46 protein-coding genes and 1 other RNA gene are annotated in these 49,298 nt (G+C 52.7%); 32 read left to right on the top strand and 15 right to left on the bottom strand.

The features are described from left to right. Positions 1-56: 56 nt before the first annotated feature. Together V7028_RS11655 and V7028_RS11650 are read right to left on the bottom strand one after the other, a co-directional pair. Positions 57-1,223: a serine hydrolase domain-containing protein gene (locus tag V7028_RS11655; RefSeq protein WP_334120254.1), complete on the bottom strand. Its 1,167-nt coding sequence runs from the start codon at positions 1,221-1,223 to the stop codon at positions 57-59. A 205-nt stretch (positions 1,224-1,428) separates the two neighbouring features. Continuing rightward, positions 1,429-2,349 (bottom strand): alpha/beta hydrolase, encoded by a 921-nt coding sequence (locus V7028_RS11650; protein WP_334120253.1) that lies wholly within the window; start codon positions 2,347-2,349, stop codon positions 1,429-1,431. Between the two features lie 88 nt (positions 2,350-2,437). Here V7028_RS11650 and V7028_RS11645 point away from each other — a divergent pair, with 88 nt between their 5' ends. Beyond that, the gene (locus V7028_RS11645) at positions 2,438-3,499 is read left to right on the top strand and encodes an SDR family oxidoreductase (protein WP_334120252.1); all 1,062 of its coding nucleotides are present in this window, start codon (positions 2,438-2,440) and stop codon (positions 3,497-3,499) included. A 13-nt stretch (positions 3,500-3,512) separates the two neighbouring features. Here the strand turns inward: V7028_RS11645 and V7028_RS11640 are convergent, their stop codons facing one another. Next, complete coding sequence (locus V7028_RS11640) at positions 3,513-4,397, bottom strand: methylated-DNA--[protein]-cysteine S-methyltransferase (RefSeq protein WP_334120251.1); 885 nt, start codon at positions 4,395-4,397, stop codon at positions 3,513-3,515. Between the two features lie 281 nt (positions 4,398-4,678). On the opposite strand from V7028_RS11640, the gene V7028_RS11635 reads away from it, so the two are divergent. From V7028_RS11635 to V7028_RS11600, 8 genes are all read left to right on the top strand, one after another. Next, entirely contained in the window at positions 4,679-6,661 is a 1,983-nt protein-coding gene (locus V7028_RS11635; RefSeq protein WP_334120250.1) for a DUF1302 domain-containing protein, read from the top strand. Positions 6,662-6,716: 55 nt separating this feature from the next. After that, positions 6,717-8,060, top strand: a complete 1,344-nt coding sequence (locus V7028_RS11630) for a DUF1329 domain-containing protein (protein WP_334120249.1) — start codon at positions 6,717-6,719, stop codon at positions 8,058-8,060. A 110-nt stretch (positions 8,061-8,170) separates the two neighbouring features. Beyond that, the gene (locus V7028_RS11625) at positions 8,171-9,331 is read left to right on the top strand and encodes a WD40/YVTN/BNR-like repeat-containing protein (RefSeq protein WP_334120248.1); all 1,161 of its coding nucleotides are present in this window, start codon (positions 8,171-8,173) and stop codon (positions 9,329-9,331) included. A 14-nt stretch (positions 9,332-9,345) separates the two neighbouring features. Further along, the gene (locus V7028_RS11620) at positions 9,346-11,712 is read left to right on the top strand and encodes an efflux RND transporter permease subunit (RefSeq protein ID WP_334120247.1); all 2,367 of its coding nucleotides are present in this window, start codon (positions 9,346-9,348) and stop codon (positions 11,710-11,712) included. A 129-nt stretch (positions 11,713-11,841) separates the two neighbouring features. Then, entirely contained in the window at positions 11,842-12,828 is a 987-nt protein-coding gene (locus V7028_RS11615) for a succinylglutamate desuccinylase/aspartoacylase domain-containing protein (protein WP_334120246.1), read from the top strand. A 113-nt stretch (positions 12,829-12,941) separates the two neighbouring features. After that, a complete protein-coding gene (locus tag V7028_RS11610) occupies positions 12,942-13,619 on the top strand; it encodes a hypothetical protein (RefSeq protein WP_334120245.1) in 678 nt (225 codons plus the stop codon). 145 nt (positions 13,620-13,764) lie between these two features. Further along, entirely contained in the window at positions 13,765-14,676 is a 912-nt protein-coding gene (locus tag V7028_RS11605) for a chemotaxis protein (protein WP_334120244.1), read from the top strand. Positions 14,677-14,735: 59 nt separating this feature from the next. Continuing rightward, the gene (locus V7028_RS11600) at positions 14,736-15,392 is read left to right on the top strand and encodes a 2OG-Fe(II) oxygenase (protein WP_334120243.1); all 657 of its coding nucleotides are present in this window, start codon (positions 14,736-14,738) and stop codon (positions 15,390-15,392) included. A gap of 1 nt (position 15,393) precedes the next feature. Here V7028_RS11600 and V7028_RS11595 read toward each other — a convergent pair whose 3' ends face one another. Further along, entirely contained in the window at positions 15,394-16,029 is a 636-nt protein-coding gene (locus V7028_RS11595) for a DUF1109 domain-containing protein (RefSeq protein WP_334120242.1), read from the bottom strand. Further along, complete coding sequence (locus V7028_RS11590; protein WP_334120241.1) at positions 16,026-16,607, bottom strand: sigma-70 family RNA polymerase sigma factor; 582 nt, start codon at positions 16,605-16,607, stop codon at positions 16,026-16,028. Before V7028_RS11590 ends, V7028_RS11595 begins: the two co-directional genes overlap by 4 nt. A gap of 157 nt (positions 16,608-16,764) precedes the next feature. On the opposite strand from V7028_RS11590, the gene V7028_RS11585 reads away from it, so the two are divergent. The 3 genes from V7028_RS11585 (at position 16,765) to V7028_RS11575 (ending at position 19,849) form a co-directional block, all read left to right on the top strand. Next, positions 16,765-17,874, top strand: a complete 1,110-nt coding sequence (locus tag V7028_RS11585; RefSeq protein ID WP_334120255.1) for an S-(hydroxymethyl)glutathione dehydrogenase/class III alcohol dehydrogenase — start codon at positions 16,765-16,767, stop codon at positions 17,872-17,874. Position 17,875: 1 nt separating this feature from the next. Next, a complete protein-coding gene (gene fghA, locus V7028_RS11580) occupies positions 17,876-18,715 on the top strand; it encodes an S-formylglutathione hydrolase (RefSeq protein WP_334120240.1) in 840 nt (279 codons plus the stop codon). Positions 18,716-18,784: 69 nt separating this feature from the next. Next, the gene (locus tag V7028_RS11575) at positions 18,785-19,849 is read left to right on the top strand and encodes a serine endopeptidase (RefSeq protein ID WP_334120239.1); all 1,065 of its coding nucleotides are present in this window, start codon (positions 18,785-18,787) and stop codon (positions 19,847-19,849) included. 9 nt (positions 19,850-19,858) lie between these two features. Here the strand turns inward: V7028_RS11575 and V7028_RS11570 are convergent, their stop codons facing one another. Both V7028_RS11570 and V7028_RS11565 read right to left on the bottom strand, forming a co-directional pair. Then, positions 19,859-20,176: a nucleotide pyrophosphohydrolase gene (locus V7028_RS11570; RefSeq protein ID WP_334120238.1), complete on the bottom strand. Its 318-nt coding sequence runs from the start codon at positions 20,174-20,176 to the stop codon at positions 19,859-19,861. Between the two features lie 90 nt (positions 20,177-20,266). Continuing rightward, complete coding sequence (locus V7028_RS11565; protein ID WP_334120237.1) at positions 20,267-21,403, bottom strand: alkene reductase; 1,137 nt, start codon at positions 21,401-21,403, stop codon at positions 20,267-20,269. Positions 21,404-21,525: 122 nt separating this feature from the next. On the opposite strand from V7028_RS11565, the gene V7028_RS11560 reads away from it, so the two are divergent. Next, entirely contained in the window at positions 21,526-22,452 is a 927-nt protein-coding gene (locus V7028_RS11560) for a LysR family transcriptional regulator (protein ID WP_334120236.1), read from the top strand. Here the strand turns inward: V7028_RS11560 and rarD are convergent. Then, positions 22,407-23,330 carry an EamA family transporter RarD gene (gene rarD, locus V7028_RS11555; RefSeq protein ID WP_334120235.1) on the bottom strand — a complete coding sequence of 308 codons (924 nt, stop codon included), beginning with the start codon at positions 23,328-23,330 and terminating at the stop codon, positions 22,407-22,409. The genes V7028_RS11560 and rarD overlap by 46 nt on opposite strands. 712 nt (positions 23,331-24,042) lie before the next feature. On the opposite strand from rarD, the gene V7028_RS11550 reads away from it, so the two are divergent. Together V7028_RS11550 and V7028_RS11545 are read left to right on the top strand one after the other, a co-directional pair. Further along, positions 24,043-25,311, top strand: coding sequence for a PQQ-dependent sugar dehydrogenase (locus V7028_RS11550; RefSeq protein ID WP_334120234.1), 1,269 nt, complete (start codon positions 24,043-24,045; stop codon positions 25,309-25,311). Between the two features lie 58 nt (positions 25,312-25,369). Beyond that, positions 25,370-25,681 (top strand): c-type cytochrome, encoded by a 312-nt coding sequence (locus V7028_RS11545; RefSeq protein ID WP_334120233.1) that lies wholly within the window; start codon positions 25,370-25,372, stop codon positions 25,679-25,681. A 47-nt stretch (positions 25,682-25,728) separates the two neighbouring features. Here V7028_RS11545 and ssrA read toward each other — a convergent pair. The 5 genes from ssrA to V7028_RS11520 all read right to left on the bottom strand — a co-directional run bounded on the left by ssrA (position 25,729) and on the right by V7028_RS11520 (position 29,694). After that, positions 25,729-26,112: a transfer-messenger RNA gene (gene ssrA / locus V7028_RS11540) on the bottom strand. 37 nt (positions 26,113-26,149) lie between these two features. Continuing rightward, a complete protein-coding gene (locus V7028_RS11535) occupies positions 26,150-26,806 on the bottom strand; it encodes an HAD family hydrolase (RefSeq protein WP_334120232.1) in 657 nt (218 codons plus the stop codon). Positions 26,807-26,815: 9 nt separating this feature from the next. Continuing rightward, the gene (gene ubiG / locus V7028_RS11530) at positions 26,816-27,532 is read right to left on the bottom strand and encodes a bifunctional 2-polyprenyl-6-hydroxyphenol methylase/3-demethylubiquinol 3-O-methyltransferase UbiG (protein WP_334120231.1); all 717 of its coding nucleotides are present in this window, start codon (positions 27,530-27,532) and stop codon (positions 26,816-26,818) included. A gap of 107 nt (positions 27,533-27,639) precedes the next feature. Next, positions 27,640-28,257, bottom strand: a complete 618-nt coding sequence (gene ompA / locus V7028_RS11525; protein WP_442918735.1) for an outer membrane protein OmpA — start codon at positions 28,255-28,257, stop codon at positions 27,640-27,642. A 114-nt stretch (positions 28,258-28,371) separates the two neighbouring features. Further along, positions 28,372-29,694, bottom strand: a complete 1,323-nt coding sequence (locus V7028_RS11520) for an amidohydrolase family protein (protein ID WP_334120229.1) — start codon at positions 29,692-29,694, stop codon at positions 28,372-28,374. Positions 29,695-29,863: 169 nt separating this feature from the next. Between V7028_RS11520 and gyrA the strand changes: the two genes are divergently transcribed. The 13 genes from gyrA to rfaD all read left to right on the top strand — a co-directional run bounded on the left by gyrA (position 29,864) and on the right by rfaD (position 44,653). Continuing rightward, on the top strand, positions 29,864-32,479 hold the full coding sequence (gyrA, locus tag V7028_RS11515) for a DNA gyrase subunit A (protein ID WP_334120228.1): 2,616 nt from the start codon (positions 29,864-29,866) through the stop codon (positions 32,477-32,479). A 27-nt stretch (positions 32,480-32,506) separates the two neighbouring features. Next, positions 32,507-33,625, top strand: coding sequence for a 3-phosphoserine/phosphohydroxythreonine transaminase (serC, locus tag V7028_RS11510; protein ID WP_334120227.1), 1,119 nt, complete (start codon positions 32,507-32,509; stop codon positions 33,623-33,625). Next, on the top strand, positions 33,625-34,716 hold the full coding sequence (gene pheA, locus V7028_RS11505) for a prephenate dehydratase (protein ID WP_334120226.1): 1,092 nt from the start codon (positions 33,625-33,627) through the stop codon (positions 34,714-34,716). Before serC ends, pheA begins: the two co-directional genes overlap by 1 nt. Positions 34,717-34,728: 12 nt before the next feature. Then, positions 34,729-35,856, top strand: a complete 1,128-nt coding sequence (gene hisC / locus V7028_RS11500) for a histidinol-phosphate transaminase (RefSeq protein ID WP_334120225.1) — start codon at positions 34,729-34,731, stop codon at positions 35,854-35,856. After that, on the top strand, positions 35,856-36,743 hold the full coding sequence (locus V7028_RS11495; protein WP_334120224.1) for a prephenate dehydrogenase: 888 nt from the start codon (positions 35,856-35,858) through the stop codon (positions 36,741-36,743). The genes hisC and V7028_RS11495 overlap by 1 nt, the downstream gene beginning before the upstream one ends. Before the next feature lie 68 nt (positions 36,744-36,811). Next, complete coding sequence (gene aroA, locus V7028_RS11490) at positions 36,812-38,155, top strand: 3-phosphoshikimate 1-carboxyvinyltransferase (RefSeq protein ID WP_334120223.1); 1,344 nt, start codon at positions 36,812-36,814, stop codon at positions 38,153-38,155. 3 nt (positions 38,156-38,158) lie between these two features. After that, entirely contained in the window at positions 38,159-38,839 is a 681-nt protein-coding gene (gene cmk, locus V7028_RS11485) for a (d)CMP kinase (protein ID WP_334120222.1), read from the top strand. Between the two features lie 181 nt (positions 38,840-39,020). Next, positions 39,021-40,724, top strand: coding sequence for a 30S ribosomal protein S1 (gene rpsA / locus V7028_RS11480; protein WP_334120221.1), 1,704 nt, complete (start codon positions 39,021-39,023; stop codon positions 40,722-40,724). 56 nt (positions 40,725-40,780) lie between these two features. Then, positions 40,781-41,077, top strand: coding sequence for an integration host factor subunit beta (locus V7028_RS11475; RefSeq protein ID WP_008252749.1), 297 nt, complete (start codon positions 40,781-40,783; stop codon positions 41,075-41,077). 81 nt (positions 41,078-41,158) lie between these two features. Then, a complete protein-coding gene (locus tag V7028_RS11470) occupies positions 41,159-41,500 on the top strand; it encodes a lipopolysaccharide assembly protein LapA domain-containing protein (RefSeq protein WP_334120220.1) in 342 nt (113 codons plus the stop codon). Beyond that, positions 41,490-42,698: a lipopolysaccharide assembly protein LapB gene (gene lapB / locus V7028_RS11465; RefSeq protein WP_334120219.1), complete on the top strand. Its 1,209-nt coding sequence runs from the start codon at positions 41,490-41,492 to the stop codon at positions 42,696-42,698. Before V7028_RS11470 ends, lapB begins: the two co-directional genes overlap by 11 nt. A 13-nt stretch (positions 42,699-42,711) precedes the next feature. After that, complete coding sequence (rfaE1, locus tag V7028_RS11460) at positions 42,712-43,635, top strand: D-glycero-beta-D-manno-heptose-7-phosphate kinase (RefSeq protein ID WP_334120218.1); 924 nt, start codon at positions 42,712-42,714, stop codon at positions 43,633-43,635. A gap of 10 nt (positions 43,636-43,645) precedes the next feature. Then, entirely contained in the window at positions 43,646-44,653 is a 1,008-nt protein-coding gene (rfaD, locus tag V7028_RS11455; RefSeq protein ID WP_334120217.1) for an ADP-glyceromanno-heptose 6-epimerase, read from the top strand. Positions 44,654-44,880: 227 nt separating this feature from the next. Here the strand turns inward: rfaD and V7028_RS11450 are convergent, their stop codons facing one another. Next, positions 44,881-45,234 carry a hypothetical protein gene (locus tag V7028_RS11450; protein ID WP_334120216.1) on the bottom strand — a complete coding sequence of 118 codons (354 nt, stop codon included), beginning with the start codon at positions 45,232-45,234 and terminating at the stop codon, positions 44,881-44,883. 142 nt (positions 45,235-45,376) lie between these two features. Between V7028_RS11450 and rpsP the strand changes: the two genes are divergently transcribed. The 4 genes from rpsP to rplS all read left to right on the top strand — a co-directional run bounded on the left by rpsP (position 45,377) and on the right by rplS (position 47,547). After that, positions 45,377-45,631 carry a 30S ribosomal protein S16 gene (gene rpsP, locus V7028_RS11445; protein ID WP_305566715.1) on the top strand — a complete coding sequence of 85 codons (255 nt, stop codon included), beginning with the start codon at positions 45,377-45,379 and terminating at the stop codon, positions 45,629-45,631. A 124-nt stretch (positions 45,632-45,755) separates the two neighbouring features. Next, complete coding sequence (rimM, locus tag V7028_RS11440) at positions 45,756-46,322, top strand: ribosome maturation factor RimM (RefSeq protein ID WP_334120215.1); 567 nt, start codon at positions 45,756-45,758, stop codon at positions 46,320-46,322. Then, a complete protein-coding gene (gene trmD / locus V7028_RS11435; RefSeq protein WP_334120214.1) occupies positions 46,322-47,038 on the top strand; it encodes a tRNA (guanosine(37)-N1)-methyltransferase TrmD in 717 nt (238 codons plus the stop codon). Before rimM ends, trmD begins: the two co-directional genes overlap by 1 nt. Positions 47,039-47,166: 128 nt before the next feature. Then, entirely contained in the window at positions 47,167-47,547 is a 381-nt protein-coding gene (rplS, locus tag V7028_RS11430) for a 50S ribosomal protein L19 (RefSeq protein ID WP_334120213.1), read from the top strand. An 87-nt stretch (positions 47,548-47,634) separates the two neighbouring features. Here the strand turns inward: rplS and V7028_RS11425 are convergent. Further along, positions 47,635-49,298: ATP-dependent DNA helicase RecG (locus V7028_RS11425; RefSeq protein WP_334120212.1), on the bottom strand; the 1,664-nt coding region annotated here is incomplete at its 5' end.

Here is a 49,298-nt window from a genome sequence, read left to right as displayed (position 1 = left end):
ATAAAAACCCCGCTCTCAAAAAGAGGCGGGGTTTTTTATTTCTACAAATACTTTTTTTATTTGTTCAATACGCTGCAGTTCGACCCAACCGAAATCAGTACTTTGCCAAGTGCCGGAATGGAGCGTGGGTCGAGCGATTTGCCGGTATTCAAAAAAGCAACAGAGATATCGCGCGCCGGATCTGCCCAGGTCACAATATTAATCAAGCCTAGGTGTCCATAGGCTTGGCGTGCCTTGATGCCGAACAAGGAAAAGACGCTTTCCCCCAGCATGAATCCGGCTGAAAACCGAATTGGAATCATCAGTGTTTGATCAAATTTGATGGAGCCAACAGGTTTTGTCGCTGATGCAATAGTGCTTGTTTCGAAGATTTTTTTGCCCTTGTATTCCCCGCCATCCAGCATCATTTGATAGAAGCGGCTAACCTCGTCGGCTGTGCCGTAAATGTTGCCTGCAGGTATGCTGGCGTTCATGAAATCGGGGGTGTTCGAAATGCTGGCAATTTTCTCGAAATCAATATTCAATGCGCGTTTTGCAAGAATATTGATTGGGAACATTGGCAGTGCCCCGGTGCTATAGTTGAAGGCCGCCAAATTCTGGTGTTTTTTATCAATGCCATAGCTTAGGTATTTCGCCCCCAGCGGTTTGGCAATAAATTCTTCCAAACATTGTTCAACAGACTTTCCGCTGATGCGCTTGATTATTTCGCCGAGAATGTAGCCGCCGACAATCGCATGGTAAGCCTGCTGGTTTCCATCGCCGTGATTGGTGTAGCCCGAGTTAATCAGGTCAATCACGCTTTCCCATTTGAACAGCAGCGATGGGTGTGGGTTGGAGATCGGGATTTGCGGTACACCAGCACGGTGGGACAAGACTTGTGCAATGGTGATGTTCTCTTTGCCATTGCAGGCGAATTCCGGGATATAGCTTCCTACTGTGTCATTGAGGCTGAGTTTTCCCTGTTCCTGTAGTTTGTGGACAAGCATTGCGGTGATTGCTTTGGATGCAGAGAACAGGCAGACCGGGGTGTCGGGTGTCATCAGTACTTGATCAAGGTCTTGATCGGGGTGGTTGGGCGGCGGATTGCCCCGCGCATGCCCGATGGACCTTTTCAGCACAATTTCACCTTGCCTGCGGATCACCATGCTCATGCCTGGTTGCAGGCCGGTTCGATAAAAGCTTTCTACGCTATTCCAGATGGCTTCGACGTTGTCGCGCGTCATGCTGACGTCGTATGGACTGATTTCTGATTTGGTGTCGATTTGTGTGACCGAAACTACGTTTCTTGGAACTTGGACTGTATTTGTTTTTTTGAACATAAAAGTGGTTTGTCTCGTTGTGATAAGTATTGGTGTAACTTCTAAGTATCATTCCAAGGCAAACCCGTGGTCAATCCGGATTTTAGGGTCAGGTCTCTATGATGAATGGCTAAGGTGTGGTGGCCTTGGCTGTTTGTTTGGTGTCGTGAAGGGTTTTGATGAATTGGTTTATCGGCTTTGCGGTGCTGCCTTTGAAAAACAGCAGGGGTGACAGTGTGCCGACCAAGGTGACGTGATCGGTGCCTTCGATACTTTGAAAGGTGGATGTGTTTCCTGCCGCTTGCAGCGCTTGATGAAGCGCTTCGCTGTTTCGTTCTACGCTGACAAGGGTGTCTTTTTCAGGGGCCAGTATCAATGTTGGCGGGTGTGGCAACTTGACGTAATCAATGGGCTGGGATTTTGGTGGGTAGTTGGGATGCTCGAACACCGGCCTTACTTCCGTGTCTTTGATGGGATAAATGTTGTATGCACCTGCAAGGCCAATTAATCCCTGGATGGAGTTGCCGTGTGACAAGCCTGCGCCATTGAGCCAGCGGGCATCCAGTGCCAGCATGGCTGCGTTGTATGCACCTGCGCTGTGCCCCATCATGATGTATTTTGCTGCGGGTTTGTACTTTTGATATTCCTGTTTGCCAAGTTCGGTTTTCAGGTGAGCGATGCTTCTTGCGCCATCTTCGAGAAAGTCTGGGTATTTGACTTCAGGGTAAAGACGGTAGTTGGGCACGGCTGTGATGTAGCCCATGGAGGCTAGGCGTCGACCCACAAATTCATATTCGGATTTGTCGCCCCGATTCCAGCTGCCGCCGTAGAAAAACACGATAACAGGCGTGGTGGCCAATTCCCGGTTGGGGGTGTCTGGCAGGTACAAATCGTATTTCAGTTTTGGGTGTTCGCCAAAGGACAGGTTTTCTTTCACGTCGACGGTGTAAATTTTCGAAAGTGAATTGACCAACTGTAGGGCCGAGCAACCGCCCAGTAGAAGCACGGGCAGTATTTTAAGGGTGCGGAGCAGAATTTTTGTTGATTTCATGGAATGTTTTGATGGGCGATGCGCGAACAATGCGCAATTGAAAATGAACGCTTAATATAAAACACAATTTCAATGTGGGGTGAGGAAGATGCAAACGATTGATTCAAGCAAACCAGTTTGTGTGACGGGGGCATCTGGTTATATTGCCAGTTGGATTGTTAAATTGTTGTTGGAGCGTGGTTTCACGGTTCATGCGACTGTTCGGGATTCAGACAAGGCGAGTTCGGTTGCTCATTTGCGGAAGGCTGCGCAGGGCGCTTCCGGCAAGCTGGTGTTGTTTGATGCCGATTTGATCAAACCAGGCAGTTTCAAAGCGGCCATTGAGGGTTGCGAGCTTGTTATTCATACGGCTTCGCCTTTTGTGATACGTGGATTCACAGATCCTTACGCGGCGTTGGTGCGTCCTGCGGTGGAGGGAACGGAGAATGTTCTTGATTCGTGCAATGCGGTGCAGTCGGTCAAGCGTGTGGTGCTGACCAGTTCGGTTGCATCGATTTACGGCGATGCGATCGAGATTTTGAAGGTGCCCGGTGGGATTTTCACGGAGCAATTGTGGAACAACACCAGCAGTGAAGGGCATCAGCCGTATTCATATTCCAAGGTAATGGCAGAGCGCAAAGCTTGGGATATTTGTCAGGAGCAAAGCCGTTGGGACTTGGTAACGATTAACCCGAGTTTGGTGATGGGCCCCTCGCTGACAACCCAAACGCAATCAACCAGCATTGATGTGATGCGGGATTTGGGCAGTGGCAGGCAACGCACCGGGGTGCCAATGTTGGAGTTCGGTATTGTCGATGTTCGTGAAGTTGCCAATGCCCATATTTTGGCAGGGTTGAATCCGAAGGCAGAAGGACGATTTATCTTGAGTGCGCACACGGCAAGTTTGTTGCAAATGGCGATTGTTTTGCGGGCCAGTTATCCTGAATACCCGCTGCCTGCCAGACAGTTGCCCAAGTTTTTGGTGAAGTTGGTAGCGCCGATTGCGGCGGGTGTAAGCCGCGAATTCGTTCAGAAGAATGTGGGATACGCTTTGCGTTTTGACAACAGCCGTTCGAAAGATGTGTTGGGGGTGCAGTATCGCCCGTTGACTGAAACGTTGTGTGATCACTTTCAGCAAATGATTGATGATGGCTTGTTGAAGCGGCGTTGATTGTTTTCCCGGTTCATTCTGTTTGTTGATTGATCAAGCCCTGCTCCCAAAGATGCAGGGCTTTTTTTCGTGTGCTGTTCCAGCGGTATTGCCCCAGCTCACCGGTGGTTTGAATGACCCGGTGGCATGGAATGAGATAGCCAATCGGGTTTTTGGCGATTGCACTGCCCACGGCGCGACTTGCTTTGGGTTTGCCAATGTGTTGGGCGATTTGCTGATAGCTGGACAGGCTTCCGGGTGGCAGGTGCAACAGAGCTTGCCAAACCTGCAGTTGAAAAGGTGTGCCGCGCAAGCGCAGTGTGAATACGTTTGCTTTGCGGGAATTGCTTGAAAAAATCTGCTTGATTGTTGCGTGCGCTGTTGCGTCCGATTCTTGCATTTGGGCTTTGGGGTAGATCTGCGCAATACCTGCCCTCCATTGCAGGTAACCAAGTGTTTCGGTTTCGAATTCAAGGCTGTTGATTCCTTTCGATGTAAGACAAACAAAGGCGTTGCCGAATGGGCTGGTGGCTTGGCCGATTGTAAAAATTTGACCTTCGCCGAGTTGTTTGATTTCACCTGGGGTGAGGGCTTCAAACTTGAGCATCAATTGATGCAGTTTGCTGGTGCTTTTGAAGCCGAGTTCAATTGAGGTAGAGAGGATGGAGTGGCCCGTTTGTAAAAGTTTTCTGGCGTGGTCTTTTTGCAGACTATGAAAAAACTGTTTCGGGCTGATACCGGCCCAGTTGGTGAACAGCCTTTGCAGGTAGAAAGGGGAGACGTTTAGTTGCTCAGCAAGCGTGGCCAGTTGAAGCTCGCAGTGGTCGGCAGAGTTGATTTGATTGATTGCACTGTCTTCGAGGATTCGGATGGCTTGCTCGATCAGGCGGTATTGGGAACCGGTTTCAAATTGTGTCATGGTGGTGTGCTGAAGGCTTATTCACTTTGTCAGTCTGATTCTTACATGGTGTGGGGGCAATCTGTTTCTTGCAGAATTTGCGACTTGGGTGCAAAGTAGTGTTGAAATTTACTCACAAGTTACATTGTTTTCTACGGTGCTTTTCTATTTCTTGTGGGTATTCTTCGATTTGTGAATCTAAATGGAGTGTGTCTTGGTATCAGGGGTATAAATTACACACATTAGGTTCATTACCCAGCTACTAGCTAAAGAGGCCAACAATGGCCCTGAGGAGACAAAACATGGCCGGTTTTCTGCCCAAGAATGCCACGCTTTCATTCGCTATTGCTTCTGCCCTTGTTTCAATGCACGGCTTGTCCGTTGCTGCGGGTTCCTTCGATGGTCCTGCAGGCATTGAGGGGCGCTGGGCGATGGAAGTGACGGTGGGGGCTTCCATGCGTACCAAAGACGCTGACGAATCCCTGGTTTTCATCGGCAACGGCGGTACGGCCTCCAGCGGTACAGTGGACGATGGCAACCTGAATTTCAACAAGGGCGATGTCATCAATGCGGTGGCCAAAGCGGTTGGCGAACTGGAGCTGAAAAAAGACAATGTCGGCGTTTTTCTGCGGGCAAAAGCTTTTTCTGACTTTCACAATCGCAGCAACAAGGTGCCGCACGGTTCTTCGTCAAATGGTTATCGCCCCAATGAGCCTTTGAACGACAACGGGTTTGAGAAGGGCACCAAATTTGAGGATGCGCAGTTCCTCGATACCTATGCCTTTGCAGACTTTGAGCCTTTTGGCAAGCCATTGACGGTAAAGTTGGGCAACCAGGTTGTAACCTGGGGTGAAGCCTTGTTCGTGTTGGGTGGTGTAAACCAGTATTCGAACTTTGACGCTGCTGCGCTTCGCAGGCCGGGCGTTCAGCTTAAAGAAGTGTTTCTTCCCCTGCCCCAGATCTATGGAAACATTCAGGCGACTGATGCGCTTTCCATCGAGTCTTTTGTTCAGTTGAATCACGAGAAGGTGGTGATTGACGGATGTGGCACCTATTTCTCGCCCGCAGACTTGCTGAACTGTAATTTCCAGGGCTCTCCAATCAACCCGGGTGTGTTGAATGTGGGTGGCAATGAAATTGACTTTTCCGGGTACAACGACCGCGAAAGCTTTGAGGGTGGCGGTACTGTAACGGTGAACGGAAGTCCGTTTGACACATCGACAGTTGCGGGAGCCTCTGGCTTGGCTGGCGTGATCGGTGGTTTAACCGGATTGCCCACTGACTTGGGTAATCTGAATTTCAGGATGGCGCAACTGGCCGATCGCCGTGCGAAAGACACGGGGCAGGTTGGTTTGGCAGCCCGTTATTACGCAGGTGAAATTGGAACAGAATTTGGCGCGTATGTGGTGAATTATCACCAGCGCATCCCGAACCTGGGTTTGGTTAAGACGCCTTCGAACTACGAAGGGTCTATCTTCAATGGCCTTGAGGCTGGTGGGCAAAGCGTAGTGAATCCCTTGTCCTACTTCTTTGATTACGGCAAGGAGAATATTCAGGTGGCAGGCTTCTCGGCGGCCACCGAACTGTTCGGCTTCTCTGTGTTTGGTGAAATGAGTTACACCAAAGATTACCCGGCAGGTTACAACACGGCGGACTTGATCAAGGGTGGTGCTACGGGTGATGGGCCACTGGGGCGCTATGGCGACAATGACCAGTTCCCTGAAGGGTCTGTTCTGGATGGTTTCAAGCCTTTGGACAAAATTCAAATGCAGGTCTCGACCATCAAGTTGTTCCCTCGTCGTCTGGGAGCCAGTTCAGTTGCCTTGGTGGCTGAGGTGGGCGCACAGATTTGGCGTGGAATTGGTGATCCGTTCACCAGCGAGCGTTTTGGTCGTTCCCCCGCCTTTGGTGCGGGCGCTCACCAAACTTATAACGGTGGCACTTGCGACCGCAGCGTGAACCCGAATACGAACAATTGCGTGGTGGATGGGTATGCGACTGAAACTGCTTTTGGTTATCGCGTGTTGTCTGTAATTACGTACCCGGATGCGCTTTATGGCGTAACCCTTCAGCCAAGACTGTTTTTCTCGCATGACTTCAAGGGCTATTCCGCAGATGGTGTGTTTCTTGAGGACCGCATGAACTTGGGTCTGGGTTTGAGGGCTGAAATTCAGTCTGCCAAGTATTTTGCCGAAGTGAACTACAGCATGTTCAATGATGAGGCTTATTTCGATCCATTCAAAGACAGGGATTTCCTTTCTTTGGTATTGGGCGCCAACCTGTAAAAGGTGGAAATTTGAAGATGAGCCTGACAAAAGTTGTTTTTAGGAGATTGATTAAATGAAATCTAGCAAGATTAAGCAATTGGCCGTGTCCCTGGCTTTGCTTGGAAGTGGTTTGGCAATGCAGGCGCATGCGGCAGACTTTTCCAAGTTGGGCGCATCGTTGACCCCGGTGGGCGCAGAAAAAGCAGGCAATGCAGCGGGTACCATTCCGGAATGGAAAGGCGGAATCAGCAAGCCGCCCGCTGGTTTTGACCCAAGCAAAGGTTATCTGGATCCGTTTGCTTCGGAAAAGCCGATTTTGACCATCAGTGCGGCTAACATGGCCGAGCACAAGGACAAGTTGGCGCCGGGGCAGATGGAGATGATGAAGCGCTACCCCACCTACAAGATCAATGTGTACCCAACCCAGCGCACAGCGGCTTTCCGTGCGGATGTGTACAAGTATGCCAAAGATGAAGCAGCCAATATCAAGCTGGCTGAGGGTGGCAACGGTATCGTCAACCTGAAGAAGTCGAATGTTCCGTTCCCGATTCCCACTGATGGTGTGCAGGTGATCTGGAACCACATCATGCGCGATCTGGGCGGCTCAATTACCCGTCACTCTGCTGACTTTCCGGTACAAACCAATGGCAGTTTCACTGTGGGCAAACGAACCGAAACCATTTCGTTTGCTGCATACATGGACGATCCAGAACCGAACCGGATTTTCTACTACATGAACCAGACAACCGCACCCGCGAATGCAGCAGGAGAGGTGGCTTTGGTGCATGAGCCTTTGGATCAAGTGAAGGAACCACGTTTGGCGTGGCAATACAACCCTGGGCAGCGCCGTGTAATTCGCGCACCTGAACTGGCCTATGATTCACCGGGTATTGGTGCGGACGGCCTGCGTACGAACGATGACTTCAACGCCTACAACGGTGCACCGGACCGCTACAACTGGAAGCTGGTTGGCAAGAAGGAAATGTACGTGGGTTACAACAACTACAAGTTGACCAGCAAAGCTTTGAAGTACGGCGACATCGTGAAGCCGAATCACATGAACCCCGATCACCTGCGTTACGAATTGCACCGGGTTTGGGTTGTTGAGGGGACTTTGAAGCCGGGCGCACGCCATATTTACTCCAAGCGTGTGTTTTACGTGGATGAGGATTCATGGGCGATTTTGCATGGCGACCAATACGATGCGCGTGGCGGTTTGTGGCGTGTTCGCGAGGTGTTGGGCGTGCAGTTGTATGACGCGCCAACATTCGGCCCCGCCGGTGAGGTGATTTATGACCTGCAGGCTCGCCGTTACCTGGTTAACGCATTGACCAACGAAGAGAAGCCTATCGAATTTGGCAAGAAGTACACAACAGCTGATTTTTCTACTGCTGCTTTGCGCCGCATGGGCAGGTAATGATCAGCCATACGGCAAGCGAGGTTGCTTGCCGTATGCTTTTTCAAATCTGGAATTGTATTCAGCCCAGGGAAATTAAATTCCCTGGGTTTTTTTAAATTGGAGATGGCATGAGTAAGCCACTGTTGCGTGTTGGATTGTTTGCACTGGGTTTGTGTGTGAGCCAGTTCAGTTACGCGTTGAAGGACCCACTGGATTTGCCCGCCATGCAGGCGCCGAAGGCTGCGAAAGCGCTGGCCCTGAATGTGACTTCTTTGGGTACGAATGTGTTGATGGTGGGTGAACGCGGCATTGTGTTGAAGCGTGATTTCGCTGTGACAGACGCTGCACAAGGTGTAAAAGACGGTGAAGGCAAGGTGTGGACCCAGGCCAAGGTGCCAGTGTCTGTAAACCTGACGGGCGTTGTGTTTGTGAATGAGACGCTGGCATTTGTGGTTGGTCACGATGGTGTGGTGTTGAAGTCCACGGACGCGGGTGCCACTTGGATCAAAGTGTTTGATGGTATCAAGGCCAATGAGCAGGTTGTTGCCGCTGCCAAGAAAAAAATGGATGACATCCAGCGTCGATATGACGCGGCCAGCGCAGCTGAGCAAGACAAGATGAATGAAGCGCTAGAAGCTGCAACCTTCGCATTCGAAGATGCTGAGGCGGGAGCGCGTTTTGGCCCGGCCCGCCCCATGTTGGATGTGTGGTTCAAAGATGCCAACACCGGTTGGGTGGTGGGCAGTTATGGGCAGATTTTTGAAACTGGGGACGGTGGTGTCAACTGGACTTTGATCGCAGATCGTTTGAATAACCCGGATTTCAGGCATTACAACGGTTTGTATGGCGACGAAACGGGGTTGTTGCTGATTTCTGGCGAGGCTGGTCGCATTTACCGGTCCAATGATTTCGGTGCCACTTGGGAACGAATGGATACGGGTTATATCGGCCACTTTTATGGCACGGCCGTGATGCGCAATGCGGCAGGAGAGCCGATTGTGTTTGCTTATGGATTTGGCGGCAATGTGTATCGTCTGGGTGCAGGTGCCACGCAATGGTGGAAGCTGAACAGCCCCAGCAAGGAAAGTTTTGTTCAGGGTTTGACCGTGGACAAGGTGGTGTTGTTTGTCGATCAGAAAGGCCGCTTGGTGTCGACTGATGAAAGTGGCACCGTGTTGAAAATGGTGTCAAGTGCTGAGGGCAAACCAGTGACCGGTATGGCCCAAGTGAACAAAACATTGGTGTTGAGCGGTCAAAACGGCCCGCGAACCCTTGATCTGCCACGTTAACTGGATGAATTGTCATGAGTAATCAAGAAGAATTGGGCAAGGTTGAGAGCTTTTTTGAGTCGATCTTGTTTGGTCATCGCAAGCTTGTAATTGCAGTGTTCGCGGTGTTGTCGGTGTTTTTTGCATACCACGCGGTCCAGCTTCGCCCAGATGCGTCGTTTCAGAAAATGGTGCCAGTTACACACCCTTTCATTGCAAATTACCTGAATTACGAGAATGAGTTGCGTCCGTTGGGCAACGTGTTGCGCATCGCTGTGCACAACAAGAGCGGGACAATTTATGAAGCGGAATTTCTAGAAAAACTTCGCTTGATCACAGACGAGGTGTTTTACATTCCGGGTGTTGATCGCGGCAATTTGAGTTCGATCTGGACACCGAACGTGATGTGGCGGCAGGTAACCGAAGAGGGTCTGCGCATGGGGCCCGTGATCGGTCAGGGCTTCTCGGGTTCACCTGACCAGATTGAAGGGGTGAAAGCCAATGTGGAGCGGTCGGGCCGGATTGGTTCATTGGTGTCCAATGATCAGCGTTCGGCAATCATTCTTGCCCCGCTTCTTGAGGTGGATCCCGACACGGGCGAGAAGTTGAGCTACGGAAAGCTTTCGGCGCAAATTGAAGAGGTGGTTCGAGACAAATATCAAAGCGACGACATTTCGATTCACATCACTGGTTTTGCGAAAGTGGTGGGTGACCTGATCGACGGTGCAAAAGCAATTGGTGGTTTTTTTGCCATTACTTTTGTGCTGACAGTTATTTTGTTGTTGTGGTACTCCCGTTGCTGGAAAAGTACGGCAGCCACCATTTTCTGCTGTTCTCTGGCGGTGATCTGGCACCTGGGTTCGGTCAGTTTGCTCGGTTTTGGTCTCGATCCCTATTCAATTCTGGTTCCGTTTCTGACGTTCGCGATCGGCGTGAGCCATGCCATTCAGAACGTGCGGACCATGGCTTCGGAACGTTTTCACGGTGCGAACAAGATTGATGCTGCGAAAGCAACATTTCACCTTTTGTTTATTCCAGGTTCTGTGGCGTTGCTGGCCGATGCAGTGGGTTTCTCCACTTTGCTGGTGATCGAGATCGGTGTGATTCGTGAGTTGGCTATTAGCGCCTCGATTGGTGTGGCGGTGATCATTTTCACCAAAATGTTCCTGCTGCCGGTGTTGATGAGCTACACCGATGTCAGCGTGCGTGGCTTGAAGCAGGTTGCCAAGCAGGAAGCAAGCAAGCACACCGTGTCGCATTTGTTGTCGCGTTTGACAGAGAAGAAAGTTGCTTACGGTGTAAGTGCCGCGGCTGCCTTGATTCTTGTGGCTGGTCTGTACGCTTCAGCGGGCATCAAGATTGGTGATCTGGATCCGGGGGCACCAGAGCTTCGACCCGATTCACGTTACAACCAGGACGTGAAGTTTCTGGTACAGAACTATTCGACCAGTTCCGATGTGTTTGTGGTGATGGTGGAAACACCCGCAGGCGAATGCGGCGCGTATCCAGTGGCTTCGGCGGTGGACCGTTTTCAGTGGGAAATGGAAAACCTTGAAGGTGTGGAAGGCACGGTTTCCCTGTTCACAATCATGAAAAACATCATTGCGGGTTTCAACGGCGGCAACCCCAAGTGGCTGGCGATTTCCCGCGATCGTTTCATTTCCAATGGGGCACATAAAAATATTCCGACCACGCTGTACAATTCGGAATGTTCCATGACCCCGGTTATTTTGTTCCTGTCTGATCACAAGGCAGAAACACTGGAACGTGTGGTGGCCAAGGTGCAGGAGTTTGCAGCAGAGAATGATTCTGCCGATGCGAAGTTCATTCTTGCTGCGGGCAATAGCGGCATTGAAGCGGCCACCAACATTGTGGTTGAGCAGGCCCAAAGAACCATGTTGCTGTTGGTGTATGGCATTGTGGGTGCGTTGGTGTGGTGGGAATTCAAGAGCTTCCGTGTGATGCTGGCGATCATGATCCCCTTGTTCATCACCGAAGTGCTCTGCAAGGTCATCATGGTTCAGTTGAACCTGGGGATCAAGGTTGCCACTTTGCCGGTAATCGCATTGGGCGTGGGTATTGGTGTGGATTACGGTATTTATATCTACAATCGCCTGGAAAGCTTCCTGGCCAAAGGCTTGAACTTCAAGGATGCTTACTTTGAAACCTTGCGTTCAACGGGTGTTGCGGTTGCGTTGACCGCAGTGACTCTGGCGCTGGGTGTGTTCACTTGGGCATTTTCGGCCATCAAGTTTCAGGCTGACATGGGCATGTTGCTGGCTTTCATGTTCTTGTGGAACATGGTGGGTGCGGTCATCTTGATTCCTGCATTGGTGCGGTTGTTTGCTTTCGGTGCGGTGAAGAAACGGTTTGGTCCTTCAGTTGAAGCGCCCGGCCGATAATAAGTTGTAGTGTCACGAACTCAAGGGCGGCTTCGGCTGCCCTTTTTTTGCATGCGTGTGTTTGTGGTAATCTCCTTGAATCGTTTTCACTTGCCATTTTCTGCCATGCAGTTTCCAGCACTCCCTCCGATGCCACACCCTTTGCAGTTCAGGTCAGTCACGTTCACTGCCCTGAAACCTGGCCTCAAATTAATTGTGCTTGGTGCGGTGCATGGCAATGAGGTGTCGGGCAGCAAAGCGATCTTGAGAATGATGGCTGAGTTTGAGTCGGGCGAACGCCTGCTTCAGAACGGACAGGTCACTTTTGTGCCCATTGCCAATCCGCTTGCTTACAATCGAAAGCAGCGTAATGGCGACAGGAATTTGAACCGCAATTTGACGCCAGCAAGCAACCCGGTTGATTTTGAGGACTATGTTGCCAACTGGCTTTGCCCCCTGCTGGCTGCGCACGATGTGTTGCTGGACATTCACAGTTTTCAGAGGGGTGATGTGCCTTTTGCCTTGTTTGGCCCGAAGAACAATGACACTAAACTTGAGTCGTTCAGGCATGAAGATGCTGAGCGAAGCCTCGCTTTGCGATTGGGTGTGAGCCGTTTTGTCGACGGTTGGCTGGACACCTATGCCAAAGGGGTGGCAAATCGCGTGGCCTACCTGAAAGCCACAGGCGGATCAGGTGAGGGTTTAAATACTGACCCCCGTTATGGTATGGGCACCACGGAATGCATGCGGGCAAACGGTGGTTACGCAGTGACCCTGGAGTGCGGTCAACACGACGACCCGGGTGGTCCTTTGGTGGCCTATCAGGCCATCAACAACACACTGGTTCATTTGGATCTGGTGGCAGGTGATGGCGTAGCGCCCGTGGGTGAATACCAGCATCTCAGTTTGGTTGAGGTCAATGACAAGAATCACGTAGATGACCAGTTTGTTCGACCATGGTCAAGTTTTGATTCTGTTCGAAAAGGCGAGTTGATTGGCATTCGCCAAAACGGGGATGAGGTACGTGCCAGTCGAGACGGTTTTATTGTGTTTCCCAATACCCTGTCGCAGGCTGGGCAAGAGTGGTTTTACATCGCGGTGTCGAATGCAGTCGGAAAAACAGGTAATTTTTCCTAATAAACCGCATCAAATGACTACAAATAAGTGATTGAAATATATCATTTTTCGGATTGAGGGAATGTGTCGTTTTTGTTTTAATAAATTACCTTGTCAAGGGTTATAAAACAACAATGAGCGGTTTTTCCCGGAACATTTACAACCCAGATCGAACAACCCAGGCCGTCGCCTTGCTGGGTGGTGCGACCGCGCACTCGTACAGCTCACTGAGCTTGCACCACTCAATTGCCAACCCTGATATTGCGCTGAACATCGAGGATCCATACTTGAAGCAGGGCAATCGAGAGGCTCTTCAGGCGAGCGGCGAATCCGCAAGCTCCTTGTTGGAAAGGGCCGTTTTTGATTCAGGCAACGCAACACCCTTTGCCAGTGTGCCGCAACAACTCATTTTGGACGAATTGGTGGCGTTTGATTCTGTTCAGGATTTGTCCGCCACCAAGGACATGATATCTATGTTCGATGATGGCACTCTCGATTCAGCCGATCTGCAAACCCTTCAGGGCTTTGAATCCGATGCGGAGCCGGATCTCGCTTCTTTGGCTGAATTGCCGGAACCTGGTAACGAGGCTTTCTCATTGCTTGATTTCATAGAGCAGGCAGTTGCTGAAGCAGAAACATCGCAGGATCAGTTTGCCAATGTGCTGGATCCTACAACTGAACCTTTATTGGGCACAGATTATTACGCAGACTCAATTGCAGTGATCAATGGTTTGCTGGATTCATTTATTCAGCCGATTGGTTCTTTCTCCACGTCTTGGCTTGAACCCGTGATGCCAAGCTCTGTAAATTAGTTGGCAACCTGCCTGGGGTGGTTTTCAACTTTTTCTTCTCAAAGACGGTGAAAAAGAACCCTTTTATGCCGCCTTCCCGAGCATTTGATCTACTTGACCTTGCCTCAAAATGAAGGTTGATTCCAAGTCAATGGTCAGTGCACACATGAACTACAACAACGAACGTAATCCAGGTGAATCTTCAACCGAGATGATTGAGATCCTCTTGTTCTCCCTGGGTGGGCAAGAAACCTTTGGCTTGAATGTATTCAAGATCCGTGAAGTGACGGAAATCAGCCAAGTTACACAGATTCCGGGGCAACAGGGCGCCATGAACGGTGTTATTTCCCTTCGCGGCCAAGTGTTGCCTGTGGTGTCTTTGGGCGATGCGATCGGCATGTCCACCGGTGCGCCCAACACGAAAATGATCATTTCCGAATTTGCTTCCAGATCTGTGGCGTTTGCGGTCACTGATGTGGATAAAATTATCCGGGTGCCTTGGTCAGACGTAAAACCACCACAACGATATGATTCCGAACAGGACTCTGTGTTTGGCGTGGTGATGCTGGCTGATGGCAGTCTTGTGTCGCTGGTAGACATTGAAAGTGTTTGCCAGCGCGTATTGCCCGAGAAAGAGGCCGCGGACATAGCCACCGGATTTGAGCTAAATCAAGCTGGGCCAGTGTTCTTTGTGGATGATTCCATTGTTGCACGCCGAAAAATCAGCGAGGTACTGGACACCATGGGCCTGCAGCACAGCCACGCCGTGAATGGCGTGGAGGCTGAGCAGAAGCTGTTGGCCATGGCTTCGAGTGCGGAACTGGGCGATATCGCCATTCAAGAGCGGGTATCACTGGTGTTGGTGGATGAGGAAATGCCGATTATGGACGGTTGTACCTTGACCCGAAAGCTCAAGGGCGATCCGCGCTTCAAGGACATTCCAATCATCATGTATTCGTCCCTGACTTCCGAAGAAAATGCACGCCGGGGCATTGAGGCGGGTGTGAATATTTATGTTAAGAAGTTTGATTCCACTTCACTGTCCAATGCAATTGGACAGCTTCTGACCCACGCTTGAGCCAGCACACAAGGAAAGCGCTACACTTCGATTTTGTTGATGTGGCGCCATTTTGCGTGATGAGTTCTATCCAATCATTTCCCTGTTTTACTGTGCTGTTCGACGCAATCGCAAATGATTTGCGTGAGCATGGTTACAGCATTCAAGACAAAGCTTTGCCCCAAGAATGGATCGATGGCTTGCTGCGCGACATGCGCACGCTGGGTGCCGGTCAGCTGAAGCCGGCGGGCGTGGGGCGTGCACAGCAGCATGTTGCCAACGCAAGCATTCGGCGCGACGCAATTTCCTGGATTGAAAGCACTGAGGGTGCGCAGGGCCAATGGCTTGCATTCAGTGCGCAATTGCAGCGGCACTTGAATCGATCCCTGATGCTGGGTCTGTTTTCGTTTGAATCGCATTTTGCGCATTACGCGCCGGGTGCGTTCTATAAAACGCATGTGGATGCATTCAAGGGGCAGGCCAACCGGGTATTGTCAGTGGTGCTGTATTTGAACCCGGCGTGGGTGTGTGCTGATGGTGGCGAAATGGTGTTGTATTCGGACACTGCCCCCGGCACCGTGTTGTGCAAGGTAAGCCCAAATGCGGGCACCCTGGCGGTTTTTCTGAGTGAGGATTTTCCGCACGAGGTGTTGCCGGCTCTGCGTGACCGCTACAGCATTGCGGGCTGGTACCGGGTCAACACATCCAATACTGGGCGAGTAGATCCACCTGCCTGAGTTACCAATTCAAAACCCGGGGGCCCAACACCGCGCCAACCCCACCGCACAATGCAATGCCCAATGTATACCAGGTGGCAATGAATGGGGCTGAGGGTTCTGTGCAGGCAAATGCATAAGCCATTGCAGCCACCGCGCCTGAGAAAAGTCCGCAGGCCGCACCTGCAAGCTGCAGATTGGTGGGTGCCAAACCTTTCATGGCCCAGAACGATCCCGTCATGACGGGAATGGACAAGAGCAGAATTGTCCAGGGGCACAACAGCCACGAATGCCCCATGAGCGCAGCAGCGCGCTCCGATTCTTCGGTGCTGATGTAGGAAAAAAAGCCAACCAACAACATGATCAAGACAATGCCAGCAACCGTTGCTGCTGCTGTTTTACCCGACGCGCCAGGTCTGCCGACCCGGGAAAGCAGCCATGCAGTTGCAAGCGCCAGCGCACCGGCATAGGCCAATTTGATCCATGGGCCTGGTTCTGCGAACATCGTGTCGGGAATGAAGCCCAAACCACCGACAACCAGCGCGGTCGCCAACAGGCCACCAGCCATGCCAGCGGGCAGCAGGCGTTTGACCGCCAGCGCCTTCGGCGCAGGGCCAGCCTGATTGGCAAGCAATGTGATCAGTTCATCTGTCTTCATGAGTTACTCCTGGCAAGTGAGGCCAATTGTTTCAGGCCTCTGTGCACCTGCACTTTCAATGCCGCCACGGACACGCCACTTCTTTCCGACGCTTCGATCATTGACAGCCCTTCAATTTTTGTCAGCAAAATGGCCTTCCTTTGTGATTCTGACAACTGCTCAAGCAACACAGCCAAATCACGTCTGGATGGCAGCTCTTCCTGCACCAGTGGGTGTTGGTCTTCAGCCAAATCGTCCAGCGAATCATTCAGGTTGTCACGCCTTCCGCGCCGACGCCACAAATCGACCAGTTTGTGCCGCGCAATTGCGAACACCCAACTGCTGACCGGCAGGGTGTCGTCGTAAGTACCGCGTTGTACATGCAAAGCCAACAAAGTTTCCTGCACCAAATCTTCCACCTCGTCGGGCAAGGCTTGTAAACGGCGACCATAAAACCGCCTCAAACGCTGGGCAATTTTCGCAAGCGAATCTCGATACGCCAAAGCATCGCCTGCCTGCGCACGCAACCACATCGGTTTGAGGGTTAACTCAAACTCGTCAAGGGGGCGCGCATAATTGGATTCGTTGGGGAGGGCCATTCGGTTACAAGAGCATTTTTTTAATTGTTTCATGACACTAACACAGTTCAATTGTAATGTCGGGTGTGGGACGCAGGGCATCAATGCCTGACCATCTGGAGCCTATAATATTTGCTGTCTTAACCACTCGCTTGTTCGGGAGAAAAACATGCAAATCATCAAAACACGCGCAGCCGTCGCTTGGGCTCCGGGACAACCTCTCAGTATCGAGGAGGTCGATTTGATGCCGCCGCAAAAAGGTGAAGTATTGGTCCGCATTGTGGCGACCGGTGTGTGCCACACCGATGCTTACACATTGTCTGGCGACGATCCTGAGGGTATTTTTCCCGCCATTCTGGGCCATGAAGGGGCGGGTGTTGTTGAAGCCCTGGGCGAAGGTGTCACCAGCCTGGCTGTAGGCGATCATGTGATTCCCCTGTACACCGCAGAGTGTCGCGTGTGCAAGTTCTGTACCTCCGGAAAAACCAATTTGTGCCAGGCTATTCGTGCCACGCAAGGCAAGGGCTTGATGCCCGATGGCACCACACGGTTTTCTAAAAACGGAAAGCCGATTTATCACTACATGGGGACATCTACTTTCGCAGAACACACTGTGGTGCCTGAAATTTCGTTGGCAAAAATTGATCCGAAAGCGTCGCTGGAAAAAGTGTGCTTGCTGGGCTGTGGCGTAACCACCGGCATTGGCGCCGTGCACAATACCGCCAAAGTGAAAGCAGGCGACACCGTGGCCATATTTGGTTTGGGTGGCATTGGATTGGCGGCCATTATTGGTGCCGTGCAAGCCAAGGCCGGGCGAATCATTGCCATTGATGTGAACCCGGACAAGTTTATAATCGCCAGGAAGCTTGGGGCCACAGATTTTGTGAATCCCAAAGACCATAGCAGGCCCATTCAGGAAGTGATTGTGGAGATGACCGATGGCGGCGTGGATTTTTCTTTCGAATGCATTGGCAATGTGAATGTGATGCGTTCCGCACTTGAATGTTGTCACAAGGGTTGGGGCGAATCCGTCATCATCGGTGTGGCCGGTGCAGGTCAGGAAATTTCAACCCGACCATTCCAGCTGGTCACCGGCCGGGTGTGGCGTGGCAGTGCGTTTGGAGGCGTGAAAGGGCGCACAGAACTGCCTGGTTATGTGAACCGGTTCATGAATGATGAAATTGATCTGGACACTTTTATTACACACACCATGCCGCTGGAGCGAATCAACGAGGCTTTTGATTTGATGCATGAGGGCAAGTCCATTCGCACCGTGATCCATTTTTAATATGAAAACGCTCAGCAGTGTTCAATGTTTTGGTGGTTTGCAAAACCAGTATGAACATGTTTCGAGAACGCTGAATTGCACCATGCAGTTCAGCGTGTATTTGCCACCGCAGGCGCTGGCGGGTCAGCCTGTTCCCGTGGCGTATTGGCTTTCGGGGTTGACATGCACCGATCAAAATTTTGCCACCAAGGCGGGTGCGCAGCGTGTTGCCGCCGAATTGGGCATTGCAATTGTGATGCCCGATACCAGCCCGCGTGGACAAGGTGTGCCCGATGATGCAGAGAAGGCTTACGACTTTGGTCTGGGTGCCGGGTTTTATATAGACGCCACACAGGTTCCGTGGAATACACATTACAACATGTACAGTTACATCGTTCACGAACTGCCCGAACTTGTTGAAGCCGGGTTGCCTGTGACGGGGGCGCGATCTGTTTTTGGACACTCTATGGGCGGGCATGGTGCCCTGACCATTGCGCTGAAGAATCCTGAGCGTTACAAGTCAGTGAGCGCATTTTCACCGATTGTCAGCCCTGCACATTGCCCCTGGGGACAAAAAGCATTGGGGCTGTATTTGGGAGAAGACCAGGCCCAATGGAAGCAGCACGATGCAGTGGAGTTGATTCGAGGTGGTGCCAACCAACTGCCTATGTTGGTTGATCAGGGTTTGGCCGACAATTTCCTGGCCTCACAGTTAAAAACAGAATTGCTGGAAGCGGCATGCAAAGACACTGCTTACAAAGCCGAAATTCGGTATCAAGCCGAATATGACCACAGCTATTACTTCATTGCTACTTTCATCGAAGATCACCTTCGATTTCACGCCAAGTACCTGATCAATTAATTCAAGCACTTGTGTCCGAATCCAGAGGCTGTTAGATTCAGGCCTTCATTTGAATGAGGTGCGTCTTCAATGAGCAAATCGCTGCGGTTTTCCGAGAAATGGTTTCGTCGGGGCCTTTGGGTTGTTGCGCTTGTGTTCGCCTGGTTTTTGATTGGTCTTGGTAGCACGGTGGTTGGCGATTTACCCAAAATCGAACAAACCCAAACACTTGAAGACTTCATGAGTCCGATCGAACTGAAAAAGGTTCGTGAGGAAATTCGCAAGGCTGAATTGAATGAGCGCGAAGTAAACGATGCGCTGGAGCAATCCCGCTTGAAACATAGCGCGGCTGAAGCAGACACGGATTCCGAGCGGGAGAAATTCATGGCCTCCGTGGCCACCAGAAAGGCAACCGCGCAACCTGATCAGGACGGGGAACTGATCGCCAGAACCGAGCGGGTGGACAACCTGCAGGCACTTGAGCGAGTGGCCCTTGCTCAACTTGAAATGCAACAAAAACTGCTGCTGGACGCGCAGCAAGCCAGCCGCAAGGCGCGCTTGCGCTTGAGTGAACTGGAACAAGCGGCGCAGGGTGATTACGCCAGTGCCCGCCAAAGCCAGGAGTTGCGCGTGTTTGCCTATCGCCTGGCGCTAACCTTGCCTTTGCTTTTGATTGCAGGCTGGCTTTACAAGAAAAAACGACAAAGCACTTACTGGCCTTTTGTGTGGGGTTTCATTTACTTTGCCCTGTTTGCGTTTTTTGTAGAACTGGTGCCTTACTTGCCCAGCTATGGCGGTTATATTCGTTACTTGGTGGGCATTGTGATCACGCTGTTGGTGGGGCGCCAGGCAATTGTGGCCTTGCAACGCTATCAGGATCGACAGCGTTTGGCGGAAGCCCAGCCAGAAACCAAACGGCGTGAAGTGCTTGAATATGACACGGCACTGGCCCGCCTTGCCAAAAGCATTTGCCCCGGTTGCGAGCGCACCGTGGACCTGAAAGACACCAGCATTGATTATTGCCCGCACTGTGGCATTGGTTTGCATGACCGTTGCAGCACCTGCAACACGCGCAAAAGTACCTTCTCCAAGTACTGCCATGCCTGTGGTGCAGGCGCGAAATTGGGCGAGCCACCGGCACCAACATCGGTATAAGTAGCCGCGCTACGCGGTGGGATATTTCACCGCGTTTTTCACCAGTTTGTGTTGTGCGGCTTCAATCGGGTCGATGTTCAGTTGATTGCAGATTTGCAGCAAGTACAACAACACATCGGCCACTTCTTCTTTCACTGCATCCAGCTTGTCGCCGTGCAGTGTGCGGGAATTTTCTTCCGTCATCCACTGGAAATGTTCCATCAATTCCGCCACCTCAACCGACAAAGCCATCGTCAGGTTTTTGGGCGAATGAAATTGATCCCAGTTGCGCGCATTGGCAAAGTCGATCAATTGCAGTTGCAGGTCTTGTAAGGTGGGGGAGTTCATGCCGCAGGCTTTTTTCATTGATCCAGCATTCATTTTACTGAATCAGGCAGTCAAAAAGCGCCGGCTTGTGACCGGCGCTTTTTTGTTTGTTTAAATCGACTGCGACAGCTCGGGATAATCAATGTAGCCCACAGGGCCCGGTGCGTAGTAGGTTTGTGGATTGCCTTCAGCCAGTGGCGCATTCAACTTGAGGCGATCTACCAAATCCGGGTTGGCAATGTAAGCACGCCCAAACGAAACCGCATCGGCCCAGCCCGTTTCCAGCGCATTGATTGCCATCTCGCGGGTGTAACCGTTGTTCACCAGGTAGCTTCCGTTGAATGTGTTGCGCGCCCAGGCGTAGTCAAAGCCCGGTACTTCGCGGTCGCCACCCGTGGATCCTTCAATCATGTGAATGAAGCCAATTCCGCGCTGGTTCAATTCTTCGATCAGGTAACCGAACACGGCTTGGGGATCGCTGTCACTTAAGTCGTTGAACGGCGTAACAGGTGACAGGCGAATACCCATCTTGCCCGCACCGATTTCGGCGATCACGGCATCCACCACCTCAAGCGCAAACCGCGCACGGTTCTCAACAGAACCGCCGTACTGGTCGGTACGCTTGTTCGCGCCATCGCGCAAAAACTGGTCAATCAGGTAACCATTGGCACCGTGAATTTCCACACCATCAAAACCCGCCTTGATTGCATTGGCTGCACCGGTGCGGTATTCGTTCACCACCACCTTGATCTCATCGGCAGTCAGTTCATGTGGAACCGGCACATCCACTTTGCCGTTGTGGGTGTAAGCCACCACATTGGGCTTGACTGGAGAGGGGCCAATCGGGTGCGTGCCGCCAGTCAATTCCGGGTGTGTAATTCGACCCACATGCCAAATTTGCGCGATGATCTTTCCACCGGCTTCATGAACCGCTTTGGTAATCCGTTTCCAGCCTTCGATTTGCGCATCTGAGTAAATTCCGGGTGTGGCCATGTAGCCCTTGCCCGCAGGGGACACCTGTGTGCCTTCGCTGATAATCAAGCCCGCATTGGCACGTTGGCGATAATACTCAACATTCATCGAACTGCCCGGAATGTCGCCAGCAGCTTCGTCTGAACGGCAGCGGGTCAACGGGGCCATGATCACGCGGTTTTTCACATCAATATCGCCGATTCGCCCAGGTTGAAACAGTGTCAAATCATCCACATTGGCAATTTGTTCGTTCACATGTGGGGTGGGTGCATTCATTTGTGGGTACTCCTCTTGTTGCAGTGCAATGTTGCACATTATGCGCATTCCCATCTCTGATATCTACGGAACAGTTGTTATAGTATTTATTCCTAACAGGAATGAGTGAAGGTTAAAAAGACATGGACAGACTGCGCTTGATGGAAACCTTCGTGCGGGTTGTTGAAACCGGTAATTTCTCGGCGGTGGCCAGGCAGGCCCACACTACCCAGTCGGCCATCAGCAAGCAAGTGCAGGCCTTGGAGGCCGATATGGGCGTGTTGTTGCTGGTGCGTTCCACCCGCAGCCATTCGCTGACTGAAGCAGGGCGCTTGTATTACGACCGCTGCAGACATGTGCTGGATACGCTTGAAGAAGCACGAATCGAAGTGCATCGCGCCGAACATGAGATGAGTGGCCTGTTGCGTGTGGCCGCACCCGTGGCCTTCGGGCGGATCCACATTGTGCCCCGGTTGGCGGCTTACTATTCGCGCTATCCGAAAATGAGGATCGACCTGCAACTCGACGACAGCTTTGTTGATCTGGTGGCTGCGGGTATTGATGTAACATTCCGCGTTGGTGAATTGAAAGACAGCCGTTTGATCGCGCGGCGCATTGGTTCGGTTGCACGGGCCGTGGTTGTGTCAGCAGACTACCTGGCACGCCACGGCACACCGAAATGCCCCGAAGAATTGCTGGATCACAATTGTCTGCTGTACACCGGAATCGACAATTTCAATGAATGGACCTTCGTGGACACCCGAAACAAACCCCGCACGGTGCGGGTGCGCAGCAACTTTCAGTCCAACAGTTCAGAAGCCCTACGGCAGGCCGTGATGGAAGGTTTGGGGGTTTGTTATTCGCCCACCTGGATTTACGGTCGCGACATTCGCGAGGGCAGCCTGACCACCATTTTGAATGACTTCAAGCCCAGCACCCTTCCACTGAATGTTGTGTATCAGCCCGAACGCCGCCCTTCGATCAAGGTCAACAGTTTTGTGGATTTTTTCACAGACACTTTCAATCAGGATCCGGATCTTTCCGCGGTAATCCGGTCTTTTAAAGCGTAGGGTTGTACTTGCCGGTTTGGCTTGAAAAGTCCTTCCAGTGCCAGCAGGGCCAAAGCCAGCCAAATGGCGATGTAAGTTGGCCATTCTTTTTCAGCAATGTTTTCACCGATCAGGAATGCCACCAGCACTAACAATACCGGTTCCACATAACCCAGCAAACCAAACAGGCTGAAAGGCAGCAGTTTGCTCGACAGGATGTAAGCCACCAACGCAGATGTGCTTAACACCCCCAATAATATGATCAACAGGGGCAGGGGGGTGTTCATGCCAAGCATTGCATCAAAGCCTTGCCCAGCTGCGGCGAAATACAAGGCCACAGGCAACATCAACAGCATGTCAAACCACAGGCCACCCAAGTGGTCTGTCTTGAATTGAGTCCGCAGTACAAAGTAATAGGGGTAGCCCAAGCACACCAGCAGGGAAGTCCACGCAAAGCCACCCGCCTGGAAAACTGCGTGAACGACACCCAAAAAAGCCAACAGCATGGCACCTTTTTGCCAGTGGCTTAGTGTGTCTTTGTAATAAAAACGCCCGATCAGCGCCATCACCAAAGGCATCATGAAATAGCCCAGCGACACATTCATGGCATGGCCGTGCAGTGGTGCCCAAAGGAAAAGCCACAACTGGATACCCAACAGAAGTGACGACAAGGGCAACGCGACCCACAACTTCCAGTCTTTGTTCAGGCGGCTTGCAATTGAGCGCACCAAGCCCCAATCGCCAGAGCAGAATAAAAACAGGCTCATCACCGGCAATGTCAGCAACATGCGCCAGCCGTAAATTTCCTCGCCGCTTAGAGGGTCAAGCTGCGTGGTGTAAAAATACAGGCTGCCGAAAAGTATGGAAGCGAGAATAGAGAGGAATACGCCTTTAAGCATGATTCAATTTTTTAGATTTGCCACGGCAATGGTGATTTGTTTGTTGGAGCTTGCCATGTGGGAGCCAATCAATCCAGGTGATGGTTTTCTGCGAGCAACAAATTATGCTCAATAACTTATTGTAAATGTATGAAAAAACCTTGGGTCGCAGTAAGGGCAAGCCTGTCGGGTGACACCTGCATCCTGATGTGAATAGGTACTCTGGCTATGAAAGCGTATGTGTTTTTGGTGTTCATTTGCAGCGTGATCGTTGTTTTGGTGTTTCGATTTCTCGAATTAAGTTGGACCTTGTCACTGATTGGCGGATTGCTCGCGACTAGCGGCATGGCAATTTTTTTGTTTGGTTGCAATGTTCAGCGCTTGCTAGCGGATCAAGAAGAGAGAATGCCCGGCCGAAACCCCATCCCGTGGTTGGCCAAGATCAAATCATCCAAGAAAGAATAATCCTGAAAAGCGCTGCGCTCATTCAACGCAAAAAAACGCCGCCTGTCACCATTTGGCACCCGTGAATCCAAGTCGAACAAGTTGGGTAAGGCCATATTGACCATGCATTCATTTTGTGCAATGGTACTTTCTCGCAATCCGAGTAGTTACAAAACCTGAAGTTTGCCCGGAGGTGGGTTGCGGGTGCGGGTGTGTGCTGTTCACGTTTGCCTTGGAACAGAAAATTGAAACGTGTGCAGCCGATTCATTTTCAGAAACAGGAGACAAAATGAAGAAGCTCAAGAAACTTTTGTCATGTGCTGTTATTGCGTCTGCGGGTTTGGCCATTGCCGGGTCCGCAGTGGCAGCAGCACCAAGCCTCACTGCAAAGCCGGTGTTGTCCAAGCTGGAGAACCCGTGGGACATGGCCTTTTTGCCGGCTGGTGAAATGTTCTTCACCGAAAAATGTCACGGTCTTTCAGTGCGGCTGCCTTCGGGCAAAGTGAATCGCCTGGTCGGAATGAAAGACACCAAGGGCTATGCGGACACCATGTCTGACCTGTTCTGCGATGGTCAGGCTGGCATGAATGGGGTTGCAGTTGATCCCGAGTTCGCGAAAAACCGGTTTTTGTATGTGTACTCAACGTCCAGCAAGTCCAACCCACAAACCAACCGTGTCATTCGCTTGAAGGTCAACAATGATCTTTCGAAAGTTTCGGATCGTACCGATATCGTGGACGACATCCCGTACAAAACAGCAGCCAGTGATCATCCCTTCGGCTCTTCAGGTGCCCACAACGGCGGTCGGTTGCGTTTCAGCCCGAGCGATGGTTTTCTGTATGTGACTACAGGCGATACGCACAACGGCGAAGTACCCCAAAGCCCAACCCGCTTGGGCGGCAAAGTGTTGCGCATTGACCGGGATGGCAAGGCTGCTGCGGGTAACAAGCCGCCCAAAGGTTTCGATTCGCGCATCTTTACCTATGGGCATCGCAACCCTCAAGGGATCGCTTTTTGCCCCAGTACCAAGCAGCCTTTCACTGCTGAGAACGGGCCTTGGCATTCCGATGAAGTAACTGGACTGGTCAATGGCGGAAACGCTGGCTGGGACCCGCGCCCGAACGTAGGTGGCCGTGGCGATTGCCCCGACGCGTACTGCGGATACAGCCCGAACCAAATGGGGGCCATGGAACCCAAAAAACGGGCAGCCTTCATGCCAATGACCGACACCAAAACCTATCCAAAGGCGATGAAACCTGCCTGGAACAACGAGAATTTGTCTCAAGGCATGTCATCGGGCGTGTTTTTGAATGGCAAACAATGGAAGGATTGGGACGGCAAAATGGTGGTTGGCTACATGGGTATCGGCATTCATGGCACGCCTGTGGGTAACCGTCTCGATCTTCTGGACATCAGTAAAGATGGTTTGAAATCCAAGCGAACCACCATACCTTTGCCGATGCCGGCCGGGCGATTCCGCTCTGTTGTTCAGGGTCATGACGGCAATCTTTACGTGGCCACTGACGAGGGCGAGATTTATCAGATCAAGCCCAATTGATTTGTGTTTGCTGCACCCTTTTTAAAAGCGGTGCGGCTTTTAAAAAGGGGGCTTTTCGATGAAGAAGTTTATACCGCTTGTTTTTACATTCACCATGCTCTCGATTGTGGGCAGTGCAGCTGCAAGTCCGGAAATGGTCCGAAAGTACAATTGCACCGCATGCCACGCAGAGGACAAGAAAAAGTACGGGCCACCATACCAGCAGATTGCACTTCGATATGCCGACGATGCGGGTGCAGCCGAGATGCTGGCCAAGAAGATTAAGGCTGGTGGTGCCGGTGCCTGGGGCAACACCCCCATGCCTCCTCAGCCCCGTGTGCCGGACGAAGACGCCTTGGCCATAGCGCGGTACATTTTGTCAGTCAAATAAAACAAAAGAAAAAAGGCCGCCACAAGGGCAGCCTTTTTTCTTTTGTTTGGTGGAGCCGGCGGGAATTGAACCCGCGTCCGCAAACCCTCCACTACCAGTTCTACGTGTGTAGTCGTCTTGTTTGTGTTTAACGGTTACTGCCGAAAAGCGACATCCTGCAGCACCCGCGAGCCACCTAATTTAACTTACCAGCCGGCAGCATTCCGGTAAGCGGTCCGATGTAGATGATCCCACTGCGGGTTTGACCCCGCCCAGCCCATCGGCGAACTGGTGTAGGAAGTCCAAACTAAACTGGCTTAAGCGGCCAGTTTAAGTTCGGGGCTAAACGAAGAGTCGTTTGCGTTTAAAAGTTTTCAGATGGATTTACGAGGTAACTGATCCTCGACACGCCCCAATAGCTTTGCAATCCACGTCGAAACCAGATCGACCCCATTGGCAATTCAATTGTAACACCCTTCAGTTGGGGGCTCACATTCTAATTTCAAGCCACTTTGTCAAATCATGTGCGGTTTTTACCACTGCGTCTGCACCCCATTGTTCAATGGGGCTTGCAATGTAACCGTATTCAACCGCAACCGTGTGCATGCCAGCCTCGCGCCCGGCAATCACATCACGCTCGTCGTCACCAATCATCACGCATTGTTCAGTGGGCAGGCGCATCTGGCTTGCGGCCATGAAGCAGGGCAGGGGTGATGGCTTGGGTTTCTCGGCAGTGTCGCCACCAATCAACACGCTGCAGCCATGGTTCAACCCCAATTCATGCACCAGTTTTTCGGCCAGGTAATAGGGTTTGTTGGTGACAATGCCCCATTGGGCACCGCGCGCCTTGATTTCGTTCAGTAGGGGCATGATCCCGCTGTAAACAGCGCTTTCGCGGGCAATTCTGGCCTCGTAGCGTTCCAGAAATTCGACCCGCATCGCCGGGAATTCCGGGTAATGCATTTCCAGCCCGAAGCCCGCTTTCAGAAGCAGGCGGGCGCCGCCCGATGCCAAATGTTCCATGTCCCGGTATGCGGTTAACTCCACACCGCGGTCACTTTGCATGTCTTGAATGGTGCCGCACAGGTCGGGCGCAGTGTCCACCAGTGTGCCGTCCAGGTCGAACAGAATTCCCTTCAAAGGCATGGCCGTTCCTTATGCTGGCTTGCGGCAAGCAACCATGTAGTTCACATCGGTATCGCGGGCCAACCGGTAAACCTTGGTCAGCGGGTTATAAACCAGACCAATAATTTCGGAAAAATCGAGTTTTGATTGCCGTGCGTATTGGGCCAGTTCCGAGGGTTTGATGAACTTCTGGTATTCATGCGTTCCTTTGGGCAGCAGGTTCAGAATGTATTCTGCGCCAACAATCGCGAACACAAAGCTTTTTGGATTGCGGTTGATGGTTGAGAAAAACAGCCAACCACCTGGCTTGCAAAGGTCTGCGCAGGCCTGAATGGTTTGGGCTGGATCCGGGACATGTTCCAGCATTTCCAGGCAGGTTACGACATCAAACGTGTTTTGCTGTTCGCCCGCCAGCTGCTCGGCAGAAACAAACCGGTAATTCACGTTGTTCACGCCTGCTTCCAGTTTGTGCAGCTCAGCCACTTTCAGTGATTTTTCGGCCAGGTCAATGCCCAGTACATCGGCACCGCGATGCGCCATGCTTTCGGCCAGAATACCGCCGCCACAGCCCACGTCCAGTACGCGTTTGCCTTTCAGGCTGACACGTTCGTCAATCCAGTTCAGGCGAAGCGGATTGATTTCATGAAGGGGGCGAAATTCGCTGTTGGGGTCCCACCATTTGCTAGCCAGTGCGGAAAATTTTGCAAGCTCAGCATGGTCAACGTTATTGGATTCGATACTGCTCATGGATAAAGGCTCGTGAATTGGGTTCAATGCGTCATAGTTTACCCGATGGCAGAAACAAAAAAGCCCAGCAGGGCTGGGCTTTTTTGATCAGAATCGAAGGTGAGGAATTACTTCATCACTTTCTGTGTTGCGTTGAATTCAATTTCAACGCGACGGTTCTTGGCGCGACCTGCTTTGGTCTTGTTGTCAGCCACTGGCTGGCTTTCTCCCATGCCCTTGATCTGGATACGGTCAGCAGCGATACCTTTGCTTACCATGTAGTCCTTCACAGCTTGAGCGCGGCGCTCTGACAGCTTCTGGTTGTATGCATCGGAACCGATTGAATCAGTGTGGCCGATTGCGATCACGCTGTTCAGGTCAACTTGACCCAACTTGGCGACTTCAGCGTCGATACGGTCCTTACCGCCTTGCTTCAACGTTGCTTTGTCGAAGTCAAAGTAGGCGTCAGCTTCCAGGCTTACCTTGGTGATTACTGGAGTTGGTGCAGGTGCGGGCTCTGGAGCCGGTGCAGGAGCAGCAACTGGGGCTGGAGCGGGCTTCTTGGGGATCAAGTCAGGATCACATTCCTGAATGGCCAAAGCGGCTGTGAAATAGCTGGTGCGAATGCACTCGCCGGAGCCGTCTTTAACAACTTTGCCGCTGCCATCTACCACATAGCCTGACAGGCCTTCGCCTTTGTCTGTTGTGTGGGCCATAGCGGCTGTAGACGCTGTACCAATGGCCATTGCCACCAATACTTGCGTGAGAGTCGACATTTTTTTCATTGTTGCTCCTTGGGTTAAATAGGGGTTCAAGCTGGTTGATAGTTTACAGTAGAGGCTGTCATGGTCATCACCCTCTCAACCAACTTTCTCGACACGAGTCTGCCACACTCGTTGGGTTTTTCGCATGATTTCCCCGACTAATTGTGCCTTTTTGCCCACAAGTTGTTGCGATTGCACAACTTGAACGCCGTTAACCCAGACATGTTTTACATCTCTGGAAGCCCCGCTGTAAGCCAGTTTCGAGATCAGATTGTGGTTTGGCAACTGGTGTGCAGCCTCACCCACCGCCACAGTGATCAAGTCGGCCCGCAACCCTGGGGCAATGCGCCCAATCAGGTGTTCTGCACCCAAAGCCCTGGCAGCGTTACATGTCATGCTTTTCAGCAATTCGCCAGCATTGAAGATTGTTGCGTCGCCGCTGGCACCTTTGCACAGCAACGATGCCAGTCTTCCTTCTTCCCACATGTCCAGTTTGTTGTTGCTGGCCCCGCCATCGGTGCCCACCACAACATTCACGCCAACCTTTAAAGCTGTCGCCACAGGTGCTATGCCACTGGCCAGCTTCAGGTTTGACGCGGGGCAGTGCACCAGCGAGGCGCCTTTTGCAGCCATGGTTTGTAATTCATACTCACTCAGGTGCACGCCGTGGACAGCCATGAAACGTTCGTTGATCAGCCCCAGTCGATCAAACCGGGCAAAGGGTCGTTCGCCGTTGCGGCTTACGGCATCGCTTACTTCACTGGCCGTCTCATGCAGGTGGCAATGAATGGGCAAATCCAGTTCCTCGGCCAGCATGGCCATGTGTTTGAAGGTTTCGTCACTGACGGTGTATGGCGCATGGGGGGCCACTGCCCAGTGAACTGTCGCTTCGTTTTTGAATTTATCCCGGGCCGCTATCCCCAATTCGATGTATTGCTTGGCTTCTGCTGCGTAACGGGTTGGAAATTCGATCACCGTGATGCCCGCAAAAACCCGTGAACCTACGTCCAGTGCGGCTTGAGCAACTTGGTCAGGGTAAAAATACATGTCGTTGAAGGTTGTGGTGCCCCCTTGAAGCATTTCTGCAGCTGCCATCACGGTGCCGTCATACACAAATTCGGCATCGGCCAGTGCACCTTCAAGGGGCCATATGCGGTTTTGCAACCAGTCGTGCAGGGCCAGGTCGTCGGCAGCGCCGCGCAACAAGTTCATCGCAGCATGGGTGTGGCAGTTGATCAGACCGGGCATTAGCACTTGTCCGGGCAGGTCGATCCTTTCTGCGTCGGGAAACTGAATCAGCAGTTCTTCCATTGGGCCGATGGCTTTGATCAGGCTTTCGTGCATTAAAACAGCATGGTTTTCAAGCACTTCGGTGGTGTGGTTTAGGCACAGAAGCCATTGGGGGGTCAGTAGTTGCATGGGCGGGGTCACTAGATGATTTGGAACGCACCATTGCGCCCAGTTTCAGCGATTTTGGCTGATACAATCGAAAGCTTGCAAGTGTAGCGCCAGGGATGTGACGCAGCCTTAACAGGTGGCGTCCTGACCCGTTATTCCTTCGGTCAAATAATTCAACACAAGAAGAAGCATGGATTCATTCGCAAAAGAAACGCTCCCGATCAGCCTTGAAGAGGAGATGCGCAGGTCTTACCTGGATTACGCCATGAGCGTGATTGTTGGTCGAGCCTTGCCTGATGTGCGGGACGGTTTGAAGCCGGTTCACCGCCGCGTGTTGTTTGCCATGCATGAGTTGAACAACGACTGGAACCGTGCCTACAAAAAATCTGCCCGTATTGTCGGTGACGTGATCGGTAAGTACCACCCTCACGGCGATTCTGCGGTATACGACACCATTGTTCGCATGGCGCAAGATTTCTCCCTGCGCTACATGCTGGTCGATGGCCAGGGGAACTTTGGTTCGATCGACGGCGACAACGCTGCGGCGATGCGTTACACGGAAATCAGGCTGGCCAAAATTGCCCAGGAAATGCTGCTGGACATCGACAAGGAAACTGTTGATTTCGGCCCAAACTACGATGGCAGTGAACGCGAGCCCAAGGTGTTGCCCGCGCGTTTGCCCAATTTGCTGGTCAACGGTTCTTCCGGTATTGCGGTGGGTATGGCGACTAACATGCCGCCGCACAACCTGAAAGAAGTTGTGGCTGCCTGCCTTTATGCTATTGATGCGCCCGAATGCACTGTTGACGATTTGATAGAACTGATCCCGGCCCCGGATTTCCCGACTGCCGGCATTATTTACGGCATCCAGGGTGTGCGTGAAGGTTACCGCACAGGCCGTGGCCGCGTGGTGATGCGTGCCAAAACCCACTTTGAAGACCTGGACCGTGGCAACCGCCAGTCCATCATCGTGGATGAACTGCCCTACCAGGTGAACAAAAAAACATTGCTTGAGCGAATTGCCGAGCTTGTTTCTGAAAAGAAAATCGAAGGCATTTCTGATATTCGCGACGAATCCGACAAAGATGGCATTCGCGTTGTGATCGAACTGAAGCGTGGTGAAGTGCCTGAGGTTATTTTGAATAACCTGTACAAAAACACACAGCTTCAAGACACCTTCGGCATCAACATGGTGGCGCTGGTGGATGGCCAGCCCCGCTTGTTGAACCTGCGCGACCTGATTTTCTACTTCCTGCGCCATCGTCGCGAGGTGATTACCCGCCGCACCGTGTTCGAGTTGCGCAAGGCCCGCGATCGCGGACACGTGCTGGAAGGTCTGGCGGTGGCGTTGGCCAATATCGATGAATTCATTGCCATCATCAAGGCCGCGCCCACGCCACCTGTTGCGAAAGCCGATCTGGTGGCCCAAAGCTGGGATTCATCCATTGTTCGCGAGATGTTGTCGCGCACTGAACTGGGCGACTCCGGCGGTGCGAAAGCGTTCCGCCCCGAAGGTTTGCCCGCCCGCCTGGGGCTGCAAGACGACGGCATGTATCGCCTAAGTGAAGTGCAAGCGCAGGAAATTCTGAACATGCGCCTGCAGCGCCTGACCGGCCTTGAGCAAGACAAGATTTTGAATGAGTACAAAGAGGTGATCGATCAGATCGCCGACCTGCTCGATATTTTGTCCAAACCCGAGCGTATTAACCAGATCATCAAAGACGAGTTGACCTCGATTGGCAACGAGTTTGCTGATGAGCGCCGCTCGATGATCGAATTCAATGCCACGGAATTGGGCACTGAAGACCTGATCACCCCGCAAGACATGGTTGTCACGCTGTCCCATTCAGGCTACATCAAGAGCCAGCCTTTGACGGAATACCGCGCACAGAAGCGCGGTGGGCGCGGCAAACAGGCTGCCACCACGAAGGATGACGACTGGATTGATTACCTGTTCGTGGCCAACACGCACGACACCATCCTGTATTTTTCAAATGCCGGCCGCGTGTACTGGTTGAAAGTTTATGAAGTGCCGCAAGGTTCACGTACATCGCGTGGTCGCCCGATCATCAACATGTTCCCCTTGGCGGAAGGCGAGAAGATCACCGCCGTGTTGCCGGTGAAAAGCTTCGAAGAAGATGAGCGGTATGTGTTTATGGCCACCAGCTTGGGTACTGTGAAAAAATCCAAATTGAGCGATTTCTCCCGCCCCATGAAACGCGGCATTATCGCCGTGAATCTGGATGAAGGCGATTTCCTGATCGGTGCAGCCATGACCAACGGCGGCAACGACGTGATGTTGTTCAGTGATTCCGGCAAGGCAGTTCGCTTTGATGAAAACGACGTCCGCGCCATGGGCCGCAATGCACGCGGCGTTCGCGGCATGAACCTGGAAGAAGGGCAAAGCGTGATTGCCATGCTGGTTGCAGAAAGCGAGCAGCAATCAGTGCTTACAGCCACCGAGAACGGCTTTGGCAAACGCACCCCTGTTTCTGAATACACGCGTCACGGCCGTGGCACCAAAGGCATGATCGCCATTCAAACTTCCGAGCGCAATGGCAAGGTGGTCTCGGCCGTGTTGGTCAACCCCACCGATGAAATCATGTTGATCACCACAGGTGGCGTGCTGGTGCGAACCCGTGTTTCGGAAATTCGCGAAATGGGTCGTGCCACACAGGGCGTGACCTTGATCAGCGTGGACGAAGGCACTTGGTTGTCTGGGTTGCAGCGCATTGTCGAATCGGATGTGGAAGACGTGGTGGAGGCAGACGATTTGCCCGATGCACCCGCTGCCACGGATGAATGAATAAACGGTTGATTGCACAGGGCAAGCATGTCTAGAGTCTGGAATTTTTCTGCAGGTCCCGCCGCTTTGCCAGAGCCGGTGCTGCGCCGCGCGGCCGAGGAAATGCTGGATTGGTGCGGCAAGGGATTGTCTGTGATGGAAATGAGTCATCGCAGCCCGGAATACACTGCCATTTTTGAAAAAACCCGCAGCGATTTCCGCTCACTGCTCAATGTGCCGGAAACGCACGACGTGCTTTTTATGCAGGGCGGTGCCGTGGGCATGAATGCCATCGTGCCCCTGAATTTGCTTCAGGGGTTTGAGCAGGCCGCGTTCGTGAACACGGGTGCGTGGTCGAAGAAAACCACCAAGGAATTTTCTAAGTACGGTTTGTCGCGGGTGGTGTTGGACAATGCGAACGCTCTGGCCGATTCTGCCGCGGCATGCTATGTGCCCGATTGCGCTTCCCTGCTGGACCGTGTGAACGGGCAGCAAATGGCCTATTTACACTATTGCGACAATGAAACCATCAGTGGTGTTGAATTCAGCGGACAAATTGAACAACTGGCGGGGCAACTGGATTGCCCGGTGGTGGCCGACATGTCCTCGAACATTCTGTCGAAACCCCTGGATGTGGCCAAGTACGGTTTGATCTACGGCGGTGCGCAAAAAAATGTGGGCCCTGCAGGTGTCACGATCGTGATCGTTGACAAAGCGCTTCTGGATCGTGCCTTGCCCATTTGTCCCTCGGCGTTTACATTCAGCACCGTGTCTGAAAACGGCTCCATGTACAACACGCCCCCCACCTATTCCATTTACATGGCCGGCTTGGTGTTTGAATGGCTGATCGAGCAGGGTGGCGTGGCATGGGCACAAACCCAGGCAGAGAAAAAGGCAGGTCTGTTGTATTCCACAATTGAACAAAGTGCACTATACAGCTGCCCCGTTCGCCAGCAAGACCGTTCCCGAATGAATGTGCCATTCACCCTCGTCGATGAATCCCTGAATGCGAAATTCCTGGGCAAGGCGACTGAACGCGGTCTGGTACAACTCAAAGGGCACAAATCTGTTGGCGGTATGCGTGCATCCATCTACAACGCCATGCCGCTGGAAGGCGTGCAGGCACTGGTCGGGTTCATGCGTGACTTTGAAAAGACGGAGGCATGATGAGCAAACCCGACATCAATGCCGAATTGCTGAAGTTTCGAGATCAAATTGACGACATAGACCAACAAATGCTGGTGCTGCTGAACAAGCGTGCCAGCCTTGCGCAGTCTATCGGTCATGTGAAGGCAAAAAGTGATGCGCCGGTGATGCGCCCCGAGCGCGAAGCACAGGTGCTGGACAAGCTCAACGCCGCCAATCAAGGCCCCTTGAGCCCGCAGCACGTCAATGTGTTGTTCAAGGAAATCATGTCGGCTTGCCGTTCACTTGAGCGCGAGGTGCATGTGGCCTTTCTCGGCCCCTTGGGTACCTACAGCGAGCAGGCGGTGTGGTCATTCTTTGGCCACTGCGTGCAGGCCGAACCAGTTCAAACCATTGAGGAAGCATTTCGTCAGTTGCAAGCACAGCAAGTTGATTTTGCCGTGGTGCCTGTTGAAAACTCCACAGAAGGTTCGATTGCCCGCACGCTGGATGCCTTGGTTGAGTCGAATGCCCTGGTGTGCGGGGAAGTGCAGCTTGCCATTCATCACCAGTTGCTGTGTCAAACCGGCAACCTCGATGGCATTGAAAAAATTTGTGCGCACCCACAAGCCTTGGCCCAGTGCCGCAACTGGCTTACCCAATATGCGCCGCACATTCTGCAAGAAACCGTTGCCAGCAATGGTGTTGCCGCTCAAATGGCCAGTGAAAACGCCAAAGTTGCAGCCATTGCCGGGCAGGCCGCGCGTGAACGCTATGGCCTGAAGGCATTTCAGGAACACATTCAGGACGACGCGCACAACACCACGCGGTTTTTGGTGCTGGGCCACCAGATCACCGGCCCCTCCGGGCAAGATAAAACCAGCCTGGTGGCTTCTGTGCCCAACCAACCGGGTGCGGTGTACAAAATGCTGGAACCTTTCAGCGCTGAAAACGTGTCCATGACCCGGCTTGAATCGCGCCCCGCGCGCAATGGCCGCTGGGAATATTATTTCTTCATCGACTTGCAGGGCCATCAAACCGAACCCGCAGTGGCCAAGGCCCTGGAGCAACTGAAGAAAAACGCATCCTTTTTGAAAGTGCTGGGTTCTTACCCGATAGCACAACGCAATTGACGACTTGGCATCATGCAAAAACTGACCGAACAGGCTCCACAATTCATTCGCGCCATTGCCCCTTACAAAGCGGGTAAACCTGTATCTGATGTGGTTCGGGAATTGGGTCTTGACCCCAATACGGTGGTGAAACTGGCCTCGAATGAAAACCCCTTGGGCTTGGGCGAAAAAGCCAAAGCAGCCATTGCGCAGGCTGCCGCTGATTTGGGCCGCTACCCCGATGCCAACGGATTTGCCTTGAAGGCCAGGCTGGCTGTGCGGCATGGCGTGAAACAAGAGCAGATTACACTGGGCAATGGTTCCAACGATGTGCTTGAACTGGCTGCAAAAGCGTTCCTGACACAAGGCACCAATGCCGTGTTTTCCCAGTACGCATTTGCAGTGTATCCATTGGCCACGCAAGGTTGCGGAGCGCAGTCCAATGTGGTGCCTGCGGTGCAATACACGCACGATCTGGATGGTTTTTTGAAAGCCATTGATTCCCAAACACGTGTGGTGTTCATTGCAAACCCCAACAACCCAACCGGCACGTTCTTGCCGCAGGAAAAGCTGCTCGCATTTTTGAAGCAGGTGCCCGACCACGTGCTGGTGGTGCTCGACGAAGCCTACAACGAATTTCTGAAACCTGAAGACCAATATGACTCGACCCAGTGGGTTGCCCGGTTTCCCAATTTGCTGGTGTCGCGCAGTTTTTCCAAGGCTTATGGCTTGGCGGGCCTGCGCGTGGGTTACTCGGTTTCCAGTCTTGAAGTGGCTGATTTGATGAACCGTGTTCGCCAGCCTTTCAACGTGAATTCCCTTGCGTTGGTTGCTGCAGAGGCCGCCATTGACGATCAGGAATTTTTGCAGAAAACCTACGACGTGAACCTGAAGGGGTTGGAGCAAATACAAAGCGGTCTGACATTTCTTGGCCTTGAATACGTGCCATCGCATGGCAACTTTGTGTTGTTCAAAGCAGGCAATACGCCCGATGCGGGCATGAAGGTGTTTGATGCACTTCAGCGTTTGGGCGTGATTGTTCGCCCGGTGAATTCCTATGGTTTGCCAGAATGGCTGCGTGTGTCGATTGGCCTTCCCCATGAAAACGACGCATTTTTGGCGGCCCTGCCCAAGGCACTGGCCACCCTGCAGGAACGGTGATGGGCAAGGGCGCAATTTTCAACCGCATGCTCGCCATTGGCGTGGGTTTGATTGGTGGGTCCGTCTGCCTTGCAGCCAAGAAAAAAGGCCTTGTTGGCCATGTGCTGGGTTATTCCCGCAAACTGGAAACTGCCCACGAAGCACTGAAGCTGGGCATTGTCGACGAATGCATTGCGGGGCCAGGCGATTCAAATTTGCGCAATGTGGATGCGGTGGTATTGTCCATTCCCGTGCGCCAGTACAAGAAAGTGCTCACACAATTTTTGCCGGTGTTGCCGCCCAATTGCCTGATCTTCGATGCAGGCAGCACCAAATCGGATGTCGCCTTGATGCTCAACGACCTCGAGCAGCAATTTCCGGGCTTGAAGTCTCGCTTTGTGCTGGCACACCCCATCGCGGGTGGTGAGTCGCATGGCCCAGCCGCAGCCACGGCCGATTTGTTTGAAGGGCGCAATTGTGTGCTGTGCCCCTTGCCGCAAACCAGCTCCGCAGGCTTGAAAAAGGTTGAAAGTTTTTGGGCTGCGATTGGTGCCAGGTTAAGCACCATGAATGCCATGGATCACGATGAAATGTTTGGCGCTGTCAGCCACCTTCCACACCTGTTGGCCTTCAGCTATGTGGCCAGTGTGCTGGCGCATCCCAAGGGTGCGGAATTCATGAAAGAGGGTGGTGCGGGATATCGCGATTTCACACGCATCGCAGCCAGTTCGCCAGAAATGTGGGCGGATATTTTCCAGAACAACAGTGAGGCACTGTTGAGTATGTTGAGTGGTTTCGAATCGAATATTGCCAGTTTGCGCACAGCCATTGAGAACAATGACCGCGCCACGCTGGAACGAATTCTGGGGCAAGCGTCGGAATACCGCAGCCACTGGAAACACAACTGATTTTGTTTGCGAATGTGCCTGAATAAGGCGCGTCGTTTATTAAACGGATACCAAGCGGATACTTTGTTATGTCAGACCTGAATTTGATCGAATTTCACGCCAGCAGCACGCAAAACATGTCGGGTTCTGCCCGTGTGCCGGGTGACAAATCGATTTCCCACCGTTCCATCATGATGGGTTCGATCGCCGAGGGCACCACCGAAGTGGACGGCTTTCTGGAAGGCGAAGATGCACTGGCCACCATGAATGCATTTCGTGCCTTGGGTGTGCACATAGAAGGGCCAGACCACGGCAAGGTGAAGGTGCATGGCGTGGGCATGCACGGCTTGAAAGCCCCGCGTCAGGTGCTTGATTGCGGTAACTCAGGTACTTCAATGCGATTGATGTCGGGCCTTCTGGCAGGGCAGGATTTCGATTGCATGTTGACCGGTGATTCAAGTTTGGGCAAACGCCCCATGAAGCGAGTTATTGATCCGTTGGTGTTGATGGGAGCACGCATTGAGGCGCAAGAGGGTGGTCGCCCACCCCTGCATATTCATGGACGTACCACTCTGAAGGCAATTGATTATGTGTTGCCCATGGCCTCGGCCCAAGTGAAGTCGAGCGTGTTGCTGGCCGGTTTGTATGCCGAAGGCACCACCACCGTGACCGAGCCTGCGGTAACCCGCGACCACACCGAACGCATGCTGCGCGGTTTTGGTGTTGAAGTGCTGACCAATGGCCCCACAGCCAGCGTGAAGGGTGGTCAAATCCTGAAAGCCACAAAAATTGATGTGCCGTCCGATATTTCTTCTGCTGCATTTTTCATGGTGGCCGCGTCCATTGCGCCGCAGGCAGACATCACCTTGAAGCATGTGGGCATGAACCCCACCCGCACTGGCGTCATTGATATTCTGAAGTTGATGGGTGCCAACATTGAATTAAGCAACCACGCTGAGGTGGGTGGCGAACCCGTGGCCGATGTGCGCATTCGCAGCGCAGCCTTGAATGGAATTGATATTCCGGAACATCTCGTGCCGCTGGCCATTGACGAATTTCCGGTGCTGTTTGTGGCGGCTGCCAATGCCACCGGCCGCACCGTGTTGACCGGTGCAGAGGAACTGCGCGTGAAAGAATCGGACCGCATCGCCGTAATGGCCCATGGTTTGCAAAAGTGCGGCATCGATGCCGAACCCACTGAAGACGGCATGATCATTCAGGGCTTGGGTCACATTGGCGGTTTGCGTTACAAGGCCACCAATATTGAATCGCAGGGCGACCACCGCATTGCAATGTCATTCAGTGTGGCGGCCATTCGTGCGCAGGGCAACATGGTAATTCATGGCGCACAAACCGTGGACACCTCGTTCCCGGGTTTCGTTGGTTTGGCCAAATCTTTGGGCATGCAGCTTCAATCAGTTCAAAAGGGCTGAATCATGAGCAAGCCGGTTTTGCATTGTCCCGTGGTTGCCATCGATGGTCCCACCGCGTCTGGCAAAGGCACAGTGGCCGCATTGGTGGCGGCAAAGCTGGGTTATCACTATCTCGATAGCGGTGCCATTTATCGCGTGCTGGCGGTGGCAGCGGCCCAACATGGCCTGAATCCCGATGTGCCGGCTGACTTGCAGCAAATCATTCCCATGTCGGCGAATTTGCCAGTGCAGTTCCATGGCAACACGGTGTTGCTCAATGGTGTCGATGTGTCTGAAACCATTCGCACTGAAGACGCTGGCGTCATGGCATCGCGCCTGGCTGTGGTGCCTGGAGTGCGTGCGGGGTTGCTTCAGCGCCAGCGTGATTTTCGCCAGGCGCCCGGTCTGGTGGCCGATGGTCGCGACATGGGTTCGGTGGTGTTCCCCGATTCTCTACTGAAAGTTTTTCTCACCGCCAGTGCCACGGTTCGCGCTGAACGCCGGGTCAGGCAAATTGAAGCGCGGGGCTTGCATGCTGATTTCCAGGCCATTTACAACGACCTTGTGGCGCGCGACAAACGCGACACCGAACGCGCCGTGGCGCCATTGAAACCATGCGAAGACGCATTGGTACTGGATTGCTCCAGCATGCCAATTGATCAAGTGGTTGGCACCATCCTCGGGTGGGCGCAAGAACGCATTTAAACGCTTGATCAACAAAGACTTTCTTGTTACAATCTTCTCCCTTGTTTGGTAAACATTGCCAGAACGCCGCCAAAGTGTTCCTGAAGTGTTGACAATAAAGAATGCCGTGTTCTTCAATCCCGAAGAGCATGTTTTTGAACTCCGCCTTGCTTCCCGCAGTGGCGTGTTAAATCTCAAATTTATGACCACAACTGAAATTACCCAAGCCCCAGATAGCTTTGCAGCTATGTTTGAAGAAAGCCTGAATCGCAAAGAAATGCGCGCAGGTGAAGTGATCACAGCCGAAGTTGTTCGTGTTGATTACAACTACGTTGTTGTGAATGCCGGGCTGAAATCTGAAAGCTACATCCCCCTCGAAGAATTCAAAGACGACCACGGCAACATCGAAGTCAACGACGGCGACTTCATTTCCGTGGCCATCGAAGCCCTGGAAAACGGCTACGGCGAAACGCTGTTGTCACGCGACAAGGCCAAGCGCCTGTCCGCATGGCTGAGCCTGGAACAAGCCCTGGAATCAGGCGAGCTGGTGACCGGTACCATCACCGGCAAGGTGAAGGGTGGCTTGACAGTGATGGTCAACAGCATCCGCGCTTTCCTGCCAGGTTCACTGGTCGATGTGCGCCCCGTAAAAGACACCACACCATTCGAAGGCAAAACTCTCGAATTCAAGGTGATCAAGCTCGATCGCAAGCGAAACAACGTTGTGTTGTCACGCCGTGCAGTGGTCGAAGCCACCATGGGTGAAGAGCGTGAAAAGCTCCTGTCCAACCTGCAGGAAGGTTCTGTGGTCAAGGGCATCGTCAAGAACATCACCGACTACGGCGCGTTCGTGGATCTGGGTGGTATCGACGGCCTGTTGCACATCACCGACCTGGCATGGCGTCGCGTACGTCACCCGTCAGAAGTGCTGACAGTTGGCGAAGAAATCGAAGCAAAAGTACTGAAGTTCGATCAGGAAAAGAACCGCGTGTCCTTGGGCGTGAAGCAGCTTGGCGAAGACCCATGGGTCGGTTTGTCACGTCGCTACCCAGCCGACACACGCTTGTTCGGAAAAGTCACCAACATCACTGACTACGGCGCATTCGTTGAAGTTGAACAAGGCATCGAAGGTTTGGTACACGTGTCAGAAATGGACTGGACCAACAAGAACGTAGATCCCAAGAAAGTGGTTACGCTGGGCGACGAAGTTGAAGTCATGGTTCTGGAAATTGACGAAGAACGTCGTCGTATCAGCCTGGGCATGAAGCAATGTGCAGCCAACCCTTGGGAAGAGTTCTCTACAAGTTTCAAGAAAGGCGACAAAGTGTCTGGCGCCATCAAGTCAATTACTGACTTCGGCGTGTTCATCGGCTTGCCCGGTGGCATTGACGGCCTGGTACACCTGTCTGACCTGTCATGGAATGAAACCGGCGAAGAAGCCGTGCGTCGTTTCAAGAAAGGTGACGAAGTTGAAGCCTTGGTATTGGCCATCGACACAGAGCGCGAGCGCATCAGCTTGGGCATCAAGCAGTTGTCTGGCGATCCCTTCACAGTATTCGCATCGTCCAATGACCGTGGCAGCATGGTAACTGGTACTGCGAAGTCTGTTGACGCCAAAGGTGTTGTTGTTGATTTGGGCGACGACATCGAAGGTTACCTGCGTGCTTCCGAGATCTCCAACGACCGCGTTGAAGATGCTCGCAATGCATACAAGGAAGGCGACGTGGTAACAGCAATGGTGATCAACGTGGACCGCAAGGCCCGTTCAATCGCTTTGTCCATCAAGGCCAAAGACCAGGTTGACACCGATGAAGCAATGAAGAAAATTGCTGAAGAAAGCGCAGGCTCTGCTGGTACCACTAGCTTGGGCGCGCTATTGAAGGCAAAGCTGGGCAACAACCAGTAATCTGTCTGTAGAAGTGGCGCTTCCCATTCGGGAAGCGCCTTTTTATTTTAAGAACAATGACAAAATCAGAACTCATTAATCAGCTGGTCAAGCGTTTCCCCAAGTTGCCCGTGCGCGACACGGATTTCGCTGTTAAAAGCATTCTCGATTCCATGACTCAAGCCTTGGCCGAAGGTCAGCGCATTGAGATTCGTGGGTTTGGCAGTTTCTCTCTGACCCGTCGCCCTCAGCGCGTGGGTCGCAATCCAAAATCTGGCGAGCAAGTGGTTGTGCCTGAAAAGCGCGTGCCACACTTTAAGCCTGGCAAAGAGCTACGCGAGCGAGTTGATTTATACTCCAAGAAAGAGAGTTAAATCGATTGTTCTTCGGTGAAGCCTGAGTCATCACGCCGATGAATGAATCGGTGTTGATCCAACTACACACAGGGGACCACCTTGAAAATACTTGCCTGGGTAGTGCGTCTTGCACTTTTCCTTGTTGTTCTCACCTTCTCTATCCGTAATACCGACTTGGTCACAGTGAAATGGCTCCCTGGCCTTGAAGTGCAGGTGCAGCTTGTTGTCGCCTTGCTGACTGCTTTGTTGCTGGGTGCAGTTTTTGCGTGGGTGTCGTTGTTGCCTTCCTGGTTAAAAGCCAAGCGCAGTGCATCAGTGGCCACGAAAAATGCAGAGCGGCTGGAACGTGAGCTGGCCCAGTTCAGGGCCCAGGGCAATTTGCCTGTGCCCTTGGAAGAACCTACGCCCGTATTGCCCATAGGTCCAAGCCATGGAATTTGAAACATGGTGGCTTGTATTGGTCCCCGTGGTGTTCAGTCTGGGCTGGATGGCAGCGCGTCTTGAAAAACGTTCTGATGCTTCTATGCGTGGCCAGCTTCCTGCATCCTATTTCAAAGGTGTTAATTTTCTTCTGAGCGAACAGCCCGACAAAGCGATCGATGCTTTTCTGGAGGTGGCATCCATCGACACGCACACCGTCGAGTTGCATTTTGCACTGGCCAATCTGTTTCGCAAGAAGGGTGAAATTGACCGGGCCATTCGAGTGCACCAGTTCCTGACCACGCGTGAACAAATTACACCCGCCGATCGTGAAAAGGCCACCTATGAACTGGGAGTGGATTTTCTGCGTGCCGGCATTCTGGATCGCGCAGAGCAGGCCTTTCACAGTCTTTCGGGTTCAAACATGAAAGCAGAGGCCTCGCGCCAGTTGCTGGAATTGTATGAGCTTGAGAAGGCCTGGGAAAAAGCCATTGCACAGGCCCACAGGCTTCGTGAATATGGTGCCGATGTTCCTGCTGGCGACATTGCCCATTTTTATTGTGAACTGGCAACCCAGTTTATTGATGCAGGCGATTTGACCAAGGCCAAAGCTGAGTTGCAAAATGCGTTGTTGACCGATCCGCAGAACGTACGTGCTTCTTTGTTGCTTGGCGATATTTATTTTACCCAAAATCAGTTTGAAGAGGCCATTGGACAATGGCGTGCAGCAGAGCGACAAAACCCGTGGTACTTGCCGTTGGTGGGGCCAAACATGTGGGCCGCATTCAAGAAGCTGGAGCGCGAGGAGGAGGGTATTGAAGCGCTGCGGGAATACTGCACCATGTACCCGTCGATTGATTTGCTGCTGGTGTTGGCGCAAGCTGTAGAGGAAACCAAGGGGCCTTTGGCAGCTTTTGATTTGTTGCGTGAACAGGTTCGCGCACGCCCAAGCTTGCTGGGTTTGGACAAGCTGCTTGAGCATCAGCTGCGCGGCAAAATGGACGACGAGCGTGTGCAAGACCTTCGCCTGACCCGTGAATTGATTTCAAAGCACACGCAACGGCTGGAACGCTACCGCTGCCAGTCCTGCGGTTTTCAGGCCAAGAAGTTTTATTGGCAGTGCCCGGGTTGCGCCAATTGGGATTCAATTGTCCCGCGCCGTGCCGAAGAACTTGATTTTTATCCCGTGTCTGCCAAAAAGGCAGTGCATACCCATTAATTCAGGCTGAACAATGGTCGACAGGTCTCAATTCAAAACAGCAAAAATTCTGGTGGTCGGCGATGTCATGCTGGATCGTTACTGGTTTGGCGACGTCGAGCGCATTTCCCCAGAGGCACCCGTGCCAGTGGTGCTGGTGGGTACAAAGGACGAACGTCTGGGTGGTGCGGCCAACGTGGCTATTAATGCAAGTTCGTTGGGCGCGCAGCTTTGCCTGATGGGCGTGGTTGGCAATGACGAACCCGGGCACTCTGTAGAAGCCATGCTTGCGAAAAGTGGAGTGCGCTCGCGGCTGCTGAAAGACCCTAATTTTCCGACTACCGTGAAGCTTCGCGTGATTGCGCGCCAGCAGCAGTTGGTGCGCATTGATTTTGAAGAGCGCCCGTCGCCTGAGCAGTTGACCACGAAAATGGAATTGTTCGAGCAGGAATACACCAACCACGATGTGGTGCTGTTTTCCGATTACGGCAAGGGCAGCCTGGAGCATGTTGCTGAAATGATCGCATTGTGCAAAAAAGCGGGCATAACCACCTTGGTGGACCCCAAGGGCGATGACTACGCCAAGTACGCGGGTGTCTCGGTTCTTACCCCCAACCGGTCAGAATTCAAGCAGGTCATGGGTGGATGGAAAACGGAGGCACAACTGGCGGAGAAGGCGCAAGCCTTGCGCGAACGGCTGCATGTGGGCGCGCTGTTGCTGACCCGTTCTGAAGAGGGCATGACCCTGTTCACGGCCGATGGCAGCTTTCATGTGCCTGCGCAGGCGCGCGAGGTATTCGATGTGTCTGGCGCCGGTGACACGGTGATTGCCACTTTGGCATGTGCCATTGGCGCGGGCATGAGCCTGCCCGACAGCGTAACCCTGGCCAACAAGGCCGGCGGCGTGGTGGTAGGCAAGTTGGGTACAGCGGTGATATTGCCAGAAGAGCTAAATTAAAGGATTGGACATGAAAGTGATTGTGACTGGCGCGGCTGGATTGATTGGCAGCAATCTGGTGAAGGCCCTGAACGAGCGCGGCATTGCCGATGTGTTGGCCGTGGACAACCTGACCAAGGGCGACAAGTTTTTGAACCTGGTGGATTGCGAAATTTCCGACTATCTGGACAAGACCGATTTTCTGGCCCGCATTGAGCGTGGCGAGTTCGGCAGGTTTGATGCGATTTTTCATGAAGGCGCCTGTTCCGACACCATGGAACACAATGGCAACTACATGATGACCAACAACTTCCGCTACACCCAAACACTTTTTGAGTGGGCGCAGCGCACGGGCACGCCTTTCCTGTATGCCTCATCAGCCGCTGTTTATGGCGGCAGTACGGAATTCATCGAAAGTCGCGACGTTGAACAGCCGCTGAATGTGTATGGTTACTCCAAATTTTTGTTCGACCAGGTGCTGCGTCGCCAGATAAAGGCCGGTTTGAAAGCGCCAGTGTTCGGGTTTCGTTATTTCAACGTGTATGGCGATCGCGAGCAGCACAAGGGGCGCATGGCCTCGGTGGCGTTTCACAACTTCAACCAGTTTCGCGAAGGTGGTTCGGTGAAGCTTTTTGGTCCCTATGGCGGTTACGAGGCGGGTTGCCAGCAGCGTGATTTCGTGTCCATTGAAGATGTGGTCAAGGTGAACATGTACTTCTTTGAGCAAGCGGCCAAAGCCCCTTCCGGCGTGTACAACCTTGGCACCGGGCGTGCGCAAACCTTCAATGATGTGGCCTTGACCACCCTGAATACCTTGCGTGCAAACCAGGGCAATGCGGCTTTAAGTCTGCAAGAAGCGGTGATGGGTGGTTTCATTGAGTACATTGAATTTCCAGACGCACTAAAAGGCAAGTACCAAAGCTACACTCAGGCCGATTTGAGCAACTTGAGAGCCGCCGGTTACACGGGCAGTTTCCACAGCGTAGAAGAAGGCGTGGCGCGGTATGTGGGCCGCTTGATCAAAAAATATCAGAAATAATGAAACTAACTTGAATGGGGAGGCACTCAGTATTGTTGGTTGACTCGGCCTCTTGAAACCGAGTCGCCTTTAAATCGCGGGGTTCCCCCACGTTTTAAGGGTAGGCCAACTGCTTGTGGAATCGCATACTCCCCCTAGGGGCGAGCCTTGCGACCAAGCAAGTGTCTCTGTCTCCTCAAGCCCTGTTTAAGCCCGCTCTATAGCGGGCTTTTTTTTGCGCGCTTCGTTTAACTGATGGCGCCTGAGAAATACCACTGAAACGCCATGGCCAGTGTGGCCATGAGGGCGGTCATGCCAAACGCCAGCGACAAAGCAACTGAAACCACCACCGCGCCGGTGGTTTGGCGGGTGCCAGCCGGGTATTCCGGGTTTAGCAGGGCATTGAACTGTTCGTCTTTCATCAGGCCGTAGCGCATGGTGTCTATCCAGCCAGCAAATGCCGAGAGAGGAAAGGTCAGCATGTAGATCCAGAAGTGTTTTTTGCCAGCATAAATCCAGTGGCCGCCGATGGCCCCGGTCAGCAGGGCGAGCCAGCAGAAAAACAGCTTGGATTTAAAGGGTTCTTGAGGAGATGCATTCATTTTTTAAAACACTGCTTGTTAGATTGGATTACGCTAGCTATAATAGCGGGTTATCGGATTTCGTGTGTCGAAATCCCAATGATTCATTCGTTTGCAGTGGCAAGGTATGCGCGCTGTGGGCACTAATTTGATAGAGGAAATTATGGTCGTCATTCGACTCGCACGTGGTGGTTCTAAAAAGCGCCCATTTTATAGCCTGGTGGCTGCTGATTCACGCAACCGTCGCGATGGCCGTTTCATCGAGCGCATTGGTTTTTACAATCCTGTAGCGCCTCAAGGTTCTGAAGGTCTGCGCATTGCCATGGATCGCCTGACCTACTGGAAAAGCGTTGGTGCACAGTGCTCTTCAACAGTAGAGCGTCTGGTTGGCGAATACAACGCCAAGCAAGCAGCCTGATAGCCGTTGTTCAAGGTTTTGCACGCTGCAGAATTTTGATCCAAAACAGGTTTTAAACACAAAGTCCGTGGATGTTTACGTTCGCGGACTTTTGTTTTTGATTGTGAGATTGTGAGCAACAAACATGAACGTTCCTGACGATTTGGTAGAACTGGGGCGCATTGGCGAACCCTATGGTCTGAAGGGCTGGGTCAATGTGTTGCCCTCGTCTGAAGAGCCCGATGTGCTGCTCAAAAGCAAGCAATGGTGGGTTTCTCGCCTGCCCGTGGCAGAGGGTTCGGCCGTGCGCCGTGTCGGGCAGCCCAAGCTTGAAGACCTTGTGTTCGAGCCCTTCCGTGTTCTGCAAAGCAAGCCACACTCCAGCCGCATTGTGGCGCACCTTGAGGGCATAGAGCAGCCCGAGCTGGCAGCCCAGTTCAAGGGTCGCAGGGTGTATGTGTCGCGTGCGCGTTTTCCGGCACCCGCTGAAGGCGAGTATTACTGGATCGACCTGGTGGGTTGTGCTGTCACGAATGTTGAAGGCAAAACGCTGGGTTCCGTTGTTCAGGTGGTGGATCACGGTGCGCATCCCATTTTGGTGGTTAAAGGCGATGCCGAGCAGGAAATACTGATTCCGTTTGTGGCGGCTTATGTGCTGAACGTGGACACCCAAACCAGGAAAATTCAAGCGGATTGGCAGGAAGATTACTGATGTCAGGCCCACGCTTTGATGTGATCACCTTGTTTCCAGACCAGTTTCCGAATTTGGTCGAAATGGGCGTGGTGGGTCGGGCCTTCAAAAAGCAGTTGTTTGAACTGAACTGCTGGAATCCCCGCGATTTCACTGAGGACCCCCACCGAACTGTGGACGATCGCCCTTATGGTGGCGGCCCGGGTATGGTCATGCTGGCGGAACCACTTGTGCGCTGTTTGAAGGCCATTCGCGATGCGCGTGGTGACAATGCACCTGTGGTGTTCCTGACGCCACATGGGCCTTTGCTCAAGCAGGCAGATATTCGGGGTTTGTCTGCTCAAGGGCAGGGGGCAATTTTTCTGTGTGGGCGTTACGAGGGCATAGACCAGCGTTTCATCGACGATTACGTGGAGCAAACCTATTGCCTGGGTGACTTTGTGTTGTCGGGCGGTGAATTGGCGGTGGCCTGTTTTGTGGATGCCTGGGTGCGTTTGTTGCCCGATGTGCTGAACCACGCTTTGTCAGCCACACAGGATTCGTTTGAAAGTGGATTGCTGGACTGCCCGCACTACACCCGGCCGGAAGTTTTTGAAAATAAAGCAGTTCCTGACGTGCTTTTGTCCGGAAATCATGCGAAAATAGAAAGTTGGCGTTTTGAACAAGCGAAAGCTTACACAAGGCGTTATCGGCCTGAATTATTGGATCAAACCGATAAGTCTGTTAAGAAGGCCTAGGTTGGTGATTGGGTTACAACTTTGCCCGTTGCCTTTTAATTTTTTCATCCTCTGGCGGTGCGTACTCATCAAGTTTAGTCGAAACAAGTTGAGTCGAAAATGCCGCGAATGATGATTTGGAGCTATCAATGAATCTGATTCAACAACTCGAGCAAGAAGAAATTGCTCGTTTGGGTAAAGAAATTCCGGAATTTGCCCCCGGTGACACTGTGATCGTAAGTGTTCGCGTAATCGAAGGCACACGTTCACGTTTGCAGGCTTACGAAGGTGTGGTAATTGCCCGTCGTAACCGCAGTTTGAACTCGTCTTTCATCGTTCGCAAAATTTCTTCCGGCGAAGGTGTTGAGCGTACGTTCCAGTTGTACTCTCCTTCCATCGAAAAGATCGAAGTGAAGCGTCGTGGCGATGTTCGCCGCGCCAAGCTGTACTATCTACGCGATCGTTCAGGCAAGTCTGCACGTATCAAGGAAAAGTTGCCACAGCGTGTGAACAAGAAAGCTGCTGTATAAGCACTTCCAGTTCACGAGGCAGAAATGCCGCGGCACTTGAAAAAGCCAGTTCAATGTGAACTGGCTTTTTTTATTTAAAGGGTCGGATCAGCCAAGCCACCACGGGGTTTCTTCGATCCAGCGTTGTATGTGTCGGCGGGTATTTTCTGCGTCGATGGGCATTTGCAGTGCCAGGCTGCGCGCCAGTTCCAGCAGGTCTTTGTCGATCAGGGGGTCCGCGTAGCGCATCATGGGCAGACCCGATTGCCGCTTACCCAACAATTCCCCGGGGCCGCGAATTTCAAGATCTTTCTCGGCCAGATAAAAGCCGTCGTCACTTTCATGCATGGCTTTCAGGCGCATTTTCGAGGTGTTGGAAAGCGGGCCGCCATACAACAACACGCACACGCTTTGCACGCTGCCGCGCCCCACACGGCCACGCAGCTGGTGAAGTTGTGCAAGGCCGAAACGTTCGGCTTGATCAATGACCATCAGGCTGGCATTGCCCACATCCACACCCACTTCTATCACCGTGGTGGATACCAGCAAATCCAGATCACCTGCGGTGAAGGCGGCCATGGTGGCCTGTTTCAGTTTGTTGTCTTGTTTGCCGTGTAGTAGCCCGATTCGCCGCTTGGGCAGTTGCCCGCACAAATCAGCGTAAGTGGCCTGGGCGGCCTGCAAATCAAGAGTTTCACTTTCTTCAATCAGTGGGCATACCCAGTAGGCTTGTTGGCCTTTTTCGATCTCGCCTTCAATGGCGGTAATTAGTTGTTCGCGTTTTTTTTGCGAGAGTAATTTGGTAATGATGGGTTTTCTGCCCGGTGGTTTTTCGTCCAGGCTGGACACCGCCAAATCTGACAAATAAGTTTGTGCCAGTGTTCGCGGAATGGGTGTGGCGCTCATCATGAGCTGATGCGCCAAGTGCCCATTGCTGGCCTTGGCAATCAGCGACAGCCGTTGTGCCACGCCAAAGCGGTGCTGTTCATCCACCACCACAAGGGCAAGGGATTTGAATTCCACATGGTGTTGCACCAGTGCATGGGTGCCAATGACTACGTCAATTTCACCAGCAGCCAAAGCGGCCAGTGTGCGATCTTTTTCACTTTTTTTCATTGCGCCCTGCAACTTGGCGCAGCGTACCCCGACCGCCTCGAACAGGGGGGTGAGCTTGTGGTGGTGCTGTGCGGCCAGCACCTCGGTGGGGGCCAGTATGGCGGCCTGTTTGCCGTTTTCAATGGCACGAAGGCAGGCCAGGGCGGCCACCAGCGTTTTTCCGCTGCCCACATCGCCTTGCAGCAGGCGTTGCATTGGGTATGGCTGGGTCAGGTCATCGAAAATTTCCCGGCAGGAACGTTCCTGTGCGCCAGTCAGTTTGAAGGGCAGCTGACGGATGAATTTTTTCACCAAACCAGCTTTGCCTGGATTGAGTACGCTGGCTTTTTCCTGGGTGCGTTGTTGGCGGTATTCGCGAAGCAACAATTGCTGGGCCAGCATTTCATCTACCTTGACGCGGGTCCAGGCGGGGTGGGTGCGCAAATTCAGGTCGTAAAGTTCGTCGGGTTTGGCCTGGCCGTGCAGGGTTTGCAAGGCTTTGGGCCATTCAAGCAGTTTGTATTTTTTGCAAAGGCTGGCGGGCAGGGTGTCGATAAAACAGGCGGTTGGCAGTTTTTTCATCCAGCGGTGCCAGTCGCTTTGTTTCAATTGCCCGGTGCTGGGGTAGACCGGTTCCAGCACGGCATCGGCTGCGGGGGAGGGGCTGATTGGTGTAG

This window comes from Limnobacter sp., assembly GCF_036846585.1.
Taxonomy (GTDB): domain Bacteria; phylum Pseudomonadota; class Gammaproteobacteria; order Burkholderiales; family Burkholderiaceae_B; genus Limnobacter.
This window is presented reverse-complemented; position numbering and strand designations above follow the sequence as displayed.

Excerpts from the sequence above, each read along its gene's own strand:
- V7028_RS11655 (WP_334120254.1), bottom strand. The coding sequence starts at position 1,223 with ATGACGCGCGACAACGTCGAAGCCATCTGGAATAGCGTAGAAAGCTTT.
- V7028_RS11650 (WP_334120253.1), bottom strand. The coding sequence starts at position 2,349 with ATGAAATCAACAAAAATTCTGCTCCGCACCCTTAAAATACTGCCCGTG.
- V7028_RS11645 (WP_334120252.1), top strand. The coding sequence starts at position 2,438 with ATGCAAACGATTGATTCAAGCAAACCAGTTTGTGTGACGGGGGCATCT.
- V7028_RS11640 (WP_334120251.1), bottom strand. The coding sequence starts at position 4,397 with ATGACACAATTTGAAACCGGTTCCCAATACCGCCTGATCGAGCAAGCC.
- V7028_RS11635 (WP_334120250.1), top strand. The coding sequence starts at position 4,679 with ATGGCCGGTTTTCTGCCCAAGAATGCCACGCTTTCATTCGCTATTGCT.
- V7028_RS11630 (WP_334120249.1), top strand. The coding sequence starts at position 6,717 with ATGAAATCTAGCAAGATTAAGCAATTGGCCGTGTCCCTGGCTTTGCTT.
- V7028_RS11625 (WP_334120248.1), top strand. The coding sequence starts at position 8,171 with ATGAGTAAGCCACTGTTGCGTGTTGGATTGTTTGCACTGGGTTTGTGT.
- V7028_RS11620 (WP_334120247.1), top strand. The coding sequence starts at position 9,346 with ATGAGTAATCAAGAAGAATTGGGCAAGGTTGAGAGCTTTTTTGAGTCG.
- V7028_RS11615 (WP_334120246.1), top strand. The coding sequence starts at position 11,842 with ATGCCACACCCTTTGCAGTTCAGGTCAGTCACGTTCACTGCCCTGAAA.
- V7028_RS11610 (WP_334120245.1), top strand. The coding sequence starts at position 12,942 with ATGAGCGGTTTTTCCCGGAACATTTACAACCCAGATCGAACAACCCAG.
- V7028_RS11605 (WP_334120244.1), top strand. The coding sequence starts at position 13,765 with ATGAACTACAACAACGAACGTAATCCAGGTGAATCTTCAACCGAGATG.
- V7028_RS11600 (WP_334120243.1), top strand. The coding sequence starts at position 14,736 with ATGAGTTCTATCCAATCATTTCCCTGTTTTACTGTGCTGTTCGACGCA.
- V7028_RS11595 (WP_334120242.1), bottom strand. The coding sequence starts at position 16,029 with ATGAAGACAGATGAACTGATCACATTGCTTGCCAATCAGGCTGGCCCT.
- V7028_RS11590 (WP_334120241.1), bottom strand. The coding sequence starts at position 16,607 with ATGGCCCTCCCCAACGAATCCAATTATGCGCGCCCCCTTGACGAGTTT.
- fghA (WP_334120240.1), top strand. The coding sequence starts at position 17,876 with ATGAAAACGCTCAGCAGTGTTCAATGTTTTGGTGGTTTGCAAAACCAG.
- V7028_RS11575 (WP_334120239.1), top strand. The coding sequence starts at position 18,785 with ATGAGCAAATCGCTGCGGTTTTCCGAGAAATGGTTTCGTCGGGGCCTT.
- V7028_RS11570 (WP_334120238.1), bottom strand. The coding sequence starts at position 20,176 with ATGAACTCCCCCACCTTACAAGACCTGCAACTGCAATTGATCGACTTT.
- V7028_RS11565 (WP_334120237.1), bottom strand. The coding sequence starts at position 21,403 with ATGAATGCACCCACCCCACATGTGAACGAACAAATTGCCAATGTGGAT.
- V7028_RS11560 (WP_334120236.1), top strand. The coding sequence starts at position 21,526 with ATGGACAGACTGCGCTTGATGGAAACCTTCGTGCGGGTTGTTGAAACC.
- rarD (WP_334120235.1), bottom strand. The coding sequence starts at position 23,330 with ATGCTTAAAGGCGTATTCCTCTCTATTCTCGCTTCCATACTTTTCGGC.
- V7028_RS11550 (WP_334120234.1), top strand. The coding sequence starts at position 24,043 with ATGAAGAAGCTCAAGAAACTTTTGTCATGTGCTGTTATTGCGTCTGCG.
- V7028_RS11545 (WP_334120233.1), top strand. The coding sequence starts at position 25,370 with ATGAAGAAGTTTATACCGCTTGTTTTTACATTCACCATGCTCTCGATT.
- V7028_RS11535 (WP_334120232.1), bottom strand. The coding sequence starts at position 26,806 with ATGCCTTTGAAGGGAATTCTGTTCGACCTGGACGGCACACTGGTGGAC.
- ubiG (WP_334120231.1), bottom strand. The coding sequence starts at position 27,532 with ATGAGCAGTATCGAATCCAATAACGTTGACCATGCTGAGCTTGCAAAA.
- ompA (WP_442918735.1), bottom strand. The coding sequence starts at position 28,257 with ATGGCCATTGGTACAGCGTCTACAGCCGCTATGGCCCACACAACAGAC.
- V7028_RS11520 (WP_334120229.1), bottom strand. The coding sequence starts at position 29,694 with ATGCAACTACTGACCCCCCAATGGCTTCTGTGCCTAAACCACACCACC.
- gyrA (WP_334120228.1), top strand. The coding sequence starts at position 29,864 with ATGGATTCATTCGCAAAAGAAACGCTCCCGATCAGCCTTGAAGAGGAG.
- serC (WP_334120227.1), top strand. The coding sequence starts at position 32,507 with ATGTCTAGAGTCTGGAATTTTTCTGCAGGTCCCGCCGCTTTGCCAGAG.
- pheA (WP_334120226.1), top strand. The coding sequence starts at position 33,625 with ATGAGCAAACCCGACATCAATGCCGAATTGCTGAAGTTTCGAGATCAA.
- hisC (WP_334120225.1), top strand. The coding sequence starts at position 34,729 with ATGCAAAAACTGACCGAACAGGCTCCACAATTCATTCGCGCCATTGCC.
- V7028_RS11495 (WP_334120224.1), top strand. The coding sequence starts at position 35,856 with ATGGGCAAGGGCGCAATTTTCAACCGCATGCTCGCCATTGGCGTGGGT.
- aroA (WP_334120223.1), top strand. The coding sequence starts at position 36,812 with ATGTCAGACCTGAATTTGATCGAATTTCACGCCAGCAGCACGCAAAAC.
- cmk (WP_334120222.1), top strand. The coding sequence starts at position 38,159 with ATGAGCAAGCCGGTTTTGCATTGTCCCGTGGTTGCCATCGATGGTCCC.
- rpsA (WP_334120221.1), top strand. The coding sequence starts at position 39,021 with ATGACCACAACTGAAATTACCCAAGCCCCAGATAGCTTTGCAGCTATG.
- V7028_RS11475 (WP_008252749.1), top strand. The coding sequence starts at position 40,781 with ATGACAAAATCAGAACTCATTAATCAGCTGGTCAAGCGTTTCCCCAAG.
- lapB (WP_334120219.1), top strand. The coding sequence starts at position 41,490 with ATGGAATTTGAAACATGGTGGCTTGTATTGGTCCCCGTGGTGTTCAGT.
- rfaE1 (WP_334120218.1), top strand. The coding sequence starts at position 42,712 with ATGGTCGACAGGTCTCAATTCAAAACAGCAAAAATTCTGGTGGTCGGC.
- rfaD (WP_334120217.1), top strand. The coding sequence starts at position 43,646 with ATGAAAGTGATTGTGACTGGCGCGGCTGGATTGATTGGCAGCAATCTG.
- V7028_RS11450 (WP_334120216.1), bottom strand. The coding sequence starts at position 45,234 with ATGAATGCATCTCCTCAAGAACCCTTTAAATCCAAGCTGTTTTTCTGC.
- rpsP (WP_305566715.1), top strand. The coding sequence starts at position 45,377 with ATGGTCGTCATTCGACTCGCACGTGGTGGTTCTAAAAAGCGCCCATTT.
- rimM (WP_334120215.1), top strand. The coding sequence starts at position 45,756 with ATGAACGTTCCTGACGATTTGGTAGAACTGGGGCGCATTGGCGAACCC.
- trmD (WP_334120214.1), top strand. The coding sequence starts at position 46,322 with ATGTCAGGCCCACGCTTTGATGTGATCACCTTGTTTCCAGACCAGTTT.
- rplS (WP_334120213.1), top strand. The coding sequence starts at position 47,167 with ATGAATCTGATTCAACAACTCGAGCAAGAAGAAATTGCTCGTTTGGGT.